Source organism: Luteibacter yeojuensis, from assembly GCF_011742875.1.
Taxonomy (GTDB): Bacteria; Pseudomonadota; Gammaproteobacteria; order Xanthomonadales; family Rhodanobacteraceae; genus Luteibacter; species Luteibacter yeojuensis.
The window spans coordinates 1,481,819-1,536,158 of sequence record NZ_JAAQTL010000001.1; the positions used below are offsets into that span (position 1 = coordinate 1,481,819).

Sequence of the window (54,340 nt, forward strand, 5' to 3'; positions counted from 1 at the left end):
GGTCTATGCCCCGGCGGTCGAGGAAATCACGCGGCACGTGGACGCGATAGGGCGACGGAACTTATCCTGACCGCTGCGCTCCGGGGTGTTGAAGGCCTGCCATGTCATTCGAAGAACTCGTACCCGAATCGTCCTACATCGTCCGCTTCAGCGACTGCGATCCGTTCGGGCACCTGAACAACGCGCGGTATATCGATTACTTCATCAACGCACGCGAGGATCACCTTCGCGACACGTATGACATGGACCTGGCTGACTATGCCAAGGAGGGACTCGGCTGGGTCGTGAGCGGTCACGACATCGTGTATGTGCGCCCCGCGAACTACAACGAGCGCATCGTGATCCGTTCCTCGCTGATCGCCATGGATGCGAATCGGCTGTGGGTGGAAATGACCATGCTGAATGCCGAAGGCACGCAGCTGAAGGCGATGCTGTGGAGCCGCTTCACTCCCATCGATGTGAGGACAGGCCGGCGTTGCGAACATCCGGACAGCTTCATCGATTCGTTCAAGCGGCTGGTGCTGCCGCAGGCCGCGCCGGGTGAAAGCCTGCAGGAGCGTGCCAGTCGGCTGGCGAAGGCGCTGAAGGCGGCGGAACCCGCCGCCTGAGCTTGGCCGCTTTCGCCGTGATCGTCATCGACGCGTCGACTGTGTCCGACCGATCCGCACGGCCTGGTTCACCGCATCGATGACGACCTGCGGCTTGTCGTACTGAATGTAGTGCCCGGCATCGGGGACGATCTCGTTGATGCCCCGCGTCGACATGGCCGCCACCCTCAGGTGCAACCCCTCCCAGGACAGCGTCTTGAGGTTACGTTCCTCCTGCGACTCGTCACTACGCTTGGGGAACGGCGAATGCGTGAGCACGATGATCGGCATGTCGCCGAAGTCGGTGCGCGTCTTCCGGGTTTCCTCGGCACTGGCGTAGAAGACGTTCTCGCGCTCGGATGCCACGGCGGCCTGCCAGCGCTCGGTAACCGCATAGGTCTCCTGGGCCTTGTTGATGGCCGGACTGAAGCGCGGGTCGTCGGTATCTCCCACGCACGTCTCGAACATCTTCGTACCCTTCACCAGCCCCTGCCGCGCGGCGGCGATACAGGCATGCAGATCCTTCAGGCCTTGCTCGTACTTTGCCTTGTCGCCCGGTTTGGCGAGAGCCCACCCCTCCGATGACTGGTCTTCGTGGGACCCATCGACGATCACCATGCCCACGACTTCGCTTCGATATTTATCGGCGAAGACACGCACGTTAAGCCCAGCCAGCGAGTGGCCCACCAGGACGTAAGGCGGCTTGATCTTCGCGGCATGAAGCAAGGCATGCAGATCTTCCGACTGGTTGACCGGTGTACCGGGACGGCGGGCCGCATCGCTGAAGCCGAGGCCGGCACGGTCGAATGAGCAGACCCGGGTGCCTTGGGCCAAGACCGGCTGGACCAGGGCCCAGGAAATCATGGAATCGCCCATGCCCGCGTCCATCACGACCGTCGGGGACCCGGACCCGAGGCAATACAGGTTGAGGCGTTGGCCGGCACCGATATCGACCAGGCGAGCCGGATGGGCGTACACCGGGTTGTCGATCACCGGCGGCTTTGTACTGGCCGCCTGGGCCAAGCCCCATGTCGTCATCGCACACACGAAAAATCCGGCAATGGCTCGCCGCATGTCTTTCCCCCTGTTGATTCCCAAGACCCTTCCATGAACAAGAGTCATGGAAGGGTGCGATTTTCGCAAACTCTCAGCGCACGCTTAAAGCAGCTTGATACCCCACGGCCGCACAGCCCACGCAAACAAGGCAAAACACAACACCGTGATCAGGGCGCTCAAACCGAGGGCGGGCCAAAAGCCAAAACGAGCCAGCAAACGTGGGAACGCGAGGAACATCGGCAACGTGGGCACCACGTACCAGAACGTGTACCACGCGTGGTTGGCGATCTTCTCCGCCGGTTGCTTCTCGACATAGAGCCAGGTGAGCGCCAACAGCGTCACCATCGGCAACGAGGCCAGCAGCGCACCGAGGCGGTCGCTGCGCTTGGCGATCTCCGACACCGCCACGACGATCGCGGCGGTGATCGCGTATTTGGTGAGGATCCAAGGCACGAGGCGGCTCCGGTCAACTATAGTCCCTAGCTAGTATATGGCGGTCGTACGATTCTGGAGAGGGGAGGATGCATGGGACCGGGGGACAAAATCAGAATCCCTAATACACGCTGAAAGTGTTCCTGATCGAGTCTGGGGTCAAGGCACTTCTCTCCGGTTCGCCACCGTGTGTGGTCCGGGTCGTCACGTCGAATGCTGCACGCAATGGCCCTTCTAAAAAACAGGCCAACAACACGAAATCTCCGCGTGAATATCTCTTACTGTCGTGTCGAGTCTGTTCGCGCTTCCGCGAAGTAAGCCTTGGTCCTCGCGCCGAAGGTCATCGACCACACATACGCCACCACGCCGAGACACAGCAACGCGCGAGCCATGTAGGCCCCTTCTTCCTCTGCCCCCGGTGCGATCTTGAAGACCGGATCAGGGTTCGGAGAAAGCAGCGTGGCGATACAAAGGATGCCGAACGCCACAGCGAACACCATGGAGACGATCCGTCCCCAGACTGGTCGCCTGATGCAAGCGACGAGCACGGCGGCGGTAAAAACCATCGCGATAAGCTGCCCGGTAAGGAAACCCGTCAGATGGAACATCAGGCTTCTGTCCGACAACGTCCGTATGGAGAAGAGGAGACGGATGAAACCGAACCCGTCAGTCATCAGTATGAGCGCAGCGAAGAGCATGGTGACGATGATCGCTACCGGCTTTTTTTCCTTCTTTGACGGCAGGATCGACGTGTCCTCATGCTGACTCGACTCCTGTGCGAATTCTTCTGACGTTTTCATCCCGCCCCCTTTCTATCGACTTCATCTTTGCGCATACCAAGACCTGCCCCGATGCTCAGCGCATACAGGTCCCGAGTGCCGTCGAACGGTATATCAGACTTGCCGGAGCGGCATCATTCAAGGTACCGATCTTGGTCATGCCAACTTTCTCCAGCACACGGATGGACGCTGTATGTGTCGGCCGAACAAGGCCATAGACCTCATCGAGAGCCAGTGGTCCGAACGCCCAAGCGACTGCCGCCCTCGCCAATTCGGTAGCCAGACCCCGACCCCAGGCTTCCACGGCGAACCGATAGCCCATGTTGGGCAAGGTCCTCTCGCCGTAAGCCAGGCGCGACAAGCCGCCAAAACCGAGGATGTGATCGGGTGCCCCGTGTTCGCTGACCGCCCATTGCCCGAATCCCAGTTCGGCCCAATCGGTGAGCCAACGCGCCAGCAGCTGATCGGCGGCCGCTTGATCCGGTAGCGGCCCGGCCGGATTGAACCGCTGCGTCGCCAAATCCCCATAGATGGCGAAGAGACGCGTGGCGTCGGCGGCTCTGACCGGCCGCAGTTGAAGTCGCGCCGTCTCCATGACGCTTCCAGCGGCGGTCATGCCACAGGCTCTCGTCGGCAGGGAAGACCCATGAACTTGTTTGCACTCCCGCCCCATCCCTTTGAGCTCCAAAGTCTGGATCAGTCCAAATCATGACATAGAGGCACACCCACACGCAGTGAGGCCTCGGCCTATCTACCAGCACGACGAGATGACGTCGCGCAGGTGACATCTTGTTCTATCATGGCAAAACAAATAGTCGCGCCACCCTTGGCGTTTGGCAGGTGACTAGGTGCCGCATGAAGAAAGCCAACAAACACGTTACCCCTAGCTCGTCAGGTGGATGGCTAGTAAGAAAGTCAGGCTCGTCGCGGGCTTCACGGACGTTCGACACCCAAGCGGAAGCCGTGAGTTACGGCCGGGCGTTGGCAAAGAAGGACGGCACCGCTCTTTATGTCCACGGCCGCGATGGCTCGATCAAGAACAAGATGAGCTACCAGGATTCCACTGCCGGCCAAGCGTCAAAGAAGAGGTGATTTCGATGGCGTTCGAGGACAACGTCTTTATCAATTGCCCCTTTGATGATGAATACTTCTCCTTGCTACGCCCACTCATATTTACGGTCGTTTATCTGGGCATGAAGCCAAGAATTGCTCTCGAGGCATTGGACGCCGGCGAAGCACGACTCGATAAAATCGTCGGTTTGATCCGCGAATCGAAGTACTCCATTCATGACCTATCGCGAATCGAAGCAAGAACGATCGGCGAACTCTTTCGGCTGAACATGCCCTTCGAACTAGGCATCGATTTCGGATGCAGAAAATTCGGGCGCGGCGATCTGAAGAACAAGCGATCGCTGGTTCTGGAAGCAGAGAGACATAGATATAAGGCGGCGCTCTCGGATCTTTCGGGGATGGACATAGAACACCACGACAACAGTCCCTACAAGGTCATCGAAATTGTCCGCAACTGGCTCAAGACCACGTGCAAGTTGCAGGCCGCCGGGCCAGCAAGAATATCCGGGGCATTCACCGACTTCACCGCAGCCAATTTTGACGATCTGAGGGGAAAAGGGTTCTCGAGGGAAGACGTCGACAATCTGCCCATCCCTGAGCTGATTGAATGCATGGAGAGCTGGGTATCGGAAAATCGATAACGGCCAAGGGCAAGGTTCGTATCTCTGCAAATCCTCGCCACACCCCAGGCGGCGCGTATGGCCGCATACGGCTCATCCTGCCTCCCGCTCCTGTGCTTAAGTGCGACTTAAGTGCGAATCGAGGGGTACAAGAGGCAACCCGTCGACGCTTCAATTCAGGTCGATTTTTAGGGTGAGCCGAAAAACGAAGGCCCCGCATCGCTGCGAGGCCTCGTAACTTACTGTTTCTGGCGGAGAGGGTGGGATTCGAACCCACGGTACGCTTACACGTACGCCTGATTTCGAGTCAGGTACATTCGACCACTCTGCCACCTCTCCGTGAACGGTCGACGGCAAGGTTTGAGCCTTGCCGGGCCCGCAATCATAGTGGGTCTTCCCTGCCGTGACAACAGGGTTTCGATGGGGCATCCTGCCGGGGCATCCGGGCGCGTATGGCGCCCTCCCCCAGCTCTCCCAAGGCCCACATGATCGAGTTCGGACACGGCACGCACACAGGGCTCCGCCGCACGCGCAACGAGGATACCTACTACGCCGACGCCGGCCTCGGGCTGTTCCTGGTGGTGGACGGCATGGGCGGGCATCGGCACGGCGAGGTGGCTTCGGCCACGGCGCGGGACGGCGTGGTGGCGCAGGTGGCCGCCGGGCAGTCGCTGGTGGACGCCATCCAGCGGGTGAACGAGGCGCTGATCGCCCGGTCCAGCGGGCTTGCCGAATCCCGTCCGATGGGGACGACCATCGCCGCCGTGCGGATCACCGGGCAGCACTATGAGGCCGCCTGGGTCGGCGACAGCCGGATCTATCGCTGGGACGGTTCGTTGCAGCGGCTTTCGCACGACCATTCCATCGTGGAGGCGCTGGTTGAAACCGGCGAACTGACCGAGGCCCAGGCGCGCATCCACCCGCAGCGCAGCGTGCTGACCCAGGCGCTCGGGATCACCTCGCCGGACCAGTTGCACATCGGCCTGGCTCGCGGCGAACTTACGGCCGGTATGCGTCTTCTGTTGTGTACGGATGGCCTCACCGACGAGGTCGACGACCGGCGCATTGCGGAGATTGTTTCGCGTACGGATATCGCTGCACAGGAGTGCATCGATCATCTCCTGCTCGAAGCGTTGAGCGGGAATGGGCGGGATAACGTTACGGCCATTTTGCTGCGGGCTGCTGGGTGAAGTAGCGCGGAGTCGCCGGGTGCCTGCCTGCGCAGGCACGACGTGGGGCGGCTTGCACGGTCAAACCAGCTTCAGTTCTTTTCTTGCCTTGGCTTCTGCCCACTGCATTCGCGCATGAGCCGCGCTTACGCATTGCAAGCCTGTGCCGGTCATCTTGCCGACCGCCTCCAGGCCCATCGCCATCTGCTGCGGGTTCACGGTGTCCGACTCGTGCACGAGTTCGGCCAGCAGTTCGGTCATGCCTTTCGAGTACTGCAGCCATTCGGTCGCCAGATTCAGCAGATCGTGCGGCGTCGCACCGGGATCCAGTTCGAGTTCGTTGTTGTCGGTCATCGCTTGCTCCTTGCTTACGCCGCCGCCTCGGTCAAACGCGGCGCGCCAGACATCGACGCGCCGCGGACCATAGGGACCACGAGGCTTCACCGGCACCTTGGGGGAACCGGACGGCGTGATTGACGAATGAGCGGTGTCTGTCGCCGCCACCGACGCGCAAAGGAACGCGCCGGCTTATGAGGCGACCAAGAAATATCTCATGCGGACGACAAACACCGCGGTTCTGCAACCGCCTCCGCCTGTTCGGCAGAAAGCCTTACAGGTTGAGGGTGCTGCCCGGAAGGTCCGGTGGGCGCGGGCGTGCCGTATGATCGGGGGTAGCCAAGATCAATGCTCCTTAAAGTCGAGGTTGGTTTTGGTCAGCGAGCCGGAGGTGTTAACGGCACCTTCGGTTCGCGCTTCTCACCGCATTGAGCGATGGTTGCCTGCGTAGCGTTTTCGTGTGTCGACAGCGCAGGCAACGGCCCGAAGGTAGCAAACGAATTCCCTGTTGTCTGTAGGCGCTACTGAAGCTTGGCAACAGCATAAATGCACGCTCGACCTGTGAGCGCGCCCTGCTGTCATCGGCTTTACGATCATTCGTAGTCGAGAGTTGATCGCGCCCTTCGCGCACAAGCGCGTTACTACCCAAGGTAGCCAGTCCTTCGTGTCGTCACCGGATCACGCTCTTGCACGCGAGAGCGTTTTGCTCATCGCGCGATTGATATCGCAAGTCGACGTGCTTCGCGGTGAGCTATGGCCTTCGGCGCAAAAATTCAGAATTTCCCTATATGAGAAAGAGCCCTCAACCCCTACCGTTGCCCGCTGGTAATGAGGAGCGAAACTCAATGAATGCAACCCGTTATTCCGCCGAACGTGGGTGGCCGGCCTCCCTCGCGGGTGTGCGAAGCCATCTTCGGCTCGAGTTCAATGGTGGATGGCTCAAGATGCCGGGATTTGGGCTTTGCTACCCAGCCGTCTCGGGACGCTTGACGTCAGATGGTTTCAGGTATGCCGTCGATCGCCAGCGCCTGAGCAACGAAGGGCCTATTCCTGAAGGCGTGTATTGGGTAGCGCCTGCGGAATTATGGTCCAACGCTTGGTACCGGCCGGTATCCCGATCCGCTTGGGGAAATCATAGGCTCACCATCCATCCCTTTCCAGAGACAGAAACCCACGGACGTGGCGGATTCTTCATCCATGGCGGCACCACACCGGGAAGCGCGGGGTGCATAGATTTGTGGGGTCACATGGACCGATTTGCGAAAGACCTGAAAGAGAAGGTCGATGGAAGAGAAAATATTTATTGCATCCTGACGGTGAACTACAACTTGCAGCATCGAACATGAGGAAGCTGTCTCTATATTTGCTGGGTCTTGGCGTCGTCTTGATCGTCGCGATCCTGAATGTCGAGGTTTACAACGAGTATTTCGGGGACGGCCCACCGTACTTCGATAGAACGACGAACATGGACAAGTGGAGCAACCCTGTCCCCGTTCTCGCAATGTTTGACGGAGCCGTCCTGTTGGTTGGCTGGCTTGCATGGCGTTGGATCAATAAACCTCGCTGTTGAACACGATGGCTGGATGCCCAGTCCGCATGCGAAGTCCGCTTCTGCCTTGGCTCTTTCCACACGACACCGTATCGGTGGAAGGAGACGTCGGGTGTCCTTTTTTGAGCGATTCCGCAGGGAGGCGTAGGCCGGACGAGGACTTAGCGAGAAAAAGGGCGCGCGGCGGCTCCTTGCCGCCACGTTCATGCGTGGGTGCGATGGCGGAAGCCGAGCCTGTAGCTTTATGCGGCGGAAGCCGCTTAAAAACATGGGCCCGCGTTAGCGGGCCAACCGATTGCGTGGCGCGTGGCGCGCCTTCGGGCCTTAAGTCGCTGGGTCCCTGCCTTCGCAGGGACGACGATCAATGGACCGTGTCGGATTCGAGTTTGCGCCAGATGCTTTGGCCGCCGGCGGCTTTGTCGATCGCGTCGAGGCGGTTCGAATGCAATGCCAGTTCTTCATCCGTGGCGCGCAGCACGACCGGGCGGCGGGTGATGACGATGTCGCCGAGGATGTTCGAGCCGCGGTTGTCGGCGCCCGCGTCGAACGCGAAGTCCAGGGCCACCTGGCCCGAGGTCATCGCGATGTAGACGTCCGCCAGCAGCTGCGCGTCGAGCAGGCCGCCGTGCAGGTCGCGGTGCGCGTTGTCCACGCCCAGGCGCTTGCATAGCGCGTCGAGGCTGTTGCGCTGGCCGGGATACATGGCACGCGCCATCAGCAGCGTGTCGAGCACCGTCGCATGGTCGGTGACCTGGCCGTAATGCGCGCCGGCGAGTTTCAATTCGGCGTTGATGAAGCCCACGTCGAACGCCGCGTTGTGGATGATGAGTTCCGCGCCGCGGATGAAATCGAGAAACTCGTCCACCTTGTCGCGGAAAAACGGCTTGTCGAGCAGAAACTCGTCCTGGATGCCGGTGACTTCGCGTGCGCCTTCGTCGATGGCCCGCTCGGGGTTGAGGTACGTGTGGAAAGTGCGCCCGGTCGGGCGGCGGCCAACCATTTCGACCGCGCCGATTTCGATGAGACGATGACCGAGGTGTGCTTCGAGGCCCGTGGTTTCCGTATCCAGCACGATCTGCCTCATGCCACCTTCCCCTTCGCCTTGTAGATGATGGCCTGGTCGCGCGCGGCGACATCCACGCGCTCGTTTTCCACATGGCCGTTATGACCCTTCACCCATTCCCAGGTGACGGTGTGCGCGGCCGCCGCCGCGTCGAGGCGGATCCACAGGTCCTGGTTCTTCACCGGCTTCTTGTCGGCCGTCTTCCAACCGTTGAGGCGCCACTTCGGTACCCAGTCCTGCACGCCCTGCATCACGTACTTCGAGTCCGTCATGAGGTGCACGTTGCAGCGCCGGGTGAGCGCTTCGAGCGCACTGATGGCCGCCATCATTTCCATGCGGTTGTTGGTGGTCTCCGCCTCGCCGCCGGAGAGCATCTTCTCGATGCCCTTCGCGCGCAGAAGGGCGGCCCAGCCGCCGGGGCCGGGGTTGCCCAGGCAGGCGCCATCGGTAAACGCTTCAACGGTATCGGTCATGGACTCAATCAGGTTATCGATTCACGGGCATTGCGGCGCGCGCCGGAGGCCAGCGTACCGGGGATCGGTGTGGGCACGGCGACGGCGCGGGGGCGCAAGGGTACCGCTGCCGGACGTTTTTTGCGCGCCACGAGGAGGTAACCGCCGCCCACCAGCGACTCGCCGACGGCGGCCCCACCGGCGCGCGGCCACGCGCTGCCCACGCGGCGCGGCATCGAGAGTTCGAACTCGTCGCGGACGAGACGCTGGCTCCACCACCACGGCCAGGTCAGACGCGGACGGATGCCGCGGCTCTGTCTCGCCACCCATGGCGACCACAGGCCCACGGGATGGATGCCGGTGATCGCCAGCATGCCGCCGGGCGCGAGGACACGGATCGCCTCGTCCAGCAGGTTGTCCTGGCGGGCCGTGGTTTCCAGCGCGTGGCGTAACAGGACCACACCGAAGGATTCATCGGAGAACGGCAGGGCTTCGAGGCCGCTGGCGCGTATATCCCCGCCCAGGACCGCTCCGGCAACGCGCAGCGTGGCCCAATGGCCCAGGAGCGGGATGGCCGGCGGCTCGCCCTGGGCGGCCGCTGTGAGGTGCAGGCCGTGGTCTCCCGTGCAGCGGGCCAGCAGGGGCGTGAGCACGCGCGTCTCATCGGCGAGGAGCTTGCCGATCTGCGGAGTGGCGTAGATGTCGGGAGTGAACTGGACCATGCGGATCGAGTCTAAACGGTTTAGGGGTCGCCACAGCGGTTAATGACTTCCTAACGAGCGAGATATACCCGGCTGATATAGTCCGGCCGCCCCGCCCGGTTCGCACCCTTCCCGGCGGCCATTCCTTGGGTGTTCGCGCCCTATCGACGTCACGGAGCCAGCCCGATGCATTGGGTCCCCGTCGCGGCCTTGAGCGACAACTACATCTGGCTGGTCGCCGACGACGCAGGCAACGCCTTCGTCGTGGATCCCGGTGAAGCCGCCCCCGTCGAAGCCGCGCTGGCCGAGCGCCACTGGCGGCTGACGGCCATCCTGCTGACCCACCACCACAACGACCACATCGGCGGTGTGTTCGACCTTGTGCGCAAGCACGACGTCGAGGTCTACGCGCCGCTGGATACCCGCATTCATTACAAGACCCAGATCGTCGAGGACGGCGACACGGTCACACTGGATGCGCCGAAGGCCTCGTTCAAGGTCATGGCCGTGCCGGGCCACACGGCCACGCATATCGCGTATGCCGGCGAAGGCTTCCTGTTCTGCGGCGACACGCTTTTCAGCATCGGTTGCGGGCGCCTGTTCGAGGGCACCCCGGAACAGATGCTGGCCTCCCTGGACCGCTTCGCCGGCCTGCCGCCGGAAACGCTCGTATGCTGCGCGCACGAGTACACGGCGGCCAATATCCGTTTCGCGCTCAGCGTCGATCCCGACAACGGCGACCTCCGCCGTCGTTCGGACGAGGTGGCGCGCCTCCGTGCGGAGGGCCGGCCCAGCGTGCCGAGCCGCCTCGCCGAGGAATGCGCCAGCAATCCGTTCCTGCGCGTGGACAGCGAGGCTATCGCCCGCTGGGTCCAGGCCCAGGGCCAGGACCATGCCACGCGGACGGAGCGCTTCGCCGCGCTGCGCCGGGCCAAGGACACCTTCACCGCATGAACGTATTCAACCGCCGGCTCCTGCCCACCCTCATTCCGCTTTTCCTCACGGCGTGCGCCGGCGGGGCGCCGAAGCCGGTGCCGCAACAGCCGGTTGCGACGGTGACTCCCGTCGCACCGGTGGACGATGTGGCCGTGGCGCCGAAACTCCTGCGCCCCGCGCAGCCAGCGGACTTCTGGGCGGGTATGCGCGAGAGCTTCGCCATGCCGGGCTGCGAGGCCGATCCGAAGGTGCTGGCCTGGGCGCGCACCTATACGAGGTCGCCCAACCGCTTCGAGCAGCACGTGAACGAGGTGCTGCCGCTTATCGTCTACGCGCACAAGTCGGCCATGAAGCACAGCGTGGCCGGCGAGTTCGCGCTGCTGCCCTGGGTGGAAAGCCAGTACCGCCACGTGCCGGGCCACAAGAACCGCCCGGCGGGCATGTGGCAGATCATGCCGCAGACGGCGCGCACGCTTGGCCTGCGCGTGGAGAAGAACTACGACGAGCGGCTGGACATCGCCAAGTCCACCGAATCCGTGATGACCATGATGCGTCGCTACTACGACGACCTGGGCGACTGGCGCCTGGTCGACGTGGCCTATAACGCGGGCGAGTTCGGGCTGAAGAAGAAGCTCGACCGGCACGGCGGCCCGACGAACGACGACGGCCTTCCCGACGTGCCGATGAAGGCCGTCACGAGGGATCACCTCGTGAAGCTGATGGCGATCGCATGCATCGTGCGCGATCCTGCCCGCTTCAATGTCTCGCTGCCCAAGCGCGATGCCGAGAATGCGCTGCAGGTTGTCCAGGTGTCCAATCCGCAGTCGCTCGCCCAGGCGGCGAAGCAGTCGGGCCTGTCGATGGACGATCTGCGCGATTTCAATCCCGCGTACCGCACGAACAAGGGCACGGTGAGTTCCAGCCTGCTGTTACCGAAGTCCGCGGCGGACCAGTACAAGCTCGGCCCTGTCGCGTCGTCGACGGATGCCGCCGACGCGGTAGCGGCTTCCGTACCAGCGGCCACTCAGGCATCGGGAAAGGCGAAGAAGAGCACCGCGAAGGACGAACGGCGGATCGTGTTCTACAAGGTCAACAGCGGCGAGTCGCTGTGGTCGATCGCCCGGCGTCACCAGGTCAGCGTGGAGCAGTTGATGACCTGGAACGATCTGCAGACGAAGACGGTGCAGCCTGGACAGGTGTTGAAGCTGTCGGCTTCGCGGTGACTTCATTGGAGGCTTATCGCCCGATCGAGCGACAAGCCTCCACCGCAATAAAGCTCAAAGCTGCACGACATCCCACTGCACGTCCGGGCTCACATCGGCATCGTAATCCACGCCCTTCGCCTCGAAACCGAACAGCTTGATGAAGTCGTGCTTGTAGCCGGCATAGTCGGTCACGTCCCACAGGTTTCCCGTGGTGACCGTCGGCCACAGCGCCTTGCATTCCCCCTGCACGTCGTCGCGCAGTTCCCAGTCGTCCAGGCGCACGCGGCCTTCGGTGTCCGTTTCGGCGGGCTTGCCGTCCGCGCGGTACAGGCGATCGTGGAACAGACGGTTGATCTGCTCGATGGTGCCTTCATGGATGCCCTTCGCCTTCATGATCTTGAAGACCATGGAGACGTAAAGCGGAATGACCGGGATGGCCGAGCTGGCCTGGGTCACCACCGACTTCATCACGCCCACGTAGGAGCGCAGGCCCTTGGACGCGTAGCGCTCGCCCAGTTCCTTCGCCGTGCGATCGAGATGCTGCTTGGCCTGGCCGAGCGTGCCATGCCAGTAGATCGGCCAGGTGATGGAGGTGCCGACGTAGCTGTAGGCGATGGTCGTGGCGTTATCGGCGAGCACGTCGGCCGCGGCCAGCGCCTCGATCCACATCGTCCAGTCCTCGCCACCCATCACGGTGACGGTGTCTTTCACTTCCTGCTCGTTGGCCGGCTCGACCGTGGCCTGCACCACTTCGTTCCTGTTGGTGTCGACCGAGGAGGCGGTAAACGTTTCGCCCATGGTCTTCAGCGCGGAGCGCACCACCGAGCCCGGCTCGCCCATCTTGCTGCCTTCCGGCAGCTTGCGCACCGGCGAGGCCAGCGAGTAGACGACGAGATCGACCTTGCCGCCCATCTCGTTCCTGATGATCTCGATGGCCTTGGCGCGCGTCTCGTTGGCGAACGCATCGGCGTTGATCGACTTCGCGAACAGGCCGGCCTCGCGGGCGAGCTTGTCGAAGGCGTGTGCGTTGTACCAGCCCGCGGTGCCGGTCTTCGCTTCGCTCGACGGCTTCTCGAAGAACACGCCCAGCGTGGCCGCGCCGTGGCCGAAGGCCGCCGTGATGCGCGAGGCCAGGCCATAGCCGGTGGAGGCGCCGATCACCAGCACACGCTTCGGACCGTCGGCGAACGCGCCACTGGCCTTGGTGATGGCGATCTGTTCTTCGACGTTCTTCGCGCAGCCGACCGGATGAGCGGTGGTGCAGATGAAGCCTCGGACCTTGGGTTGGATGATCACGGATGGTTCCTTCGACGCGTCAAGACCGCCATTGTAATCGCGTCGCCCGTCCATGCGCTCCCGCATGGTTTGCTGACTGCGCTAGCCAGCCCAGGCTTGCGTCGAATGCACCCGTGTTCGTCTTACATGCGGTCCTGGGCAATCTTGATCTCGGCGTGGGACTTCAGCGCCTCGATGTATTCCAAGGTGGCGGCCTGGGCCATCGCATCCATCATCTGTCCGCGCAGCGCGTCGCGCTGGGCCTTCTCGACCTTCGACGGATCGCCGTCGACGACCTTGTCCACGGCCACCAGCGCGTAGGCGCCGTTGTCCGTCTTCACCGCGGTCCAGCTGGGCTTGCCGTTCGCCGGGTGCGGCAGCGTGAAGACCTGCTGCAGGATCGCCGGCGGCACGTCGGTGAAGGTACCGAGCTTGCTGCGATCCACGCCGGCGAGGGTCCGCACGGGTGCCTTCGCCAGCGCCGCGACATCGCCGCCCTTGGCAAGTTCGGCCGCGACCTCGTCGGCGTGCTTCCTGGCCATCGTGTCGACGCGCTCGTCGAGGATGCGCTGGCGGATGGCGTCGGTAACCTCGGCGAGGGCCTTCGGCGCCGCCGCGTTGTGCTTGGCGAGGTGCATGACGACCGCGTCGCCCTTGTCCACCTGCACCAGCGAGGAATTGTTGCCCTGGTTCAGGACGTCGTCCGCGAACGCGGCCTGGACGAACTTCGGATCGGCCGGGATGCCCGGGCCGCCTTCGTGGCCGAACAGCGGCGAGGTCTTGATCTCGAGGCCCAGCTCCTTGGCGGCCGGCTCGAGCGAACCCGGGTTGCGCTCGGCGAGGTCGGCCAGCTGGCCGGCGCGCTCGTTGTAGAGGCGCTCGCCCTCGTTCTTGGCCCAGTCGGAGGCGAGCTGCGCGCGCACCTCGGCGAAGGGCTTCGCATCGCCGTCGCGGGCGTCGCGCAGCCAGATGATGTGGTAGCCCTCTTCCGGCGACAGCACCGGCTCCTTCGTGATCTCGCCCTTCTTCAGGCCGAACAGGGCGGTGTCGAAGGCGGCGTTGGCCACGCCTTTCTCGAGCCAGCCGAGGTCGCCGCCCGCGCGCTTCGAACCAAGGTCGTCCGAGTTCTCGGCGGCCAGCTTGGCAAAGTTCTCCGGCGTGGCCTCGGCGGCGATCTTCTTCGCCTTTTCGAGGGCGGCCTTCTGCTGATCGGGCGTGGCGTTTTTCGGCACGTTCACGAGGATGTGCGACGCCTCGCGCTGCTCCGGCTGGGCGTAGCGCTGCTTGAACTTGTCGTAGTACGCGTGCAGCTGCTCGTCGGTGGGTTCGCCCACCTTGAGGTCGGCCTGCTTCACTTCGAGGTACTGCACGGACACCTGTTCCGGCGTCGTGTAGTCGGCGATGTGCGACTTGTAGAAGGCCTCGATCTCGCTGTCCGGCACGTTGGCGTCGGTAAGCGAGGGACGCGGCAGTTCGACGAAGCGCAGGTCGCGCTGCTGCAGGCGCAGGCGGAAGAATGCATCCACGTCGGCGTCGCTGACCAGCGTGGTGGTCGAGATCGCCTGCGGAAGAATCTGGGTGGCGAGCGAACTGCGCACGCGCTGCTCGTACATGCCCGGGCTCATGCCCTGCATGGCGAGCACGGCGCGGTAGGTTTCCGGACTGAACTGACCGTTGACCTGGAAGCCAGGGTCGGTGCCGATGGCGGAACGCACGCTGGCATCGGAAACGGTGAGGCCGAGGTCGGTGTTCGCCTGCTGCAACAGGGCCTGGCTGATCATGCCATCGAGCACGCGCTGCTTCAGCTCGGGCTTCTCGAGGTCGGCCGCCGTGAACGGCGAGCGCGGGTCCTGCGCGGCCTGCTGGCGAAGTTCGTTGAGCCGCTGCTGCCAATCCTGCTGGGAGATCTCGTGATCGCCCACCTTGGCCACATAGGTGTCGACATGCGAGACGAAGTACGACTCGATGCCGAAGAACGCGACGGCGAAAACGGAAACGCCGAGGACGATAGCGGCGGGCCAGCCGTGGATCTTGTTACGCAGGGCTTGCAGCATGATGCGACTCGCGAAGGTAGATAAAGCAAAGGCGCCACGCGGGCGCCTTTGCGGACCAATGGCGGAGTGGACGGGACTCGAACCCGCGACCTCCGGCGTGACAGGCCAGCATTCTAACCGACTGAACTACCACTCCACTTTCCGTCTGGTGGGTGCTGAGGGGATCGAACCCCCGACCAGCGCCGTGTAAAGGCGACGCTCTACCGCTGAGCTAAGCACCCTCGACGGTAAGACCGCTTAGTTTACGTGATCCTTGAGCGCCTTGCCAGCCGTGAAGGCCGGGACCTTGGACGCCGGGATCTTGATCTCTTCGTTCGTGCGCGGGTTGCGGCCCGTGCGGGCGGCGCGGCTGCGCACCTTGAAGGTGCCGAAGCCCACGACGGCGACATCGTCACCCTTCTTCAGGGCGTCCTTGACGGCTTCGATGAGGCCCTGGAGCGCGCGGCCGGCGTCGGCCTTCGACAGTTCGGCCTTCTCGGCGATGGCGTCGATAAGCTCGGATTTATTCATTACGTAACTCCCTTCAAAGGTAATTCGAATCGCCGGACGGCGATCCTTCACGAGAAGACGTCAGGTTGCGAACGCAACCCCGCGATCCATGGCGCCCTTGCGGCGCGAGCGATGGCGGAGTGGCCTTTATACCAGTGCCCCCCAGCCATCGCAAGACAAGGAATACCAAGGCTTTCAGCACATGTGCATCGTTCACGGAGGCTTGCGCGGAAGGCAAAAAACGATTATCGCGAAGTGTCCGTGACAGGACGACGAAAACGAAAAGGGCGCACCTGGGTGCGCCCTTGTTCGTGACACGGAACGATGAAGGTCAGTGCGTCAGCGACGGCGAAGGCTTCCCCTTTCCGCGCTTGCCCTGTGCCCGGGGTACCTCGACGGCGGCACCCTCCCCCTCCTTCTTGAGCCCCAGCGGACGCTCGAGGGCGAGGTCGAGCACCTCGTCGATCCACCTCACCGGATGGATGTCGAGCGAGCCGGTGATGTTCTCCGGGATGTCGACCAGGTCCTTCTTATTCTCGTCGGGGATGATCACCGTGGTGATGCCGCCGCGATGGGCCGCGAGCAACTTTTCCTTCAGGCCACCGATGGGCAGTACCCGGCCGCGCAGGGTGATCTCGCCGGTCATCGCGACTTCGGATCGCACCGGCACCTTCGTCAGGGCCGAGACCAGCGCCGTACACATCGCGATGCCCGCGCTCGGACCGTCCTTCGGCGTCGCGCCCTCGGGTACGTGGATGTGGATGTCGAGCTTCTCGTGGAAGTCCGGCTCGATACCCAGGCCCGCCGCCCTGGCACGCACGACGCTGAGGGCCGCCTGGATCGATTCCTTCATCACGTCGCCGAGCTGGCCGGTGTGGACGAGGCGCCCCTTGCCCGGGACCACGGAGGCCTCGATGCTGAGGAGGTCGCCACCCACCTGGGTCCAGGCCAGGCCCGTGACCAGGCCCACTTCGTTCTGCTGCTCCGCCCGGCCGAAGTCGAAGCGACGCACGCCGAGGTAGTGGTCGAGGTTCTCGCCGTCGACGCGCACGTGGCCCGGCGCGGCGGGCTTCGCCTTGGCGGCCTTCGCCACCTTGGCCGGCTTCGCCCTCGCCTTCTCGGGCACGGTGCCCAGCGCCAGCTCCTTCACCACCTTGCGGCAGATCTTGGAGATCTCGCGTTCCAGGTTGCGCACGCCGGATTCGCGCGTGTAGTAGCGCACGATGTCCCGCAAGGCGTCCTCGCCCACTTCAAGCTCCTCGGCCTTCAGGCCGTTGGCCTTCAGCTGCTTCGGCAGCAGGTACTTCTGCGCGATGTTGAGCTTCTCGTCCTCGGTGTAACCCGGGATGCGGATCACCTCCATGCGGTCGAGCAACGGACCCGGGATGTTGAGCGAGTTCGCGGTCGCGATCCACATCACCTCGGACAGGTCGAGGTCGACCTCGAGGTAGTGGTCGTTGAACGCGTTGTTCTGCTCCGGGTCGAGCACTTCGAGCAAAGCCGACGACGGGTCGCCGCGGAAGTCCATCGACATCTTGTCGATCTCGTCGAGGACGAACAGCGGATTCTTCGTGCCGACCTTGTTGAGGTTCTGCACGATGCGGCCCGGCATGGAACCGATGTACGTGCGGCGATGGCCGCGGATCTCGGCCTCGTCGCGAACGCCGCCGAGGCTCATGCGGACGAACTTGCGGTTCGTCGCCTTCGCGATCGACTGACCGAGCGAGGTCTTGCCCACGCCGGGCGGACCGACGAGGCAGAGGATCGGGCCCTTCATCGTGTTCACGCGCTGCTGCACGGCGAGGTATTCGAGGATACGTTCCTTCACCTTCTCGAGGCCGAAGTGATCGGCATCGAGCGTTTCCTGCGCCAGCGCGAGGTCCTTGCGGACCTTGCTGCGCTTCTTCCACGGCACGCCCACCACCCAGTCGAGGTAGTTGCGCACCACGGTGGCTTCCGCGGACATCGGCGACATCTGCTTCAGCTTGTTGAATTCCTGGCGCGCCTTCGCGAGCACGGCGGGCGGCATGCCGGCGGCGTCGATCTTCTTCTGCAGCTCCTCGATCTCGTTGACGCCCTCTTCGCCCTCCCCCAGCTCCTTCTGGATGGCCTTCATCTGCTCGTTGAGGTAGTACTCGCGCTGGCTCTTCTCCATCTGCGACTTCACGCGGCCGCGGATGCGCTTCTCCACCTGCTGCAAATCCATCTCGCCGTCGACGAGCCCGATGAGCAGTTCGAGGCGCTGGCCCACGTCGGCCGTTTCCAGCACGCGCTGCTTGTCGGCCATGCGCACGGAGAGGTGCGCGGCAATGGAGTCCGCCAGGCGCGAAGGATCGTCGATACCCGAGAGCGTCGCCAGGATTTCCGGCGGCAGCTTGCGGCTCTGCTTCACCAGTTGCTCGAAGAGCGACACCAGCGAACGCGACACCACGTCGAGCTCGCGTTCGTTGTTGCTGTAGATGGGCTCGATGACACGGGCACGGCCGCTCATCATGCCGGCGTCGTCTTCGAACGCGTCGATCTGCACGCGCGACTGTCCCTCGACGAGCACCTTGACGGTGCCGTCGGGCAGCTTCAGCAGTTGCAGGACGCCGGCGAGCGTACCGACCGAGTGCAGGTCGCCGATGGACGGATCGTCGATGTCGGGACTCTTCTGTGCCACGAGGAGGATCTGCCGCTCGCCCTCCATCGCCCGCTCGAGTGCGCGCATGGACTTGTCGCGCCCGACGAACAACGGAATGACCATGTGCGGGTAGACGACGACGTCGCGCAGCGGCAAGACCGGCAACTGGTCCAGTTCGGCACCGCTCGTGGTTTGTCTGCGAATCTTCGCCATGTGCTTGGGGTTTCCCTCGGGTGATTGGGGCGCGACCCGACACTGCGCCGGACCCGCCATACACGTCAAGTGGTGGTTCGCGCAGGATCCATCAAGAGCGCGCCATACAAAGAAAAACGGCCCCGGCGTCGTGGGACGCCGGGGCCGTCGGTCATGCCCTTGACGGTGCGATCAGGCCGCGTCGCCACCCTCGCCCGCGATTCGCTGCTGCTGCAGGTTCCCACGGTAGATGAGATACGGTTCAGCCTGGCCGTCGATCACGGCGTCGTCGACCACCACCTTGCTGACATGCTCCAGCGAGGGCAGTTCGAACATCGTGTCGAGCAGCACCTGTTCGAGGATGGTGCGCAATCCGCGCGCGCCGGTCTTGCGCTTCAGCGCGCGACGGGCGATGGCGGACAGGGCCTCCGGACGGAATTCCAGTTCGGCGCCTTCCATGTCGAACAGCTTGCGGAACTGCTTGGTGACGGCGTTCTTCGGCTCGGTGAGGATCTGCACCAGGGCAGCCTCGTCGAGCTCGTCGAGCGTCGCGACGACCGGCAGGCGGCCCACGAACTCCGGGATCAGGCCGAAGCGGACCAGATCGGCCGGCTCGACTTCCGACAACATCTTGCCGACGTTCTCGGTGCGCTCCTTGGAGCGGACCTCGGCGCCGAAGCCGATGCCGGTGGTCTCGGAACGCTGCTGGATCACCTTCTCCAGCCCGGCGAACGCGCCGCCGCAGATGAAGAGGATGTTGCGCGTGTCGACCTGGAGGAACTCCTGCTGCGGATGCTTGCGGCCGCCCTGCGGCGGCACCGAGGCGAGCGTGCCCTCGATGAGCTTCAGGAGGGCCTGCTGCACGCCTTCGCCGGACACGTCGCGGGTGATCGACGGGTTCTCGCTCTTGCGCGAGATCTTGTCGATTTCATCGATGTACACGATGCCGCTCTGCGCCTTCTCGACGTCGTAGTCGCACTTCTGCAGGAGCTTCTGGATGATGTTCTCGACGTCCTCGCCCACGTAACCCGCCTCGGTGAGCGTGGTGGCGTCGGCGATCGTGAACGGCACATTGAGAAGACGGGCCAGCGTCTCGGCCAGCAGCGTCTTGCCCGAACCGGTCGGACCGATCAGGAGGATGTTGGACTTGCCGAGTTCGACTTCGTCGTTTTTCTGGCGCGATTCCATGCGCTTGTAGTGGTTGTACACCGCGACCGACAGCGCCTTCTTGGCGCGCGTCTGGCCGACCACGTACTGGTCGAGCGCTTCCATGATCTCGCGCGGCTTCGGAAGTTGGGTACGGCCGGAGGCCGCCTTCTCTTCCAGTTCCTCGCGGATGATGTCGTTGCACAGCTCGACGCACTCGTCGCAGATGAACACGCTGGGGCCAGCGATCAGCTTGCGAACTTCGTGCTGGCTCTTGCCGCAGAAAGAGCAGTAAAGAATCTTGCCGCCATCGTTGGAACGGCTCTGCCGCTCGTCGCTCATGCTATGGGCCCTACTGAGAATCCAGGTGCGCTTTGAGAATAGCACAGCGCTTCGCCCCTTGAAGTAGGGGCGAAGTGCCGGATTTCAAAGCGAAAAGGTTGAATCAAGCTGAACGGACGGTATCGACCGTGCGCTTGTCCAACACCGAGTCGATCAAGCCATAGGCCTGGGCTTCCGCCCCGCTCATGAAGCGGTCGCGCTCGGTATCGCGGGCGATCTCCTCCACCGTCTTGCCGCTGTGGTGGGCGAGGATCGCGTTGAGGCGCTCGCGCATCGTCAGGATCTCACGGGCGTGGATCTCGATGTCGGTCGCCTGGCCGGAAATACCGCCGGCCCACGGCTGGTGGATCATGATGCGCGAATGCGGCAGCGAGTAGCGCTTGCCGGCGGCACCCGCGGCCAGCAGCAGGGCGCCCATGGAGGCGGCCTGGCCGATGCACATCGTGCTGACGTCCGGCTTCACGAACTGCATCGTGTCGTAGATCGCCATGCCCGCGGTGACGGAGCCACCGGGGCTGTTGATGTACAGGCTGATGTCCTTGTCCGGGTTCTCGGACTCGAGGAACAGCAGCTGGGCCACGATGACATTGGCCATGTAGTCGTCGACCGGACCGACCGCGAAGATCACGCGCTCCTTGAGGAGGCGCGAGTAGATGTCGTACGAACGCTCGCCGCGCGAGGTCTGCTCGACGACGATGGGCACCAGGTTGAGGTTCTGGATCGGAGCCATGGACATGGGGTCTCTCCTTCGTGTGGGGCCCGGGGTTACTGGCGATCGGCGGTTCAGGCGCCGATCGGCCGCATCACCTCATCGAAGCTCAGCTCCTGGTCGGTGGTCTTGGCGTTGTCCGCCACCCACTCGGCCACCTGATCTTCCATGACGCGGTTCTGCAGTCCCGACATCAGTTGGGGGTCGCCGTTATACAGTTCAATGACCTTCTCCGGCTCCTCGTAGGTGGAGGCGATGGCGGCCAGCATCTCGCTCAGACGCTTGCGGTCGAGGCGCAGTTCGTTCTTGCGCGCGATCTCACCCATCAGGAGAGCGGCGATGACGCGCTTGCGGGCGAACGGCAGGGCCTCGGCGACCATCGCGGCGCTCGGCTCCTGGCCGCGCGGCAGGTTGCCGGCGGCGAGGCTGCGGGCCTCGGCATCGGCCATCAGCTCCGGCACGTCCAGCTCCGGGTGGGCAGCGGCCAGCTTCTCGGCCACTTCGGACTTCAGGCGGGCCATCAGGGTGGCCTTGAGCTCGCGCTCGAGGTTGGCGCGGACTTCCTTGCGGAAGGTCTCGAGGTCGCCGTCGGCCACGCCGAACATCTTCACGAATTCGGCGTCCACGGTGGGCAGGTTCGGCTCCTGCACCTTCACGATCTTGAACGTGACGCTGGCGGTCTTGCCGGCCAGGTCCGGGTTACGGAAGTCTTCCGGGAAGGCGACGTCCTGGGTCAGTTCCTCGCCGGCGCTGCGGCCGGTCAGGGCCTCGTCCAGGGCCTTGAACAGGGTGCCGGAACCCAGCACGCTGCCGGCGCGCTCCAGGCCCTCGGCCGGGAAGCGGTAGTCGCCCGAGGCGGCGGCGTATTCGAACATGACGAAGTCGCCCTCCTTCGAGGCGCGGGTCACTTCGTCGAAGCTGCGGCGCTGGGTGCGCAGGGTCTCGATCATCTTGTCGATGTCGGTGTCCTTCACCTCGGCCTTGGGACGGGCGATCTCGATCGCCGCCACGTCGATGGCCGGGAATTCCGGCATCACCTCGAAGGTGGCCGTGTAGGCGATTTCGCCGTTCTCGGCGTTGCCCGTGGTGTCGACCGACGGGTTGGCGATGGGCTGCAGCTTCTCCTGCTGGAACGCCTCGCGCAGCGTGCTGCCGATGAGGTCGGAGAGGGCTTCGCCACGGACCTGCGCGCCGAAGCGCTGCTTGATCACGTTGGTCGGCACCTTGCCGGGACGGAAGCCCTTCAGGCGCACCGTACGGCCCATTTCCGCGATGCGCTCGCTGACCTGCGTCTCCAGACGCTCAGCCGGGAACTTCACCGTGAGCTTGCGCCCGAGCTTGCCCACATTCTCAACCGAAACCTGCATGACCTCTCCTGAAACCACCACGGACGTGGCGCGATGGCGGACATCCGTCCGCCGTAACCGAAACAATGGGATTCACCGCGACTACCGGGTCGGCCGCCGCGACCTGCTCCCCAGCGGCGAAAACCCCCGCAAATGACTGCCCATTCTACGTTTTGCCCTCCCGCCGCCGCAACCTGCCTCAAGGGGTCGCCCAGCGCCTGGGGCCGTGTCCTTCGGCGGCCAGTTCGTCCCCCGGATTGGCGAGGCCGCAGGCCGTCAGCGAAAGGCATCCGCAGCCGATACAACCGGTCAGCCGATCCTTCAGGTTGACCAGCTGGGCGATCCGCTCTTCCAGCTCGTCATGCCAGGCGGCGGACAGCCGGGCCCATTCCTCGCGGGTGGGCGTCCGCTCGTCCGGCAGGGCCTCGAAGGCCCGACGGACGGCCTCCAGCGGGATGCCGACCCGCTGCGCGACCCGGATCACCGCGAGCCGGCGCAGTACGTCGACGCCGTAACGGCGCTGGTTGCCGGACGTGCGCAGGCTGCGTATCAGCCCTTTCCGCTCGTAGAAATGCAGGGTCGAGACCGCCACCCCCGCCCGCCTGGCTGCCTCGCCCACGCTCAGTTCGCGCATCGCGCTTGACCTCAACAATGGTTGAGGTCACATGCTGCACCCTCTGATTCTCCCGCGCAAGCGTGCGAGACTCGCCGCCTCCCAAGGAAACCGAATGAACGTGGGCACGTCCGATCCAAAGACCCTGGCGCCCGCCGCGCCTCCGGCCGAGGGCATCCTCGCCCCGCCCTACCGAGCGGCCACCGTGGGCATGGTGTCGCTCATTTCCCTTATCGCCTTCGAGGCGCTGGCCGTCACCACGGCCATGCCGACGGTGGCGCGGGAGCTGGATGGCCTGAAGGCTTACGCCCTGGCCTTCGGCGGCGTGCTGGCGACCAGCGTGATCGGCATGACGCTCTCGGGACGCTGGAGCGATCGCAAGGGGCCGGCACCGGCCATGTGGACGGGGCTGGCCGGGTTCGTCCTCGGCCTGCTGATCGCGGGCTTCGCCCGCGACATGCCGACCTTGCTGGTGGGTCGCCTGGTCCAGGGCCTCGGCGCGGGCTGCCTTTCGCCTGCGCTGTACGTCATCGTCGGGCGCCTGTATCCGGATTCGCTGAGGCCGAAGGTGTTCGCCTCCTTCTCGGCGGGCTGGGTGGTGCCGGCCTTGATCGGCCCGGCGGTGAGCGGCGCCATCGTGGAGCATGCCGGCTGGCGCTGGGTGTTCCTCGGCGTGCCGCTGCTGGCGATCCCCGCCGCGGCGGGACTGCGCGGTGCGCTTCGCTCGCTCGGCCGCCCGACCGGAAAGGCCGGTACGGATACGACACGACGGATGGCGAACGCCATCGGCGCTTCCCTGGGTGTGTGCCTGCTCTTCGTCGCGGGCCAGGAGCGAGGCTGGCTCGCCGCCGCCTTGTTCGTTCCCGCGATCGCCCTCCTCTTCGCCTGCGGCAAGCGACTGCTTCCACCGGGCACGCTGCTAGCGGCACGTGGCCTGCCCGCGGTGATCGCGCTGCGCGGCGTGGCGGCCTCCGCGTTCTTCGGCACCGAGGCCTTCCTGCCGCTGGCGTTCTCGCGCGAGCACGGCCTGTCGCCGATGTGGTCGGGCATCGCCATCAGCGTCGGTGCCCTCGGCTGGTTCTCCGGCTCGTGGTACCAGGGCCACTACGCGAAGGTGTCGCGACAGACGCTTCTCCGTCGCGGCACGGCGATGATGGTGATCGGCGCGGTGCTGGCGTCGTTGAGCACGTTCGCATGGATGCCTGTCGCCGCTTCCGTCGCGGGATGGCTGTTGACCGGTCTCGGCATGGGCATGCTCTACGGTACGGTCGCCGTACTCGCGCTGTCGATGTCGGGCGAGCACGAACAAGGCACGAACAGCTCCGCGCTGCAATTGTGCGAGTCGTTGATGGTGGCGACGACGCTGGCGATCGGTGGCTCGCTGTTCGCGGCGCTGCTCGATCTTTCGCCCACAGCGGCATTTGCGGCCAACTTCGCGATCACCGTGACGCTTGCGGCCTTGGGTACTGTAGTCGCTCGTCGGACGGAAATCCGGGCCACACCATGAAGCACCGCAAAGGACTGGAATCGTGAACCGACATCACCGACCCGGACGCCGCGCACGAGGAGTTAATCGTTACGCGACAGCAATACCCGCATCAGATGCAACGCTTACGACGTCGCAACGCCTAAGTGCCTGATCCAAGGGGACACGCGATGGTGCGAAAGAAGGGACTCGAACCCTTACGCCTTGCGGCGCCAGAACCTAAATCTGGTGCGTCTACCAATTCCGCCACTCTCGCTCGCGAAGGCATTCTAGAGGGCTGGTGACCGTGGGTCCATAAAGACCCTCTCTGCGCAGGGATGGCCCTTCGCGGGCCCGATAAGGAAAAAGGCGCCCAGGTTTCCCTGAGCGCCTTCGCATTGGTGGGCCGTGTAAGATTCGAACTTACGACCAATTGATTAAGAGTCAACTGCTCTACCAACTGAGCTAACGGCCCGTTTGAAACTCGCGTTGTAAGTGGGGTGGACGATGGGACTCGAACCCACGACATCCGGAATCACAATCCGGTACTCTAACCAGCTGAGCTACGCCCACCATAAAACTTCAATTGGCGCGCCCGACAGGAATCGAACCTGCAACCGTCGGCTTAGAAGGCCGATGCTCTATCCGATTGAGCTACAGGCGCAGGCACTGTACGTAGAACGCCAACTGGTCGGGGCAGAGGGATTCGAACCCCCGACATCCAGCTCCCAAAGCTGGCGCTCTACCAGACTGAGCTATACCCCGAAACGTCAAGCACCATCCCGATACTACTGGGGTGAAGCCTTCAAATGTTACGGGTCAAAGCCAAGCCCGTCAATCCGTATGAACACACCACACTTTCAACTACCGCAACCGCCGCGCAAGCGCGATGGCTTTGCTTAAAGATGGTGCGCCCGGAGAGATTCGAACTCCCGACCACCAAGTTCGTAGCCTGGTACTCTATCCAACTGAGCTACGGGCGCACACTTTAAACCGTTGACCCGGAGACTATCGCCATGAGGCGTTAGCGCCGTGTCGAGAAGCGGAATTATTCAGATATCCGGCGCGTGCGTCAACACTTTTTACATCTTTTTTTTCGCGAATCGGTAACAACGCTGTAAACGGCGAGATCGGGGCTAGCGCCATCGCGGCTGAAGCCGCTCCCACAGAGAAGAAAAAGGGCGGCTCGTGGCCGCCCTTTCGTCTTACAGCTGCGTCGCCGGCTTGCCGACCTTGTCGGGCGCGGAGCCCGCGTCGCCACGCGGAGGCGGCGGCGGCGTCGAGCCAGGCTTCTGCCAGTCGGCCGGCGGACCCGGCTCGCGACCGTTCATGATGTCGTCGATCTGGCGCGCGTCGATCGTCTCGTACTGCAGCAGGGCCTCGGCCATCACGTGCAGCTTGTCGATGTTCGTGGTGAGCAGTTCCTTGCTGCGCGCGTACGCGCGGTCGAGGATGGTGCGCACCACTTCGTCGATCTTGCGCGCGGTTTCGTTGGACACGCTCTTGTGCTGCGTGACCGAGCGGCCGATGAAGACCTCGTCTTCCTCCTCGCCGTAGGTGACCGGGCCGAGTTCGTCGGACAGGCCCCACTTCGTGGCCATGTTGCGGGCCATCTTCGTGGCGCGCTCGATGTCGTTCGAGGCGCCCGTGGTGACCTTGTCGTGGCCGAAGATGATCTCTTCCGCCACGCGGCCGCCGTACAGCGAGCACAGCTGCGATTCGATCGCGACCTTGTTCATGCTGTAACGGTCGCCTTCCGGCAGGTACATCGTCACGCCCAGCGCGCGACCGCGCGGGATGATGGTGACCTTGTAGACGGGATCGTGCTCGGGCACGAGACGGCCGATGATCGCGTGGCCGGCCTCGTGGTAGGCGGTGAGACGCTTCTCTTCGTCGTTCATCGCCATCGAACGGCGCTCCGCGCCCATCAGGATCTTGTCGCGCGCGCGATCCATGTGGCTCATGCGCACTTCGCGGGCGTTCTCGCGGGCGGCGAACAGCGCGGCCTCGTTCACGAGGTTGGCGAGGTCGGCGCCCGAGAAGCCCGGCGTGCCGCGCGCGATGGTCATCGCGTCGACGTCGGCCGCGGTGGGCACCTTGCGCATGTGCACCTTGAGGATCTGCTCACGGCCCTTCACGTCCGGCAGGCCGACCACCACCTGGCGGTCGAAGCGGCCCGGACGCAGCAACGCCGGATCGAGCACGTCGGGACGGTTGGTGGCGGCGATGACGATGATGCCCTCGGTGCCCTCGAAGCCGTCCATTTCGACCAGCAGCTGGTTGAGGGTCTGCTCGCGCTCGTCGTGACCGCCGCCCATGCCGGCGCCGCGATGGCGGCCGACGGCGTCGATCTCGTCGATGAAGATGATGCAGGGCGCGTGCTTCTTCGCCTGCTCGAACATGTCGCGCACGCGGCTGGCGCCGACGCCGACGAACATCTCGACGAAGTCGGAACCGGAGATCGAGAAGAACGGCACCTTGGCCTCGCCGGCGATGGCCTTGGCGAGGAGCGTCTTGCCGGTACCGGGCGGGCCGACCATGAGCACGCCGCGCGGGATCTTGCCGCCCAGCTTCTGGAACTTGCCCGGGTCGCGGAGGAATTCGACCAGCTCGCCGACCTCTTCCTTCGCCTCGTCGCAGCCGGCCACATCGCTGAAATTGACCTTGACCTGGTCCTCGCCCTGCAGCTTGGCGCGCGAGCGGCCGAAGCTCATGGCGCCGCGGCCACCCGAGCCCGCCTGCATCTGGCGCATGAACCAGATCAGCACGGCCACGAAGATGATGATGGGCAGCCAGTTGAACAGCAGGCCGATCAGCGAGAAGCCGTTGTCGGCGGGTTCCTGGCGCAGCTCGACGCCCTTGTCGCGCATCGTCTTCACAAGGTCGCTGGTGGACAGGCCCACCACCGGCACCACGGTGCGGTAGGAGCCGCCGTCCTTCAGCTTGCCGGTGATGGTCGGCGGAGCGGTGGAGGTGATGGTGCCGCTGGCGACGTTGCCGTTATCCACCTGCTGGGCGAAGGTCGTGTAGGACATGTCCTGCGACGCCCCGCTGTGCGGGTTGAAGGTCTGGAATACGGTCAGCAGGACCACCGCGATGATCAGCCAGAGCAACAGGTTTTTTGCCATCTCGTTCATGCGCGGTTCTCGCCAGGTTGCCGGGACGCGGACTTCAGTCCGGTCGCCAGCGCATAGACTTCCCGCGAACGCGCGCGGGAGGCCTTCGGTTTACGCATCGTCACGCGACTGAAGTCCGCGCGCAAGTTCTTAAGGTAATCGTCGAAACCCGCCCCCTGGAACAGCTTCACGAGAAATGAACCCCCAGGCTTCAGCCAGTCGAGGCTGAATTGGCGGGCCAGGTCGCAAAGGTCCATGGCGCGGATCTGGTCGGCGAGTGCCACACCGGACATATTGGGGGCCATGTCGGAGAGGACAAGATCGACCTTCTGTCCTTCCAGCTTGCTTTCCAGCTCGTGCAGGACCGATTCCTCGCGGAAATCGCCTTGCATGAAGTCCACGCCGGCCAGCCCCGCCATGGGCAGGATGTCCAGCGCGATCACCTTGCCGGTGTCGCCGAGGCGCTGCCGGGCCAGCTGCGACCAGCCGCCCGGGGCGGCGCCGAGGTCGACGATGGTCATGCCGGGCTTGATCAGGCGATCGCGGTCGATGAGTTCCTCGAGTTTGAATACGGCGCGCGAACGCAGGCCCTCGGCCTGGGCGCGCCTGACGTAAACGTCGTCGAAATGCTCCCGAAGCCAGCGGGAACTGCTCTTGCTGCGTGACATCGGGTGGACCCGCGGAGGAAGTGGGCAAGCCTCGCATGATACCCTTTGCCGCCTATCCGCCGCGAACCGAAACTGAACGCATGCTCTCCCCTACACAGCGCCGCTACCTGCGCAGCCTCGCCCACGACCTCCGCCCCGTCATCCTCCTGGGGAACAAGGGAGCCACCGAGGCCGTCGCCAAGGAGCTGGCCCAGGCCCTCGACATCCACGAGCTGGTGAAAGTGAAGCTCTCCGGGGGCGACAAGGACGAGCGCCAGGAGCAGATCGCCTTCCTCGCCGGCCAGACCGGCGCGGAGACGGTCCAGGAGATCGGCCACGTGGTGGTCCTGTTCCGTCGCAACGAACAGGATCCGAAGCTCGCCCTGCCCCGGTAACCCCCATGGACCTGTCGTTCGAACATCCCGGTGACTACCTGTTCGTGCGCCGCGTCGGCGCCGATACCGTCACCGTGGTCGACCGCGACTTCCGCAAGAGCATCCTGCTCACGCCGCAGGAGGTCGTCGAGGACTGGGAGGTCACGGACGCCTCGCGCCTGACCCTCGCGGACGTCGAGAAGATCGCTGCCCTGAAGCCGGAGCTGGTCCTGCTGGGCACCGGCGAACGCCAGGTGTTTCCGCCGGCCGAGGTGATGGCCGGCTTCCTCCGCCGGGGCATAGGCATCGAAGCCATGACCAACGGATCGGCCGCCCGCACCTACAGCCTGCTGGCGGGCGAGGGACGGCGGGTCCTGGCGGCGTTCATCCTCCCCTGAAGGCATAACCCCATGCGCATTCTTGTCCTTGGCGCCGGCGGCACCGGCGGATACTTCGGCGGACGGCTCGCCCAGGCGGGACTGGACGTGACCTTCCTGGTCCGTCCGGACAGGGCGCGGGTGCTGGAAGCTAAGGGGCTCGTGATCGTCAGTCCGTTCGGCAATGCCACCCTGCGCGTGAAGCACGTCCTCGCCGAGACGGTGGCGGCGGCCGGGCCGTTCGATCTCGTCCTGCTTTCCAGCAAGGCCTACGACCTGCATTCCGCGATCGAGGCCATCGATCCCGCCGTCGGCGAAAACACGGCCGTGCTGCCGGTCCTCAACGGTCTTGCCCACTACCCCGTGCTCGACAGCCGTTTCGGCCCGGAGCGGGTGCTTGGCGGCCTCTGCGTGATCAGCGCGGCCAAGGGGTCGGACGGCGAGATCATCCATTTCGGCAACGGCGCGTCGGTGACCTTCGGCGAGCGCGACGGACAGGAACGCGACGGACGCTGCACCGCCATCGCGGAGGCGTTCGCCGTGGCGAAGGTGGACCACAAGCACTCCGACGACATCCAGCGCGACCTGTGGGCGAAGTTCGCCTTCCTCGCCACGCTGGCGGGAAGCACCTGCCTGTTCCGTGCGAGCGTCGGCGACATCGTCGCCACCGGCGACGGGCGGCAGCTCATCGAGCGCATGTACGAAGAATGCCTGGCCGTGGCTCGCGCCTCCGCCCACCCGGTGCCCGACAACGCGCGTTCCTTTGCCTGGAAAACGCTGACCCAGGAAGGTTCGCCGCTCACAGCCTCGATGCTGCGCGACCTGGAAGCGGGACAGCGGATCGAATCCGACCACATCGTGGGCGACATGCTGCGCCGCGCGCGCGATGCGGGCGTGGCGGCACCGTTGCTGGAAGTGGCGTTCGCGCACCTCCAGGCCTTCGAGATCCGCAAGAAACGCGAAGTGCCTTCCATGTAGGAGCCGCTATAGCGGCGAGAGCGATCCTGCGACCTCGTCGCGAGGTTTCCTCGCCGCTATAGCGGCTCCTACAGTTTGAGCGCGATCAACGGGGCGGCAGGTATTGCAACGGGTCCACCGGGTTGCCGTCGCGGCGGATCTGGAATTGCAGTTCGTCGCGCGTCGCGCCCGTGGAGCCCATCTCGGCCACGCTCTGCCCGGCCTTCACCTTCTCGCCTTCCTTCACGAGGCGCTTGCGGTTGTGACCGTAGGCGGAGAGGAAGCTGTCGCTGTGCTTGATGATGACGAGCTCGCCATAACCCACGAGGCCGTTACCGCTGTAGACCACGACGCCGTCGGCGGCGGCGCGGACGGGATCGCCGGCCTTGCCGCCCACTTCGATGCCGGGAATGGCATCGCCCGATGAGAATTTCTTCAGCAGCACGCCGTCGGCGGGCCAGCGCCAGGCGATGCCACCCACGCTGCGCGTCGCGCCCTTCGCGACGATGGGCGTGGATGCCGGCGGGTTTTCCACGGGCGCGGGGGTGGAAGCGCTGGGTGCCGGCGGCGTCGGAACGAGTGACTCGGCCGGCTGGCCCGCCACCACCACCGGCGTGTTCGTCGTCGTTGCCGGCGCGGGCAGCACGGAAGACGCCGCGGCCGACCCGGTGACGGGGGCGACGCCGGGCTGGCTCGCCGGGCTGGCTGGCGTCGGATGCGGCACGGCGGCGACCGCCGGTGCAGGATGCGACACCGGCGCGCCGGCCCGGACTTCGCGGCCCGGCGGCGAAAGGCGCAGATCCTGGCCGGGCCAGATCGTGTAAGGCGAAGCGATGCCGTTCCAGTTGGCGAGGTCGCGGAAATCCACCTTGTTGCGGAAGGCGATGCTGTAGAGCGTGTCGCCCTTCACCACGCGATAGCTGCCGCCGGGCGGCGGCGTCGGCGTCGCGGGACGGGCCGTTTCGTAACTGCCGGCGCTACGCGTGACGACGACCGAACTGCGTGTGAGGTCGCAACCGGCGAGCACGAGGCTCGCGGCCAGAACGATCGAAACGACGAGCGGACGGTTCACGAGCATCGCGGATCTTCCTTCACGGGCGTTCATCGCACCAGGAACCACCAGGCGGCAAGCAGGACGATGGCTACGATAACAGCCCACCCTATCCACTCGATGTGTTTGCGCAGCATCTGTTCCGCACGTTCGCCGAAGATGCGCACCAGGAGGGCCAGGAGCCAGACACGCTTGCCGCGGCCGATCAGCATGCAGACAAGGAACGGCAACACCGGCACGCCGACGATGCCCGAGGCCCAGGTCACGAACTTCATCGGCACCACGGGCTGCAACGCCGCCATCGCCAGCACGATATAGAGACCCAGCGAATGCGCCTGCATGTCCCGCTGCAGGTTCTCCACGCCTTTCTGGATCGGTGCCAGCAGATGCATCGATTCCAGCAGCGGCTTCAGCGCCTCGTAGGCGAAATGGCCCAGGCCATAGCCGACGAGGGAGCCGAGCAACGAGAAGAGCAGGCTCCAGTTGGCGAAACGGAAGGCCTTGCGCGGTTGGGCCAGCATCATCGGCGCCAGCATCACCTCCGGCATCACCGGGAAGATGAAGGCTTCGACGAAGGAGAGTCCCGCGAGGTAGCGGACCGCATGGCGATGGCGTGCCCAGACGATGGCGCGCTCGTACAGCGATGAGAACATCCGCATTCAGCGGTTTTCCTTATGGTGACGGGTATCCCCAGGCATCAACCGATGCCGCCCAACAGCGGAACGAAGCTCACGGCACCGAGGTCTTCGCGATGGATTTCCCCGTCCTCGCCCTTGCGCATGCGCACCAGCACCTGCTGGCTCGGGCTGCCCACGGGGGCGACCAGCACACCGCCGGGCTTCAGCTGATCGAACAACGCCGCGGGCACGCGATCGCCCGCGGCAGTGAGGATGATGGCGTCGAAAGGCGCATCGGATTCCCAGCCGAGCTTGCCGTCGTCGTGGCGTGAACGCAGGTTCGCGATGCCCAGCTGGCGAAAGCGGCGGCGCGCCTGGCGCAGCAGTTCCTCGATCCGTTCCACGGTGTATACCGTCGGCACGATGCCGGCGAGCACCGCGGCCTGGTAGCCGGACCCGGTGCCGATCTCCAGCACCCGCTCGGGGATGCCGTGCTCGATCAGCGCCTCGGTCATGCGCGCCACGATCCACGGCTGGGAGATGGTCTGGCCATGCCCGATGGGCAGCGCCGTGTTCTCGTAGGCGCGCGAATGCAGCGCCTGGTCGATGAAATGGTGGCGCGGCAGCTGGCGGATCACCTCCAGCACGCGCTCGTCGCGGATGCCTTCTTCCGCGAGCCTGGCGACCAGGCGATCGCGCGCGCGCTGGGAGGTCATTCCCTCGCCGCGCAGGGCCGATGGCGGTAGCGCATGCATGTTCGCCATGTCAGGCCGCCTCCTCGTCGTCCATCGACGCGGACAGCGAAAGCATCCAGCTGCTGACCTTCTCCAGCGCCTGCACGCGCGTGAGGTCGGTATGGATCGGCGTGACCGAGACGCAGCCGCGGCGCACCGCGTCGAAATCCGTGCCGGGGCCGTCGTCCTCGATCTCGCCGGGCGGACCGATCCACCACATGGTGCGGCCTCGTGGATCGGCGCTGCGGATGGCCGGCGCCGAGCGGTGCCGCTTGCCCAGGCGGGTAACCTCGAAACCGCGCAGTTCGTCCCAGGGGAGGTCGGGCACGTTCACGTTGAGGATGGTGTCGGCCGGGAGCGGATCGACGATGAGGCGGCGCATCAGCATCAGGACCGCGCCGGCCGCCGTATCGAAGTGGCGACCGGACGTCTCGTGAGTGACCAGCGACACGGCGATCGCGGGAAGGCCGAGGAAGCGTCCTTCCATCGCGGCGGACACGGTGCCCGAATAGATCACGTCGTCGCCGAGGTTGGCGACGTTGTTGATGCCGGATACGACGATGTCGGTCTCGTGGTCGAGCAGGCCGGAAAGCGCCAGGTGCACGCAGTCGGTGGGCGTACCGGCGACGCGGTACGCACCGTTGTCCAGCCGGTGCACGCGGATAGGCGCATCGAGGGTGAGCGAATTGCTCGCGCCGGAGCGATCGCGATCGGGAGCGACGACCGTCACCGTGCCGAACTCGGCCAGACGCTCGGCCAGCACCTGGATGCCAGGGGCCTCCACGCCGTCGTCGTTGCTAACCAGAACTTGCATGCTGATCCAGATCGAAAAACGGGCGGGGCGACCCCATTTCGAGGGAGCCGCCCGACCGGCCAAGTCTACCGGACCGGGCCGCGGGATTCACGGAATGGCCATGCAGATGCCGCATCGCGGCGGACGCGAAGGCCGCATCGGCCCGGCATCGCTTAGGATGAACACATGACGCGACGTCCCCCGCAGGTACACGACGACGACAGCCGGCTGTTCCGCGAGGCCATCGGCGAGGTGCGCCCTCTTCCGGAGGCCGAGGCGCTGCCCGAGAAACCGCGTCCGGCCCCGCATCCGCACATGCGCGAGGCCGACGAGGCCGCCGTGCCCGCGGATGCCATGCTGTTCGATTACGACCCGGCCGACCTCGAGGTGGGCGAGGAATTGTCGTACCTGCGCGATGGCTACCCGCCCCGACTGTTGAAGCAGCTGAAGCGGGGGCAGTTCAGCATCCAGGCGGAAGTGGACCTGCACCAGATGAACGCGGCGGCGGCGCAGCTCACCATTTCCGAGTTCCTTGCCGAATGCCGGCACGACGGGATCCGTTGCGTGCGGATCATCCATGGCAAGGGCCTGCGCTCGAAGGCCGGCGGCCCCGTGCTGAAAGGGCTGACCGACCGGCTGCTGCGACGGCGTGACGATGTGGTCGCTTTTGCGTCGGCGAGGCCGATGCAGGGTGGGACCGGCGCGGTGATCGTGCTGCTGAAAGGTTGAGGGCACCCTCTGTAGGAGCCGCTATAGCGGCGAGGAAACCTGGCGAAACCGCGGCAAGAGTCCTCGCCGCTATAGCGGCTCCTACACCAGTACCGCGAGCTCGCGGACTACCGTCGTGGCGTAGGCACCCGCCGGCAGGCCGAACGAGACTTCCAGCGCGCCGTCTTCCAGCCAACGCCACGCGAAGTCGCGCGGCTGCAGGCGCAGCGCCCGGCGCTCCTGATCCATGCGCGCATCGGCAAGGCCTTTCGCAAGGTCTTCGTCGCGCAACGCCACTTCGAGCTCCAGCGCTCCAACGGCACCTTCGGCTGGCGTCTCGCCACGGCCCCACAGCGGGCCGGACGGATGGATGTCGAAACGGGCCAGCCTCTCCGCCAGCGCGTCGTCGAACGGCTCCGGCCCGAACCAGGAGCGCGAGCCCTCCAGGGCCCAGATCTCGCCGTCCATCGGCGCATCCCAGGTTCCTCCGGCGACACGTTCCGCGAGCACGCCGTTGAAAATGTGCGAGCGCGCGGCGGAGAGCAGGATCGAGCGCTTGTCGCGATCCACGCGTCGCCCGCCGAACATCGCCCGTGCCTGCGCCACGTTGCCGCCGCCGAGGCCGAAGCGCTGCTCGCCGAAATAGTTGGGCACGCCGCGCGCCGCGATGCCGGCGAGGCGAGCTTCCGCCTCCGCGCGGTCGCCCTCGACCTCGCGCAGCACGAGCACGAAGCGGTTCCCACGCAGCGCGCCGCGCTTGAGCTTGCGCGAATGCCGGCCCAGCGAATGGATGGAGACGTCGGCGTGCGGAAACGTCGACCAGTCCGGATCGGCCTTGCCCGGCAACTGCACCGTGAAGGCCTGCCGCGTCACGGCGTGCCTGTCCTTCATGCCCGCGTACCCGACGTTCATCGGTGCCGTGCCGGCGAACTTCGCCAGCTCGCGCGCCACCCAGTCGGTGTTCGTGCCGCGTTTTTCGACGACGAGGAACGCGTGTTCACCGGCACCGTCCGGTTCGTACCCGAGAACCTCCTCGACGAAGAAATCCTCGGGCGCCGCGCGCAGGCGTGCGCGCAGCGGCGGTGTACCGAAGGCAAAAGGAAGTTCTGAGTCGTTCATGGAACTCCGGATCAAGACGTTCCTACAAGAGGAACACGGTGGCGAGACCGAGGAAGATGAAGAAACCTCCGCTGTCGGTCATCGCCGTGATGAGCACGCTGGAACCCAGCGCGGGATCGCGCCCGAGTTTCGTCATCAGCATGGGAATGCCCACGCCCATGAAGGCGGCGAGCAAAAGGTTGAGCGTCATCGCGGCGGTCATCACCAGGCCCAGCGACACACTCCCGTAGAGCAGCCACGCGACGATGCCGATTGCACCGCCCCAGACGATGCCGTTGACCAGGGCGACGCCCAGCTCCTTGCGCCAGAGGCGCCGTGCCTGCGACACGCCGACCTGTTCCAGCGCCATGGCGCGGACGATCATCGTGATCGTCTGGTTGCCCGAATTGCCGCCGATGCCGGCCACGATGGGCATGAGCGCCGCCAGGGCCACCAGTTTCTCGATGGAATGCTCGAACAGCCCGATGACTCGCGAGGCGATGAAGGCCGTCACGAGATTGATCGCCAGCCACGCCCAGCGGTTGTGCACGGACTTCCAGACGGAGGCGAAGATGTCTTCTTCCTCGCGCAGACCGCCGCGCGACAGCGCCTCGGTTTCGCTCTCCTCGCGGATGAAGTCCAGCATCGCGTCGACGGCGATGCGGCCGATGAGCCGCTGCTGCGCGTCGACGACGGGCGCGGTCACCAGGTCGTAGCGCTCGAAGGCCTGGGCCACGTCGTAGGCGTCGTCCTCCGGGCGGAAGGTGTTCACGTCCGGCGCCATGATCTCGCGGACCATCTTCTCCGGCGGGTTCACCAGCAGCCAGTGCAGCGGCAGCACGCCGGTGAGCACGTTCTCGGCGTTCACGACGAACAGCTTGTCGGTCTGCGCGGGGAGTTCGTCGAAACGGCGCAGGTAGCGCAGCACCACCTCGAGGCTGATGTCCTCGCGGATGGTGACCATGTCGAAGTCCATCAGCGCGCCGACCTGGTCGTCCTCGTAGGACATCGCGGCCTGCACGCGCTCGCGCTCCTGCGCGTCGAGGCTGGCCATCAACTCCGGCAGCACCTCGGTGGGCAGGTCGTCGACGAGGTCGGCCAGCTCGTCCGCGTCCAGCGGTTCGACGGCCGCGAGGATCTCGCGATCGTCCATGTCCGCGATCAGCGACTCGCGGACGGAATCGGAGACTTCCAGCAGGATGTCGCCGTCGCGGTCCGAGCGCACGCGCTGCCAGACGGCGAGGCGATCCTCCAGCGGAAGGGATTCCAGCACGTCGGCCAGGTCGGCCGGATGCAGTTCGTCGAGTCGCGCCTGCAATTCCGCGTCGGCGGCTTCGAGCGCGGCTTCGTCGCCACCCGGCACGGCACCGGCGAAGGCCAGCAGGTCTTCCCTGCGACGCAGGAGGTCGGTGATGGCTTCCAGCCTGTCGTGCAGGCGGGGGGTGGACGCGCGCGGCTCGGCTTCGCTCATGCGCGCAGCACCAGGACCGTGGCCAGCGCCGCGATGCCTTCGCGGCGGCCGGCAAAACCTAGCGTTTCGGTCGTGGTCGCCTTGATGCTGATGCGATCCACGTCCACGCCGAGGTCGGCGGCGACGATCTCGCGCATGGCGGCGGCATGCGGGCCGACCTTCGGCGCCTCGCAGATCACCGTCATGTCGGCGTTGCCAAGCACGTAACCGCGTTCGCGGAGCATGCCGGCCACCGCGCGCACGAAGCTGCGGCTGTCCGCATCGCGCCACTTTTCGTCGGAGGGCGGAAAATGCTTGCCGATGTCGCCCAGGGCGAGGGCGCCCAGCAAGGCGTCGCACAGCGCGTGCAGCACCACGTCGCCATCCGAATGGGCGAGCACGCCATGCGTGTGCGGCACGCGCACGCCGCCCAGCATCACATGGTCGCCCTCGCCGAAGGCGTGGACGTCGAATCCCTGTCCGATACGCATTACCTGGTCTTCTCCAGCAGGAATTCCGCCAGCGCGAAGTCCGCGGGCGTGGTCACCTTGATGTTGTCTTCCGAACCTTCCACCAGCAAGGGGGTCACGCCCTGCCGTTCCATCGCCATCGCCTCGTCGCTGACCACGATACCCGCCTCCGCGGCAAGGCGAAGTGCACGGATCAGCGCCCCGCGCCGGAACATCTGCGGCGTAAATGCCCGCCAGCGACCCTCGCGCGGTTCGGTGTCGATGCTGTGACAGCCGGCGTCCGCGCGCTTCAGGGTGTCGCGCAGGGGCGCGCCCAGGAGGCCGCCTTCGCCTTGGCCCGCCCGCTCGATAAGGCGGGCGATGTCGACGGCCCGCACGCAGGGGCGAGCGGCGTCGTGGACGAGCACGAAATCCTCGTCGCGGACGGACGGCGGCAAGGCCAGGAGCCCGGCCAGCACGGAATCGCTCCGCTCCCCGCCGCCGACGGTCACCAGCAGCGGCTTGCCGCCGATGCGGTCCACCGCGGCGAAATGACGGTCGTCGGCGGCGATCGCCACCACCAGCCCGGCGATCGACGGGTGCGCGGCGAGGCGCTCGAGCGTGTGGTCGAGCATCGGACGCCCCGCGATGGGCTGGTATTGCTTCGGCCGGTCGCCCCCTGCGCGGACGCCCTTACCGGCGGCCGGCAGGACACACCACAGCGCGTCCATCACTGGCCGCCGGGAGTGATGGGCGGCGGCGGCGGCGCGCTGGTGGCAACCCCCGGCTCGACCACCTGGTAGAAGGTTTCGCCGGGCTTGATCAGGCCCAGTTCCTGCCGGGCGCGCGCCTCGGTGGCCTGTTCGCCGTGTTTCAGGTCTTCCACGTCCGCGGCCAGCGCCTGGTTGCGCTTCTGCAGTCCCGCGTTCTCCTCGGTCTGCTTCCTGACCGACTCGCGCAGCGAATCGACCTCGGCCATGCCCCCACCGCCGACCCACAGCTTCAGCTGCAGCGCGATGAGGACGATGACGAGGATCAGACCGACCCAGCGCAGGATGGCCGCGTTGCTCAAGGCGAGACTCAGCCAGGCAGCTTGGACAGGTTCGGGAAGGCGGCGCGGCCGGCGTACTTCGCCTTCGCGCCGAGGGCTTCCTCGATGCGCAGCAACTGGTTGTACTTGGCCACGCGATCGGTGCGGCAGAGTGAACCGGTCTTGATCTGCGTCGCCGTGGTGGCGACGGCGATGTCGGAGATCGTGGTGTCCTCGGTTTCGCCCGAACGATGCGAGACGATGGCGGCGTACTTCGCGCGATCGGCCATGGCGATGGCTTCCAGCGTTTCGGTCAGCGTGCCGATCTGGTTGACCTTGATGAGGATCGCGTTGGCGATCTTCTTCTCGATGCCCTCGGCGAAGATCTTCGGGTTGGTCACGAAGAGGTCGTCGCCGACCAGCTGGATGCTTTCGCCGATGGCCTTGGTGAGGTGGGCCCAGCCGGCCCAGTCGCCTTCGGCCATGCCGTCCTCGATCGTCACGATCGGATACTGCTTCGCCCACGAAGCCAGCGTGTCCACCCACTGTTCCGGCGTGAAGACCTTGCCCTCGCCTTCGAGGTCGTACTTGCCGTCCTTGAAGAACTCCGAGCTGGCCACGTCGAGGCCGAGCAGGATGTCGCTGCCGACCTTGTAACCGGCCTTGTTCACGGCTTCGAGGATGGTGTCCAGCGCCTCGACGTTGGACTTGAGGTTCGGCGCGAAGCCGCCCTCGTCGCCCACCGCCGTGTTGAGGCCGCGGCCCTTCAGCACGGACTTCAGCGCGTGGAAGATCTCGGCGCCGTAGCGCAGCGCCTCGGCGAAGGTCGGCGCGCCCACCGGCAGCACCATGAACTCCTGCACGTCGACATTGTTGTCGGCATGCGCGCCGCCGTTGATGATGTTCATCATCGGCACGGGCAGCGAGCCGCCGCCATCGACCATCAGGTACTGCCAGAGCGCCTGCTTGCGCGAGGCGGCCACGGCGTGGGCGGCGGCCATCGAGACGCCCAGCAGCGCGTTCGCGCCCAGCTTGCCCTTGTTGTCGGTGCCGTCGAGCGCGATCAGCGTCGTGTCCAGGCCCTTCTGGTCGGCGGCGTCGAAACCGGACAGCGCTTTCGCGATCGTGGTGTTCACGTTCGCCACCGCAGTCTTCACGCCCTTGCCGCCGTAGCGGCCCTTGTCGCCGTCGCGGAGTTCCACGGCCTCGCGGGTGCCGGTGGACGCGCCGCTCGGCACGGCCGCGCGGCCGAACGAGCCGTCGGCCAGGGTCACCTCGGCTTCGAGGGTCGGGTTGCCGCGCGAATCGAGGATCTCGCGGGCGTGGATGGTGGTGATGGACGTGGTCATGCGCTTCCCGTTACGAGTTGGAATGACTGAAGAAGGTGCCGACGAGCACGAGGCCCACGGTACCGACGAGGATGAGTGCGTTCAGGCCGAACCCGATCGCGCCGAACGTGCGGCGGCGATCCTGGCGGCGCAGGGCGATGAGGCCGAGTACGAGCCCTACCAGCGAGAGCGCCAGGAAGGCGCACATCACGAGGCCGACGAGGCCGAACACGGCCACATGCGCCTCGGGATCGCCGGAGGCGACGATGAGCGCGGAGAAGACGATGGAAGCCAGGACGACGAGGCCGGAGACGAGCGCGATGACGAACGAGGCGATGCCGTGACCCGACTGCGGCATCCGCGCCGCATGCGGGCGCGGCTCGCCGGCATCGTGGATCCCGTTGTCGTCAGTCATCCAGTCGGCCTCCCCGCGCGCATTCCGTCAATCATACCGTTCCGGAGGAACGATCAGGCGTGATTTGCGAACCCGCGGCGCTTCACGGCCTGGTCGAGTTCCATCAGCGTCTCGAGCAGTTCTTCCATCTGGTCGAGCGGCCAGGCGTTCGGACCGTCGCTCAGCGCCTTCGCCGGCTCGGGATGGGTCTCGGCGAAGAGACCCGCCACGCCCACGGCCACCGCCGCGCGGGCCAGCACCGGCACGAACTCGCGCTGGCCGCCGGAGCTGGTGCCCTGGCCGCCCGGCAGCTGCACCGAATGCGTGGCATCGAACACCACGGGGCAGCCCGTCTCACGCATGACCGCGAGCGAGCGCATGTCGGACACGAGGTTGTTGTAACCGAAGCTCGCGCCGCGTTCGCAGACCAGGATGTCGTGGTTGCCCACGTCGAAGGCCTTCTGCACCACGTTTTTCATGTCCCACGGGGCGAGGAACTGGCCTTTCTTGATGTTCACCGGCTTGCCGGCGCGAGCCACGTTCTGGATGAAATCGGTCTGGCGGGCGAGGAACGCCGGGGTCTGCAGCACGTCGACGACGGCGGCGACTTCGTTCATGGGCGTGTATTCGTGCACGTCGGTCAGCACCGGCACGTCGATCTGCTTCTTCACGGCATCCAGCACCTTCAGGCCCTCTTCCATGCCCGGCCCGCGGAAGCTGGAGCCGGAGGAACGGTTGGCCTTGTCGAAGCTGGACTTGAAGATGAAGTTGATGCCCAGGCGACCGGTGATCTCCTTGAGCTTGCCGGCGACGTCGAGCTGCAACTGCATCGACTCGATCACGCAGGGGCCGGCGATCAGGAACAGCGGCTGGTCGAGACCAGCCTCGAAACCACAAAGCTTCATGCAGCGGACTCCTCGGAGCGGACGGCGAGCCTCTCGCCATCGCGGACGGCCTTGTACTCGCGCGCGGCGCGGACGAAGCCGATGAACAACGGATGGCCCTCGCGCGGCGTGGAGGTGAATTCCGGATGCGCCTGGCAACCGAGGTACCACGGATGGACCTCGCGCGGCAGTTCGACGATCTCCACCAGCAGGTCGTCCATCGACTTGCCGGAGATGACGAGGCCGAGGTCCTCGAAGGACTGGCGGTAACGGTTGTTGAACTCGTAGCGGTGGCGATGACGCTCGCGCACCACCTCTTCGCCGTAAAGCTCGCGCGCCAGCGTGCCGGCTTTCAGGCGGCATTCCTGGGCGCCGAGACGCATGGTGCCGCCGAGGTCGGAACGCTCGGTGCGCACTTCGGTTTCGCCGGTGGCGGTGGTCCACTCGGTGATCAGCGCGATCACCGGATCGGGGGTGTTGCGGTCGTTCTCGCTGGAATCGGCCTGCGGCAGGCCGGCGATGTTGCGCGCGAACTCCACCACCGCGGCGTGCATGCCGTAGCAGATGCCGAAGTAAGGCACGCCGGTCTCGCGGGCGAACTGGGCGGCGAGGATCTTGCCCTCGAAGCCGCGCTTGCCGAAGCCGCCGGGGACGAGGATGGCGTCGGCGTCGCCGAGCACCGCGCGCGGGCCGCGCGCTTCGACGTCTTCCGAATCCACCCAGCGCAGGTTCACGCGCGTGGACTGCTTGATGCCGCCGTGCCGCAGCGCCTCGCCCAGCGACTTGTAGGCGTCCTTGTGCTCCACGTACTTGCCGACGATCGCCACGGTGACCTCGTCGCGCGGATGCTCCACGGCCTCGACCGTGCGCTCCCAGCTGGACAGGTCGGCCGGACCGGCGTCGAGGCCGAGGCGGCGGATCACCAGGTCGTCGAGGCCCTGCTCGTGCAGCCACATCGGCAGCTTGTAGATGACGTCGACGTCGATCGTGCTGATGACGGCGTTCTTCGGCACGTTGGTGAACAACGCGATCTTGTGGCGCTCGCCGTCCGGCAGCGGCTCTTCGCAGCGGCACAGCAGCACGTCCGGCTGGATACCGATGGAGCGAAGTTCCTTCACCGAGTGCTGGGTGGGCTTGGTCTTGATCTCGCCCGCCGCCTTGATGAACGGCACCAGGGTGAGGTGCACGAACATGCACTTCTCCGGGCCATGCTCGATGCGCAGCTGGCGGATGGCCTCGAGGAAGGGCAACGACTCGATGTCGCCCACCGTGCCGCCGATTTCCACCAGGGCCACGTCGAAGCCGCGGGTGGCCTCGTGGATGGAATGCTTGATCTCGTCGGTGATGTGCGGGATCACCTGCACCGTGGCGCCGAGGTAATCGCCGCGGCGCTCCTTGCGGATCACGGATTCGTAGATCTTGCCGGCGGTGATCGAATTCTTGCCGGTCAGGCGCGTGCGCACGAAGCGCTCGTAATGGCCCAAATCCAGGTCGGTTTCGGCACCGTCGTCCGTGACGTACACCTCGCCATGCTGGAAGGGGCTCATGGTGCCCGGATCCACGTTAATGTACGGATCGAGCTTCATCATGGTCACGGAGAGACCACGCGCCTCGAGGATGGAGGCAAGCGACGCCGCTGCGATGCCTTTCCCGAGGGAAGACACCACACCGCCGGTGACGAAAATCAGGGGAGTCATGCGAGCAGCCAGTGCTGGAAATTTGTATTTTACCTAAGCGAAGCCCGGCTCGCGAGTGGGACCTGAACGGCTCCTACAGGGGGGCGTTTCGGTACCATGCCCGAATGAGCACCCCCGACCTCCCCGCCCGTCTCCAGGCCCTCCGCGCCGCCATGGCCCGCGAAGGCGTCGCCGCCGTCGTCGTCCCCTCGGCCGATCCGCACCTGTCCGAGTACCTGCCCCCGCGCTGGCAGGCCCGCGAATGGTTTTCCGGCTTCACCGGCTCCGCCGGCACCCTGGTGGTCACCGCCACGGGCGGCGGCCTGTGGACCGACTCCCGCTATTTCTCGCAGGCCGAGGCCGAGCTTGCCGGCAGCGGGCTGCCGCTGATGAAACTCAACGTGGCGCACACTCCCGAGCATGTGGCCTGGCTGGCCGGCCAGTTGGGCGACGGCGACGTGGTGGCCGTCGCGGGCGACAGCCTTTCGGTGTCCGGCGCCGAAGGCCTCGCCCGGCGGCTGCAGGACAGCGGCGCCCGCCTGCGCACGGACCTCGACCTGCCGGGCCTGGCCTGGACCGGCCGTCCCGCCCGTCCGGCCGCCCCCGTGTTCGCCCACGCCGCCCCCTTCGCCACGGTCGAGCGCGCCGACAAGCTGCGCCACGTGCGCACATCGATGCGCCGGGCCGGCGCCACGCATCACCTGTTGTCGAGCCTCGACGACATCGCCTGGCTGACGAACCTGCGCGGCGCGGACGTCGACTACAACCCGGTTTTCCTCGCCCATCTGCTCGTCGGCGAGACCGCGGCCACGCTCTTCGTCGACGGTGCCAAGGTACCTGCCGGCGTGAAGGCCGCGCTGGCCGCCGACGGTATTTCGCTGGCGGACTACGCCACCACGGCCTCCGCCATCGCCGCCCTGCCCGACGACGCCGTGCTGATGTACGACGCCGGCCGGGTGGTGGTGGCGCTGCTCGAAGGCCTGCCCGCCGCGGTGAAGCAGGTCCGTGCGCCGAACCCCTCCACCGCCCAGAAGGCGCGCAAGACGCCGGAGGAGCTGGACCACATCCGCGACGTGATGCGCCGCGACGGCGCGGCGCTGGCCAAGGCCTTCCGCCGCATCGAGACCGGACTCGCCGCCGGCGAGCCGCTGACCGAGCTGGACGTGGACACCCTCGTCCGCGAGGCCCGCGCCGCCCAGGCCGGGTTCGTCGGGGAGAGCTTCTCCACCATCGCCGGCTACCAGGCCAACGGCGCCCTGCCGCATTACCGGGCCACGCCATCCGGCTTCAGTCCGCTGGCGGCGAAGGGACTGCTCCTGGTGGATTCCGGTGGCCAATACATGGGCGGTACCACCGACATCACCCGCGTGCTGGCGCTCGGGCCGGTCACGGACGAGCAGCGCCGCGATTCGACGCTGGTGCTGAAAGGGATGATCGCGCTGTCCCGGGCACGCTTCCCGAAGGGTGCCAGCGGCCCGCAGCTCGACGCCCTGGCCCGTGCGCCCCTCTGGGCCGCCGGCATCGACTTCGGCCACGGCACCGGCCATGGCGTGGGCTACTTCCTCAATGTGCACGAGGGCCCCCACGGCATCCGCCCGCCGGTAGCCGGCGGCGCACTGGTGCCGCTCGAGACCGGCATGATCACATCGATCGAGCCGGGCCTGTACAAGCCAGGCCGCTACGGCATCCGTCACGAGAACCTGGCCGTGGTCACCCAGGCGGACAGCACCGAATTCGGCGAATTCTTCGCCTTCGAGACGCTCACCCTCTGCCCGTTCGACCGGCGCGGCCTGGAGCCGCGCCTGCTCGAGCCCTCGGAACGGGCCTGGCTGGACGATTACCACGCCACGGTGCGCGCGGCGCTGTCGCCGCTGCTGGACGGCGCGGACCGCGAATGGCTCGAATGGCACTGCGCGCCGCTGTGATCTTTGACGCCACTGCAACCCTGTAGGAGCCGCTATAGCGGCGAGGGCAATCTGCCTCGCCGCTTTATTGCTTCGTTGGCTTCTCGCCGCTATAGCGGCTCCTACAAGGTTCCTACGGGTCTCGGTTCCTGATACGGCCGTCCTCCAGGCTTGACCGCCCCGGCACCCTCGCCCCATCCTGCCCGGCTATGAACGAGCACCGCGCCCAATGAACACTCGCTACAACGCCTCAGACATCGAAGTCCTCAGCGGCCTTGACCCGGTCAAGCGCCGTCCCGGCATGTACACGGATACCTCGCGCCCGAACCACCTGGCGCAGGAAGTCATCGACAACTCCGTCGACGAGGCCCTGGCGGGACATGCGAAGACCATCGACGTCGTCGTCTTCAACGACGGCTCGGTCGAAGTCACGGACGACGGTCGCGGCATGCCGGTGGATATCCATCCGGAAGAGAAGGTGCCTGGTGTCGAACTGATCCTGACGCGCCTGCATGCGGGCGGCAAGTTCTCGAACAAGAACTACGCGTTCTCCGGCGGCCTGCACGGCGTGGGCGTGTCGGTGGTGAACGCGCTGTCCACGCGCGTGGACGTGACCATCCGCCGCGACGGCCAGGAATACCGGATGGGCTTCGCCAACGGCGACCGCGCCAGCGAGCTGGAGGTGATCGGCAGCGTGCCGAAGAAGAAGACCGGTACCACGCTGCGCTTCTGGCCCGATCCGAAGTACTTCGACACGCCGAAGATCCTGGTGTCCAGGCTCAAGCACCTCCTGCGTGCGAAAGCCGTGCTCTGCGCGGGCCTCACCGTGCGCCTGGTGGAGGAAGGCGGCGAAACCAGCGAGTGGTACTACGAGGACGGCCTGCCCGACTACCTGCGCGGCGAACTGCAAGGCGCCGAGGCGCTGCCGGCCGAACTGTTCGTGAAGCACTTCGCGCGCGATACCGACGCGCTCGACGTCGCCCTCGCCTGGCTGCCGGAAGGCGAACTGGTGCAGGAGAGTTACGTCAACCTGATTCCCACCGCGCAGGGCGGCACGCACGTGAACGGCCTGCGCTCGGGCCTCACCAACGCCATCCGCGAATTCTGCGACCTGCGCAACCTCCTGCCGCGCGGCGTGAAGCTGGCACCCGAAGATGTATGGGAGCGCCTCGCGTTCGTGCTCAGCATCAAGCTGCAGGACGCCCAGTTCGCGGGCCAGACCAAGGAACGCCTGTCGTCGCGCAATGCCGCCGGCGTCGTCGAAGGCGTGGTGCACGACGCCTTCAGCCTCTGGCTCAACCAGCATGTGGACCTCGGCGAGCGGATCGCCCAGCTCGCGATCGAGCGCGCCAGCGCGCGCCTCAAGGCCGCGAAGCAGGTGGTCCGGAAGAAGATCACCCAGGGTCCCGCACTGCCCGGCAAGCTCGCCGACTGCGCGGCCACCGACCTGACCCGCACCGAACTCTTCCTCGTCGAGGGCGATTCGGCGGGCGGTTCGGCCAAGCAGGCGCGCGACAAGGACTTCCAGGCCATCCTTCCGCTGCGCGGCAAGATCCTCAACACGTGGGAGGTCGAATCCGGTGCCGTGCTCGGCTCCCAGGAAGTGCACGACCTGGCCGTGGCGATCGGCTGCGATCCGGGCAAGGACGATCTCTCCGGCCTGCGCTACGGCAAGGTCGTGATCCTCGCCGACGCCGATTCGGACGGCCTGCACATCGCCACCCTGCTCTCCGCGCTGTTCCTTCGCCACTTCCCGGCGCTGGTCCGCGAGGGCCACGTCTTCGTGGCCATGCCGCCGCTGTTCCGCGTGGACGTGGGCAAGCAGGTGTTCTACTGCCTCGACGAGGAAGAAAAGCGCCTGATGCTGGAAAAGGTGGAGCGCGAGAAGATGAAGGGCGCCGTGAGCGTCACGCGCTTCAAGGGCCTCGGCGAGATGAACCCGGCGCAGCTGCGCGAATCCACCATCCACCCGGACACACGCCGCCTGGTCCAGCTCACGGTCGAAACCGACGACGGCACGCAGAAGCTGATGGACATGCTCCTGGCGAAGAAGCGCGCGGGCGACCGCAAGCAGTGGCTCGAGGACAAGGGCGACCTCGCGACGCTGGAAGTTTGATTGTCGCTCGCTGTAGGAGCCGCTATAGCGGCGAGGGAAATCTTGCGATCGTGTCGCGAGGTTTCCTCGCCGCTATAGCGGCTCCTACATTTCCTTAGCGACGGTCGCGAATAGCGCTTATCAAGCTGCGCGTGGCGCCATCGAACTGCGCCAGGTCGCCGGCGTCCTTGTCGTTCGCCAGCGACGGATAGATCTGCTTCGCGATCACCTTGCCCAGTTCCACGCCCCACTGGTCGAACGCGTTGATGCCCCACAGGTGGCCGAGCATGAACACCTTGTGCTCGTACAGGGCGATCAGCGCACCCAGCGAACGCGGGGTGAGCGAGTCGAGCATGAAGACGGTGCTCGGGCGATCGCCCTTGAACGTACGCTGCGCGGCGAGCGCGCGACGCTCCGCGTCGGTGCCGGTCTTCGCCTCGGCCAGCGCCTCGTCGAAGGTCTTGCCCAGCGAGAGCGCCGCGGCCTGCGCCAGCAGGTTGGACAGCAGCACGTCGTGGTTCTCGCGCAGCGGGTGCGCCGGCTTCACCAGGCCGATGAATTCCAGCGGCACGGTGTCGGTGCCCTGGTGCAGCGCCTGGAAGTACGCATGTTGCGCATTGGTACCGATGCTGCCCCAGACGACGGGCACCGTGGGCTGGCGCACTTCGCTGCCATCGTCCGGATGCACGTGCTTGCCCAGGCTCTCCATTTCCAGCTGCTGGAGATAGGAGGGAAGATCGGCCAGCGAATCGACGTAGGGCACCACCGCACGGCTGCTGCGGCCAAGGATGTTGCGGTTCCAGACCTCGGCGATGGTGAGCAGCACCGGAAGGTTGTCCTGCCATTCGGCCGTGCGGAAGTGATCGTCGGCTTCGGCGGCACCGGCGAGCAGTTCGCGGAAACCGTTCATGCCGATGGCGAACGCGATCGAGGCACCCACCGCCGACCACAGCGAGAAGCGGCCACCGACGTAATCCCACATCGGGAGCACCTGCGAGGCACCCCACTTCCGCACCGCCTCGACATTGGAACTCACGGCGATGAAGTGCTTCGCCGTCTTCGCCTCGTCGCCGTTGTTGGCCTTCAGGATCCAGTTGCGGAAGACGCCGCCGTTGAGGAGGGTCTCCTGCGTGTTGAAGCTCTTGGACACCAGGATGACCAGCGTATGCGCCGGGTCGAGCGTCTTCATCAGGTCCGTCGCGGCCTGGCCGTCGACGTTCGTCAGGAAGTGGCTGGCGATGCCCTTGACGTGGAACTGTTCCAGCGCATGCACGGCCAGGCGCGGGCCGAGGTCGGAGCCGCCGATGCCGATGTTCACCACGTCGGTGACGCCGCCGATCAGGCCGACCGACTCGCCCTCGCCCTTGTGCACGGCATTGACGATGGTTTCCATCCTGTCCAGCGCATCGGCCACTTCCTTGCGGACGTCCGCCGGCGCCGCGGGATGGCGCGACGCACCACCGCGCAGGGCCGTGTGCAGCACCGCGCGATCTTCGGAAGTGTTGATGTGCTTGCCCTCGAACATCGCGTCGCGGGCGGCCTTCCAGCCCGTGCCTTCGATGTAGGCGCCGACGGCGTCAAGGGCGGCGATGTCGAGCTTCTGCCGCGACACGTCGAGAAGGATGGGACCCATGCGCTTGCGCAGGCGCTCGCCGCGGGCGTCGTCTTGTACGAGGGTGCGCAGATGGGTCCCGGCGAGGCGGGAGGCGTGCTCCTCGAACGAGGGCAACGGTGCGTGCTTTGATTCCATGGCTTCCACTTGGCTGCAACGGACGGGAAGCGACGATCTTACCGCAGTGCAGCGTAAGTGGATTGTATGGATGCCGCGCGAGCGGCAGGCGGATCAGGCCGCCTGCTTCGGGATCGAATGGTTCGTGTGCGTGATGCGGTTGTCCGCGTCCACGTAGACGAGGTCCGGCTGGTACTTGGCCAGCTCCGCTTCGGACAGACCCACGAACGCCGCGATGATCAGCAGGTCGCCGGGAGACACGCGGCGCGCCGCGCTGCCGTTCACCGAAATGATGCCCGACCCCTCTTCCGCGCGCAGCGCGTACGTGACGAAGCGTTCGCCGTTGTTGATGTTCCAGGCGTGGATCTGCTCGTACTCGCGCATGCCGGCGGCATCCAGCAGGTTGCCGTCGATGGCGATCGAACCTTCGTAGTTCAGCTCGGCGTGAGTCACCGTGGCGCGGTGGATCTTGCACTTGAGCATGTTGAGGTGCATGGCGGTCTCTGGGGGCTCGTTATTGCAAAAACGCCCATTCTAACGGAGGGTCGCCCGTCCGTCGCGTGGGCTTCCTCTGTTGGTGCGCTTTATGGGGGACCGCGCGATGAAACGCAAGTCCCCGTTCGTGAAGCGTTTCAGTCGAACGGCAGGTTGTCGATGAGGCGGGTACCGCCGAGGCGGGCCGCCACAAGGGCGATCAGGCCATCCCGCTCGTCGGGACCCGGCTCGCCCAGGTCCTCGGCGCGGCGAATGGCCACGTAGTCCGGTACGAAGCCAGCCCGTTCCAGGCGCGCCCGGGCCGCCGTCTCCAGGGCCTGCCAGGCATGGCCCTGGCGAAACAGGTCGCGCATCTGCTGGAGGGTGGCGTGGATCGTCGGGGCCCTCGCCCGCTCCTGGGCCGACAGGTACTGGTTCCGCGAGCTCATGGCCAGGCCGTCCTCGTCGCGCAGGGTGGGCGCGGACATGACCTTCACCGGCAGGGACAGATCGCGGACCATCCGCTCGATGACCTTGAGCTGCTGGAAGTCCTTCTGGCCGAACACGGCGAGGTCGGGCTGGACCAGGCTGAACAGCTTGGCGACCACGGTGGCCACGCCGTCGAAATGACCCGGCCGGTGGGCACCTTCCAGCGTATCGGTGATCACCGGCACGTGGATGCTCACGCTGGCGGCGGCACCGAAGGGATACATCGTGGCGACATCGGGGGCGAACAGGATGTCGCAGCCAGCCTCGGCGAGGCCGGCCTGGTCCTGCGCCAGGGTGCGCGGATAGCGCTCGAAGTCCTCGCCCGGGCCGAACTGGGTCGGATTGACGAAGACGCTCGCGACCACGCGGTCGGCACGCGCCCGGGCCAGCTTCAGCAGCGAGTGGTGGCCCGCGTGCAGGTTGCCCATGGTCGGCACGAAGCCGACGGTCTGGCCGGCGGTGCGCCAGCCCCGGATCGCGGCTCGAAGCGCGGCGGCATCGGTGACGGTCTGCATGGCGATGCCCTCAGGTGAAGCTGTGTTCGATGCCCGGGAAGCGCTTCTCGCGCACGTCCTCGGCATAGGCGCCGATGGCGGCCTGGATGGAATCGCGGCCCGAGAGGAAGTCCTTCGAGAACCGGGGTCGCTTGCCGGGGGTCAGGCCGAGCATGTCGTAGACCACCAGCACCTGGCCGTCGCAGTCAACGCCCGCGCCGATGCCGATCGTGGGAATGGAAAGCGCCGCCGTGATCCGCGCCGCCAGCGCGGCGGGCACGCATTCGAGCACCAGCAGGTCGGCGCCGGCGGCCTCGACGGCTTTCGCCTCGGCGAACAGCCGCTCGGCCGCTTCCTCGGTCTTGCCTTGCACCTTGTAGCCGCCGAAGCGATTCACCGACTGCGGGGTGAGGCCGAGGTGGGCGCAGACGGGGATGTCCCGCTCCGCCAGGGCGGCGATCACCTCGCAGATCCGCCCGGCGCCCTCGATCTTAACCATCGCCGCACCGCCCTGGGCGACCAGCCGCGCCGCGGCCTCCATCGCCGACGGCACGTCGCGGTCGCTCATGAACGGAAGGTCGGCCACCAGCAGGGTCGACGAAAGCCCCCGGGCCACCGCCGCCGTGTGATAGACCATCTCGTCGACCGTGACCGGCAGCGTACTCGTCCGGCCCTGCACCACCATGCCCAGGGAGTCGCCGACCAGGGCCACATCGACCCCCGCGGACTCCAGTTGCGCGGCAAAACTCGCGTCGTAGGCGGTGAGCATCACGATCTTCCGGCCTTCGGCTTTCATCGCCTTCAGACCCGGCACGGTCACCGGCTTGCGCGCCGGCGCACTCGTTTTTTCGACGTACACGCTCTGTCGCCTCATGGGTGGAAACGGGAATTGTCCCCCTACGGGCGAGGTATCTCAAGGAATCCAGGGCGCCGGCTTCAGCCTGGCTTCCCATACGCTCCTTTCCAGACCGGCGTCGGCATCCGAAGGCGCGATACGGGCGAACGCCTCCGCCGTGGCCGCACGCAGCGCGAAGCTGAGGCCGGCGTAGCGTTCGTAATCCCCGAGGCTGCGCCGCGTGCCGAGCCACACGACGGGTTCGGGGGGGGGCCGTGCATGCCGAAGGCGGCTTCCGCCGCGAACATCGCGCGCATCCCCAACTGCGCACCGTCGAGTGCGGTCTCGCCCCGGGCCAGCGCCTTCGACTGGTCCTCCCAGACCTTCGGCATGCCCTGCCGCCCGTACTGGTGCCAGAGGACGTGCCGGTGCGGGTGGAACAGGTCGTAGCCATGCGTGTAAGCACGCACGGCCAGTGTGATTTCCTCGGTATTGAAGTAGTGGTCCGGATCGGCGGGCACGTCGCGGACGAAGCGTCCGTCGGCGAAAGCGAATCCGCCGCTGAAGAACCGCGCGCGAAGGGGGGCGGCAAGGCCCGCGGGCGAGTCGATGGGCGTGGCACGCGTGCGCACGACGCCAGGACCGCCGAAACCGACGAAGTCGATCTGGTAACCCTCGTCGCAGCGCTCCGGCACCGGCCGCCCCGGTTCATAGGCGGGAGGATGCGCCACGAGCACGGGACGCGGGTACCGTTCAGAACGGAGGCCTTCCAGCATCGCGACGAGTTGAACGTCCCAGCCGCGTGCGAAACGATGGTGCGAGTCGAGTTGCAGCGTGTACCGTTCGTCCGCGAATCCCTGCTGCGCCATCGCCCTCGCCCAGCCGCATCCGCGCGACTCGCCCATCGCATAGTCGAAGACCCGCACGGATGCCCCTCGCCGTGAAAGCAAGTGCTGGCGGCGGCCGGCGACGACGCTGCTCGTCATGCCGAAGCCCGCATCGGCGAACGCGGACGGATGCTCGCTTTCGTCGTGCTGCCAGCACACGCTCACACGCAACCGGCCAGGAAGCGTCGCCCTGTCGACGAGATCCACGAGGGTAGGCAGCAGCTCGGGATCCCGATAAGCGGGAATCTGCACGAAGATCGTTTCGCCGGGGTCGTCCATGGCGGTTTCCGATGCGCCTTCCTGGCACGCGATCGATGCTACGCCCCTGCCGGCCGGCTACGAAAGAGGTTCGCAGCCCCGGGTATCAAGCGTTTCCAGCAAATCCCCGACCGCCCCCTGGCCCGGGATCGCATAAGCGGGATCGATGTCGGACAACGGCAGCAGGACGAAGGCGCGCTGCGCCATGCGCGGATGCGGAAGCTCGAGCCGCTCGTCGTGAACGATCGCGTCGCCATACGTAAGCAGGTCCAGGTCCAGCGTGCGCGGCCCCCAGCGCTCGCCGTCGCGCACGCGCCCGAAGGCGCGTTCGGTGTCCAGCAACAGGTCGAGCAGGGCATGCGGCCCGAGGAGCGTATCGACCGCGATGGCGGCGTTCACGAAGTCCGGCTGGTCGACGACGCCCCAGGGCGCGCTGCGATAGAAGCGTGAACGCCCCGCCAGTGCGATATCCGGATGGGTGGCAAGGCGATCGATGGCGGCCTCGAGGGTCTGCCGGGCATCGCCGAGATTCCCACCCAGGCCGATGAAGGCGCGGGCCTTCACGCGCCGCCCGAGTCGCCCTTGCCACGTCCCACGGGCTTGCGCCGGCGACGGCGCTTGCGCGCGGGCGCGCCGCTGGCCGCCGAGGGTTCGTGCGGAGGAACCCCGCCGCCGCCGAGCGCCGCCGCCAGCATTTCCGGCGGGAGCTGCTGCGCGTGCGCCCACCATTCGCCGAGTTCGCGCATGCGCGGGGATTCGTGCGCGCGCAGCAGCAGGAAGTCGAACGCGGCGCGGAAGCGCGGATGCGACATCAGGCGGAAGACGCGCTTGCGATGGATCTGCTCGAAGCGCGGCTGCAACGCCCAGATCTCTTCCATGGTGAAGGTGAAGCGGCGCGGGATGGCCACGCGCTGGCACTGCTCCCCCACCACGTGCACGGCGGCGCGCTGCCAGGCCTCGTTGGCATCGCAGCCCTGGGCGATCCAGCCCTGGGCCTGGTCGCGCACCTCGCCCCAGAGCAGCACGGCGTAAAGGAAGGCCGGCGTCACCGACTTGCCCTCGGCGATGCGGGCGTCCGTATTTGCCAGGCCCTGCTCGACCAGTGCGCGCAACGCGTGGTCGCCGCGCTCGAGCGCGCGGGCGGTGGCCGGGAAAAGGAATTTCAGCAGGCCGCAGTCCTCGAGCATCTTGAAGCTCTTGAGGCCATGGCCTGCCAGGAACAGCTTCAACGACTCGTCGAACAGCCGGGCCGGCGCGGCCTCGCCCAGGAGGTGGCCGAGTGAGGCGAACGGCGCGGCGGCCGCCGGATCGATGGTAAAGCCCAGCTTCGCGGCGAGACGCGCGGCCCGCAGCATGCGCACGGGGTCTTCGCGGTAGCGCTGCTCCGGGTCGCCGATGAGCCGCATGCTGCGGTCTTCGAGATCGCGCATGCCGCCAACGTAATCGCGGACGCTGAAATCGGCGATGTCGTAGTAGAGCGCGTTGACGCAGAAATCGCGGCGGACTGCGTCTTCCTCGATCGTGCCCCAGATGTTGTCGCGCACGATCCGGCCGTCGACGATGTGGCGGTCGCCCTCCCCGCCCTCCTCGCCGGTGCCGCGGAAGGTCGCCACTTCGATGATTTCCGGGCCGAACACGACGTGCGCCAGACGGAAGCGGCGGCCGATCAGGCGGCAGTTGCGGAACAGCCCCTTGACCTCGTCGGGAGTGGCGTTGGTCGCCACGTCGAAATCCTTCGGGTGCCCGCCCAGCAGCAGGTCGCGCACGGCCCCGCCGACGAGGTACGCGGCAAAGCCTGCGTCGTGCAGGCGATACAGCACACGCAAAGCGGCCTTGCTGATGTTCTTGCGGGAGATGGCGTGCTGTTCGCGCGGAATGATGCGCGGTACCGGCGGAACGTCACTCCTGGTTTCGGGATTCAAGCGGTCGAAGTCCTGGCAGGCGCCCCGGCGCCCATACACGTGGCTGCCCCACCGTCTGGTGGGATGAATGGGCCAAATGTAACGAATTCGGCCCCATTCGACGAGCGGCCGTGAAACCCATTGCCGACTCGCCGAATTAGGCTATACTAGCTCGCTTCGTACTTCCGGTACGACCCGCTCCCTTCGTCTAGTGGTCCAGGACACCGCCCTCTCAAGGCGGGAACACGAGTTCGAACCTCGTAGGGAGCGCCACTTTCCTTCCGGCGCCGAACCGTTCGCATGACCTTTGTCGTCACCGACAACTGCATCAAGTGCAAATACACGGACTGCGTCGAGGTCTGTCCCGTCGACGCCTTCCACGAAGGTCCGAATTTCCTCGTGATCAATCCGGACGAGTGCATCGACTGCACGCTCTGCGAGCCGGAATGCCCGATCAACGCCATCTACCCCGAGGACGACGTCCCCGCCGGGCAGGAGACGTTCGTCGCGCTGAACGCGGAACTCGCGAAAGACTGGCCGGTGATCACCGAGCGCAAGGACGGCCTGCCCGACGCCAAGGAATGGGAAAACAAGCCCGGCAAGCTGGATCTCCTCCAGCGTTGAAGAGCGTACCCGCCGGCAAGCCGTGGTGCGGCGAGCAGGACGGTTTCGTTATTTCAGGACGGCCTGATCGCCGGGGTTGTAGACGAAGAGCGCTCCCCCTCCCCCCACAGTGGGAAGGGTCATCCGGATGACCGGCACCCAGCGGCCCGTCTGCGACCTGAATTCCTGCTGGTTTGCCCGCGCTTCGGCCAGGCCGACGGTTTTACCGGCGACGTAGAAAAACGCCTCCAGGGGAATCCGCCTGTCGCCCTGCCCCCAGGTTCCCACCATGACCTCGTTATGCAGCGCGAACCAGGCAGGCAACCTCTGCCGGATCACCGACTGCGCATAGAACGCGCGCCAGGCATTGGGCGTTCCGGGCGTTATCCGGAAACCACACTGGTTTCCGTACATGCCACGGTTGGCAAACCTTTGCAGCCAGGCGGTTTCGTCCTGGACACCGATATCCTGGCATGGCCTGGAGTCAGCGATACCCGGATACGCGCCGCAGCCGTCCCGCCTGTCGCCCGTCCTGTTATTGGTCGCGCCATCGAAGGGATAGACGCACAGCGCCGTCAACTGCGTGTATCCGTCCGAAGGGGCATCGGCGTAGAAATGAGGCAGGATGACGAAGCCGTTGGTCAGGTCATACACCAGACCGTTGTACGCGGAATCTACCCGCAACCAGGAGAACGACACCCCATAGGGCGTGGGCGAGGATGGATTGGGATTCCAGACGTAATATCCGCCTCCGCGCCGGGTCGCGCGCATGAGGATC

At 65.8% G+C, this 54,340-nt stretch carries 55 protein-coding genes and 10 tRNA genes (2 of these 65 cut by a window edge); 17 read left to right on the forward strand and 48 right to left on the reverse strand.

What is annotated here, in order from left to right:
• Window positions 1-70 carry the 3' portion of a hypothetical protein gene (locus HBF32_RS06625; RefSeq protein WP_166698912.1) on the forward strand. Its footprint begins 215 nt before the window's first position, so only the last 70 of its 285 coding nucleotides appear in the window; the start codon falls outside the window, past its left edge; the stop codon is at window positions 68-70.
• A 31-nt stretch (window positions 71-101) separates the two neighbouring features.
• Window positions 102-608 (forward strand): acyl-CoA thioesterase, encoded by a 507-nt coding sequence (locus HBF32_RS06630; protein WP_166698913.1) that lies wholly within the window; start codon window positions 102-104, stop codon window positions 606-608.
• 24 nt (window positions 609-632) lie between these two features.
• Here the strand turns inward: HBF32_RS06630 and HBF32_RS06635 are convergent, their stop codons facing one another.
• The 4 genes from HBF32_RS06635 to HBF32_RS06650 all read right to left on the reverse strand — a co-directional run bounded on the left by HBF32_RS06635 (window position 633) and on the right by HBF32_RS06650 (window position 3,470).
• Window positions 633-1,625, reverse strand: coding sequence for an alpha/beta hydrolase (locus HBF32_RS06635; RefSeq protein WP_166698914.1), 993 nt, complete (start codon window positions 1,623-1,625; stop codon window positions 633-635).
• A 120-nt stretch (window positions 1,626-1,745) separates the two neighbouring features.
• On the reverse strand, window positions 1,746-2,096 hold the full coding sequence (locus tag HBF32_RS06640; RefSeq protein WP_166698915.1) for a DUF3147 family protein: 351 nt from the start codon (window positions 2,094-2,096) through the stop codon (window positions 1,746-1,748).
• A 257-nt stretch (window positions 2,097-2,353) separates the two neighbouring features.
• Window positions 2,354-2,875: a hypothetical protein gene (locus tag HBF32_RS06645; protein ID WP_166698916.1), complete on the reverse strand. Its 522-nt coding sequence runs from the start codon at window positions 2,873-2,875 to the stop codon at window positions 2,354-2,356.
• A 55-nt stretch (window positions 2,876-2,930) separates the two neighbouring features.
• The gene (locus HBF32_RS06650) at window positions 2,931-3,470 is read right to left on the reverse strand and encodes a GNAT family N-acetyltransferase (RefSeq protein WP_205287715.1); all 540 of its coding nucleotides are present in this window, start codon (window positions 3,468-3,470) and stop codon (window positions 2,931-2,933) included.
• Between the two features lie 239 nt (window positions 3,471-3,709).
• On the opposite strand from HBF32_RS06650, the gene HBF32_RS06655 reads away from it, so the two are divergent.
• Together HBF32_RS06655 and HBF32_RS06660 are read left to right on the forward strand one after the other, a co-directional pair.
• Complete coding sequence (locus HBF32_RS06655) at window positions 3,710-3,946, forward strand: DUF2188 domain-containing protein (protein WP_166698917.1); 237 nt, start codon at window positions 3,710-3,712, stop codon at window positions 3,944-3,946.
• A gap of 5 nt (window positions 3,947-3,951) precedes the next feature.
• A complete protein-coding gene (locus HBF32_RS06660) occupies window positions 3,952-4,566 on the forward strand; it encodes a hypothetical protein (RefSeq protein WP_166698918.1) in 615 nt (204 codons plus the stop codon).
• A gap of 228 nt (window positions 4,567-4,794) precedes the next feature.
• Here the strand turns inward: HBF32_RS06660 and HBF32_RS06665 are convergent.
• A tRNA-Ser gene (locus HBF32_RS06665) sits at window positions 4,795-4,884 on the reverse strand.
• A 146-nt stretch (window positions 4,885-5,030) separates the two neighbouring features.
• Between HBF32_RS06665 and HBF32_RS06670 the strand changes: the two genes are divergently transcribed.
• On the forward strand, window positions 5,031-5,735 hold the full coding sequence (locus tag HBF32_RS06670; protein WP_166698919.1) for a PP2C family protein-serine/threonine phosphatase: 705 nt from the start codon (window positions 5,031-5,033) through the stop codon (window positions 5,733-5,735).
• A gap of 60 nt (window positions 5,736-5,795) precedes the next feature.
• Here the strand turns inward: HBF32_RS06670 and HBF32_RS06675 are convergent, their stop codons facing one another.
• On the reverse strand, window positions 5,796-6,068 hold the full coding sequence (locus HBF32_RS06675; RefSeq protein ID WP_166698920.1) for a hypothetical protein: 273 nt from the start codon (window positions 6,066-6,068) through the stop codon (window positions 5,796-5,798).
• Window positions 6,069-6,895: 827 nt separating this feature from the next.
• On the opposite strand from HBF32_RS06675, the gene HBF32_RS06680 reads away from it, so the two are divergent.
• A complete protein-coding gene (locus HBF32_RS06680) occupies window positions 6,896-7,396 on the forward strand; it encodes a tlde1 domain-containing protein (RefSeq protein WP_205287716.1) in 501 nt (166 codons plus the stop codon).
• Between the two features lie 564 nt (window positions 7,397-7,960).
• Here HBF32_RS06680 and dnaQ read toward each other — a convergent pair.
• From dnaQ to HBF32_RS06695, 3 genes are read right to left on the reverse strand one after another with little or no spacing between them, the layout of a single operon-like run.
• Window positions 7,961-8,683 (reverse strand): DNA polymerase III subunit epsilon, encoded by a 723-nt coding sequence (gene dnaQ / locus HBF32_RS06685; protein ID WP_166698921.1) that lies wholly within the window; start codon window positions 8,681-8,683, stop codon window positions 7,961-7,963.
• Window positions 8,680-9,135, reverse strand: coding sequence for a ribonuclease HI (gene rnhA, locus HBF32_RS06690; RefSeq protein ID WP_166698922.1), 456 nt, complete (start codon window positions 9,133-9,135; stop codon window positions 8,680-8,682). Before rnhA ends, dnaQ begins: the two co-directional genes overlap by 4 nt.
• Window positions 9,136-9,143: 8 nt before the next feature.
• Entirely contained in the window at window positions 9,144-9,836 is a 693-nt protein-coding gene (locus HBF32_RS06695; RefSeq protein ID WP_166698923.1) for a methyltransferase domain-containing protein, read from the reverse strand.
• Window positions 9,837-10,001: 165 nt separating this feature from the next.
• Here HBF32_RS06695 and gloB point away from each other — a divergent pair, with 165 nt between their 5' ends.
• Complete coding sequence (gloB, locus tag HBF32_RS06700; RefSeq protein WP_166698924.1) at window positions 10,002-10,769, forward strand: hydroxyacylglutathione hydrolase; 768 nt, start codon at window positions 10,002-10,004, stop codon at window positions 10,767-10,769.
• The gene (locus tag HBF32_RS06705) at window positions 10,766-11,974 is read left to right on the forward strand and encodes a transglycosylase SLT domain-containing protein (protein ID WP_166698925.1); all 1,209 of its coding nucleotides are present in this window, start codon (window positions 10,766-10,768) and stop codon (window positions 11,972-11,974) included. The genes gloB and HBF32_RS06705 overlap by 4 nt, the downstream gene beginning before the upstream one ends.
• Window positions 11,975-12,028: 54 nt before the next feature.
• Here HBF32_RS06705 and fabV read toward each other — a convergent pair whose 3' ends face one another.
• The 10 genes from fabV to soxR form a co-directional block, all read right to left on the reverse strand.
• A complete protein-coding gene (gene fabV, locus HBF32_RS06710; protein WP_166698926.1) occupies window positions 12,029-13,252 on the reverse strand; it encodes an enoyl-ACP reductase FabV in 1,224 nt (407 codons plus the stop codon).
• Window positions 13,253-13,374: 122 nt separating this feature from the next.
• Window positions 13,375-15,285 carry a SurA N-terminal domain-containing protein gene (locus HBF32_RS06715; RefSeq protein WP_166698927.1) on the reverse strand — a complete coding sequence of 637 codons (1,911 nt, stop codon included), beginning with the start codon at window positions 15,283-15,285 and terminating at the stop codon, window positions 13,375-13,377.
• A gap of 59 nt (window positions 15,286-15,344) precedes the next feature.
• A tRNA-Asp gene (locus HBF32_RS06720) sits at window positions 15,345-15,421 on the reverse strand.
• 10 nt (window positions 15,422-15,431) lie between these two features.
• Window positions 15,432-15,506 (reverse strand) — tRNA-Val (locus HBF32_RS06725).
• Window positions 15,507-15,522: 16 nt separating this feature from the next.
• Window positions 15,523-15,795 carry an HU family DNA-binding protein gene (locus HBF32_RS06730; RefSeq protein ID WP_072321387.1) on the reverse strand — a complete coding sequence of 91 codons (273 nt, stop codon included), beginning with the start codon at window positions 15,793-15,795 and terminating at the stop codon, window positions 15,523-15,525.
• 310 nt (window positions 15,796-16,105) lie between these two features.
• Window positions 16,106-18,610: an endopeptidase La gene (gene lon, locus HBF32_RS06735; RefSeq protein WP_166698928.1), complete on the reverse strand. Its 2,505-nt coding sequence runs from the start codon at window positions 18,608-18,610 to the stop codon at window positions 16,106-16,108.
• 171 nt (window positions 18,611-18,781) lie between these two features.
• Complete coding sequence (gene clpX, locus HBF32_RS06740) at window positions 18,782-20,077, reverse strand: ATP-dependent Clp protease ATP-binding subunit ClpX (RefSeq protein WP_072321389.1); 1,296 nt, start codon at window positions 20,075-20,077, stop codon at window positions 18,782-18,784.
• A 103-nt stretch (window positions 20,078-20,180) separates the two neighbouring features.
• The gene (gene clpP, locus HBF32_RS06745) at window positions 20,181-20,807 is read right to left on the reverse strand and encodes an ATP-dependent Clp endopeptidase proteolytic subunit ClpP (protein ID WP_413626742.1); all 627 of its coding nucleotides are present in this window, start codon (window positions 20,805-20,807) and stop codon (window positions 20,181-20,183) included.
• Window positions 20,808-20,860: 53 nt separating this feature from the next.
• Window positions 20,861-22,153: a trigger factor gene (gene tig, locus HBF32_RS06750; protein ID WP_166698930.1), complete on the reverse strand. Its 1,293-nt coding sequence runs from the start codon at window positions 22,151-22,153 to the stop codon at window positions 20,861-20,863.
• 178 nt (window positions 22,154-22,331) lie between these two features.
• On the reverse strand, window positions 22,332-22,766 hold the full coding sequence (gene soxR / locus HBF32_RS06755) for a redox-sensitive transcriptional activator SoxR (RefSeq protein ID WP_166698931.1): 435 nt from the start codon (window positions 22,764-22,766) through the stop codon (window positions 22,332-22,334).
• A 94-nt stretch (window positions 22,767-22,860) separates the two neighbouring features.
• Between soxR and HBF32_RS06760 the strand changes: the two genes are divergently transcribed.
• The gene (locus tag HBF32_RS06760) at window positions 22,861-24,252 is read left to right on the forward strand and encodes an MFS transporter (RefSeq protein ID WP_166698932.1); all 1,392 of its coding nucleotides are present in this window, start codon (window positions 22,861-22,863) and stop codon (window positions 24,250-24,252) included.
• Window positions 24,253-24,402: 150 nt separating this feature from the next.
• Here HBF32_RS06760 and HBF32_RS06765 read toward each other — a convergent pair.
• The 8 genes from HBF32_RS06765 to rlmE all read right to left on the reverse strand — a co-directional run bounded on the left by HBF32_RS06765 (window position 24,403) and on the right by rlmE (window position 27,994).
• Window positions 24,403-24,487: transfer RNA gene (locus tag HBF32_RS06765), tRNA-Leu, on the reverse strand.
• Window positions 24,488-24,609: 122 nt separating this feature from the next.
• Window positions 24,610-24,685: transfer RNA gene (locus tag HBF32_RS06770), tRNA-Lys, on the reverse strand.
• Between the two features lie 21 nt (window positions 24,686-24,706).
• Window positions 24,707-24,783: transfer RNA gene (locus tag HBF32_RS06775), tRNA-His, on the reverse strand.
• A 14-nt stretch (window positions 24,784-24,797) separates the two neighbouring features.
• Window positions 24,798-24,874, reverse strand: a tRNA-Arg gene (locus HBF32_RS06780).
• A 24-nt stretch (window positions 24,875-24,898) separates the two neighbouring features.
• Window positions 24,899-24,975 (reverse strand) — tRNA-Pro (locus HBF32_RS06785).
• Between the two features lie 141 nt (window positions 24,976-25,116).
• A tRNA-Arg gene (locus tag HBF32_RS06790) sits at window positions 25,117-25,193 on the reverse strand.
• 222 nt (window positions 25,194-25,415) lie between these two features.
• The gene (gene ftsH / locus HBF32_RS06795; RefSeq protein ID WP_193570332.1) at window positions 25,416-27,347 is read right to left on the reverse strand and encodes an ATP-dependent zinc metalloprotease FtsH; all 1,932 of its coding nucleotides are present in this window, start codon (window positions 27,345-27,347) and stop codon (window positions 25,416-25,418) included.
• On the reverse strand, window positions 27,344-27,994 hold the full coding sequence (gene rlmE, locus HBF32_RS06800; RefSeq protein WP_166698933.1) for a 23S rRNA (uridine(2552)-2'-O)-methyltransferase RlmE: 651 nt from the start codon (window positions 27,992-27,994) through the stop codon (window positions 27,344-27,346). Before rlmE ends, ftsH begins: the two co-directional genes overlap by 4 nt.
• Window positions 27,995-28,074: 80 nt before the next feature.
• Here rlmE and yhbY point away from each other — a divergent pair, with 80 nt between their 5' ends.
• Genes yhbY through panE form a run of 3 tightly spaced genes read left to right on the forward strand, consistent with a single transcriptional unit; the run spans window position 28,075 to window position 29,702 of the window.
• On the forward strand, window positions 28,075-28,368 hold the full coding sequence (yhbY, locus tag HBF32_RS06805) for a ribosome assembly RNA-binding protein YhbY (RefSeq protein ID WP_166698934.1): 294 nt from the start codon (window positions 28,075-28,077) through the stop codon (window positions 28,366-28,368).
• A 5-nt stretch (window positions 28,369-28,373) separates the two neighbouring features.
• Window positions 28,374-28,745, forward strand: a complete 372-nt coding sequence (locus HBF32_RS06810) for an Mth938-like domain-containing protein (RefSeq protein ID WP_166698935.1) — start codon at window positions 28,374-28,376, stop codon at window positions 28,743-28,745.
• A gap of 12 nt (window positions 28,746-28,757) precedes the next feature.
• The gene (panE, locus tag HBF32_RS06815; RefSeq protein WP_166698936.1) at window positions 28,758-29,702 is read left to right on the forward strand and encodes a 2-dehydropantoate 2-reductase; all 945 of its coding nucleotides are present in this window, start codon (window positions 28,758-28,760) and stop codon (window positions 29,700-29,702) included.
• Between the two features lie 85 nt (window positions 29,703-29,787).
• Here the strand turns inward: panE and HBF32_RS06820 are convergent, their stop codons facing one another.
• Genes HBF32_RS06820 through surE form a run of 4 tightly spaced genes read right to left on the reverse strand, consistent with a single transcriptional unit; the run spans window position 29,788 to window position 32,897 of the window.
• A complete protein-coding gene (locus tag HBF32_RS06820) occupies window positions 29,788-30,759 on the reverse strand; it encodes a peptidoglycan DD-metalloendopeptidase family protein (protein WP_166698937.1) in 972 nt (323 codons plus the stop codon).
• A gap of 23 nt (window positions 30,760-30,782) precedes the next feature.
• Window positions 30,783-31,391, reverse strand: a complete 609-nt coding sequence (locus tag HBF32_RS06825; protein WP_166698938.1) for a YqaA family protein — start codon at window positions 31,389-31,391, stop codon at window positions 30,783-30,785.
• A 38-nt stretch (window positions 31,392-31,429) separates the two neighbouring features.
• Window positions 31,430-32,113 (reverse strand): protein-L-isoaspartate(D-aspartate) O-methyltransferase, encoded by a 684-nt coding sequence (locus HBF32_RS06830; protein WP_425482185.1) that lies wholly within the window; start codon window positions 32,111-32,113, stop codon window positions 31,430-31,432.
• Between the two features lies 1 nt (window position 32,114).
• Window positions 32,115-32,897: a 5'/3'-nucleotidase SurE gene (surE, locus tag HBF32_RS06835; RefSeq protein WP_166698939.1), complete on the reverse strand. Its 783-nt coding sequence runs from the start codon at window positions 32,895-32,897 to the stop codon at window positions 32,115-32,117.
• Between the two features lie 165 nt (window positions 32,898-33,062).
• On the opposite strand from surE, the gene HBF32_RS06840 reads away from it, so the two are divergent.
• Window positions 33,063-33,605 (forward strand): Smr/MutS family protein, encoded by a 543-nt coding sequence (locus HBF32_RS06840; RefSeq protein WP_166698940.1) that lies wholly within the window; start codon window positions 33,063-33,065, stop codon window positions 33,603-33,605.
• An 81-nt stretch (window positions 33,606-33,686) separates the two neighbouring features.
• Here HBF32_RS06840 and truD read toward each other — a convergent pair whose 3' ends face one another.
• The 9 genes from truD to pyrG are packed head-to-tail and all read right to left on the reverse strand — an operon-like array spanning window position 33,687 to window position 41,914.
• On the reverse strand, window positions 33,687-34,703 hold the full coding sequence (truD, locus tag HBF32_RS06845; protein WP_166698941.1) for a tRNA pseudouridine(13) synthase TruD: 1,017 nt from the start codon (window positions 34,701-34,703) through the stop codon (window positions 33,687-33,689).
• Window positions 34,704-34,725: 22 nt separating this feature from the next.
• Window positions 34,726-36,153 carry a magnesium transporter gene (gene mgtE / locus HBF32_RS06850; RefSeq protein ID WP_166698942.1) on the reverse strand — a complete coding sequence of 476 codons (1,428 nt, stop codon included), beginning with the start codon at window positions 36,151-36,153 and terminating at the stop codon, window positions 34,726-34,728.
• Window positions 36,150-36,623 carry a 2-C-methyl-D-erythritol 2,4-cyclodiphosphate synthase gene (gene ispF / locus HBF32_RS06855; RefSeq protein WP_166698943.1) on the reverse strand — a complete coding sequence of 158 codons (474 nt, stop codon included), beginning with the start codon at window positions 36,621-36,623 and terminating at the stop codon, window positions 36,150-36,152. The genes mgtE and ispF overlap by 4 nt, the downstream gene beginning before the upstream one ends.
• Window positions 36,623-37,312 carry a 2-C-methyl-D-erythritol 4-phosphate cytidylyltransferase gene (ispD, locus tag HBF32_RS06860; RefSeq protein WP_166698944.1) on the reverse strand — a complete coding sequence of 230 codons (690 nt, stop codon included), beginning with the start codon at window positions 37,310-37,312 and terminating at the stop codon, window positions 36,623-36,625. Before ispD ends, ispF begins: the two co-directional genes overlap by 1 nt.
• Window positions 37,312-37,638, reverse strand: a complete 327-nt coding sequence (gene ftsB, locus HBF32_RS06865) for a cell division protein FtsB (protein WP_166700457.1) — start codon at window positions 37,636-37,638, stop codon at window positions 37,312-37,314. The genes ispD and ftsB overlap by 1 nt, the downstream gene beginning before the upstream one ends.
• A 23-nt stretch (window positions 37,639-37,661) precedes the next feature.
• Window positions 37,662-38,960, reverse strand: coding sequence for a phosphopyruvate hydratase (eno, locus tag HBF32_RS06870; protein ID WP_166698945.1), 1,299 nt, complete (start codon window positions 38,958-38,960; stop codon window positions 37,662-37,664).
• A 10-nt stretch (window positions 38,961-38,970) separates the two neighbouring features.
• A complete protein-coding gene (locus HBF32_RS06875; RefSeq protein WP_166698946.1) occupies window positions 38,971-39,354 on the reverse strand; it encodes a hypothetical protein in 384 nt (127 codons plus the stop codon).
• 53 nt (window positions 39,355-39,407) lie between these two features.
• Window positions 39,408-40,238: a 3-deoxy-8-phosphooctulonate synthase gene (kdsA, locus tag HBF32_RS06880; protein WP_166698947.1), complete on the reverse strand. Its 831-nt coding sequence runs from the start codon at window positions 40,236-40,238 to the stop codon at window positions 39,408-39,410.
• Entirely contained in the window at window positions 40,235-41,914 is a 1,680-nt protein-coding gene (gene pyrG, locus HBF32_RS06885; protein ID WP_166698948.1) for a CTP synthase, read from the reverse strand. The genes kdsA and pyrG overlap by 4 nt, the downstream gene beginning before the upstream one ends.
• 104 nt (window positions 41,915-42,018) lie before the next feature.
• Here pyrG and HBF32_RS06890 point away from each other — a divergent pair, with 104 nt between their 5' ends.
• Together HBF32_RS06890 and parE are read left to right on the forward strand one after the other, a co-directional pair.
• Window positions 42,019-43,818, forward strand: coding sequence for an aminopeptidase P family protein (locus HBF32_RS06890; RefSeq protein WP_166698949.1), 1,800 nt, complete (start codon window positions 42,019-42,021; stop codon window positions 43,816-43,818).
• 208 nt (window positions 43,819-44,026) lie between these two features.
• The gene (parE, locus tag HBF32_RS06895; protein ID WP_166698950.1) at window positions 44,027-45,913 is read left to right on the forward strand and encodes a DNA topoisomerase IV subunit B; all 1,887 of its coding nucleotides are present in this window, start codon (window positions 44,027-44,029) and stop codon (window positions 45,911-45,913) included.
• A gap of 94 nt (window positions 45,914-46,007) precedes the next feature.
• Here parE and pgi read toward each other — a convergent pair whose 3' ends face one another.
• From pgi to pcnB, 7 genes are all read right to left on the reverse strand, one after another.
• Window positions 46,008-47,642 (reverse strand): glucose-6-phosphate isomerase, encoded by a 1,635-nt coding sequence (gene pgi / locus HBF32_RS06900; RefSeq protein WP_166698951.1) that lies wholly within the window; start codon window positions 47,640-47,642, stop codon window positions 46,008-46,010.
• Window positions 47,643-47,735: 93 nt separating this feature from the next.
• Window positions 47,736-48,116 (reverse strand): aspartate 1-decarboxylase, encoded by a 381-nt coding sequence (gene panD, locus HBF32_RS06905; protein ID WP_166698952.1) that lies wholly within the window; start codon window positions 48,114-48,116, stop codon window positions 47,736-47,738.
• Window positions 48,117-48,253: 137 nt separating this feature from the next.
• Window positions 48,254-49,099 carry a pantoate--beta-alanine ligase gene (gene panC / locus HBF32_RS06910; RefSeq protein ID WP_166698953.1) on the reverse strand — a complete coding sequence of 282 codons (846 nt, stop codon included), beginning with the start codon at window positions 49,097-49,099 and terminating at the stop codon, window positions 48,254-48,256.
• Window positions 49,100-49,109: 10 nt separating this feature from the next.
• Window positions 49,110-49,937, reverse strand: a complete 828-nt coding sequence (gene panB, locus HBF32_RS06915) for a 3-methyl-2-oxobutanoate hydroxymethyltransferase (RefSeq protein WP_166698954.1) — start codon at window positions 49,935-49,937, stop codon at window positions 49,110-49,112.
• Window positions 49,938-50,014: 77 nt separating this feature from the next.
• Complete coding sequence (locus tag HBF32_RS06920) at window positions 50,015-51,079, reverse strand: GlcNAc-transferase family protein (RefSeq protein ID WP_166698955.1); 1,065 nt, start codon at window positions 51,077-51,079, stop codon at window positions 50,015-50,017.
• A gap of 57 nt (window positions 51,080-51,136) precedes the next feature.
• Complete coding sequence (gene folK, locus HBF32_RS06925) at window positions 51,137-51,622, reverse strand: 2-amino-4-hydroxy-6-hydroxymethyldihydropteridine diphosphokinase (RefSeq protein WP_166698956.1); 486 nt, start codon at window positions 51,620-51,622, stop codon at window positions 51,137-51,139.
• Entirely contained in the window at window positions 51,619-52,980 is a 1,362-nt protein-coding gene (gene pcnB, locus HBF32_RS06930; protein ID WP_166698957.1) for a polynucleotide adenylyltransferase PcnB, read from the reverse strand. The genes folK and pcnB overlap by 4 nt, the downstream gene beginning before the upstream one ends.
• Before the next feature lie 176 nt (window positions 52,981-53,156).
• Between pcnB and HBF32_RS06935 the strand changes: the two genes are divergently transcribed.
• Together HBF32_RS06935 and fdxA are read left to right on the forward strand one after the other, a co-directional pair.
• A tRNA-Glu gene (locus HBF32_RS06935) sits at window positions 53,157-53,232 on the forward strand.
• Between the two features lie 27 nt (window positions 53,233-53,259).
• A complete protein-coding gene (gene fdxA / locus HBF32_RS06940) occupies window positions 53,260-53,583 on the forward strand; it encodes a ferredoxin FdxA (RefSeq protein WP_166698958.1) in 324 nt (107 codons plus the stop codon).
• Between the two features lie 48 nt (window positions 53,584-53,631).
• Here the strand turns inward: fdxA and HBF32_RS06945 are convergent, their stop codons facing one another.
• Window positions 53,632-54,340 carry the 3' portion of a hypothetical protein gene (locus HBF32_RS06945; RefSeq protein WP_166698959.1) on the reverse strand. 248 nt of this gene lie beyond the right edge of the window, so the window shows 709 of its 957 coding nt (coding positions 249-957); its start codon lies beyond the right edge, outside the window; its stop codon occupies window positions 53,632-53,634.

Excerpts from the sequence above, each read along its gene's own strand:
- HBF32_RS06630 (WP_166698913.1), top strand. The coding sequence starts at position 102 with ATGTCATTCGAAGAACTCGTACCCGAATCGTCCTACATCGTCCGCTTC.
- HBF32_RS06635 (WP_166698914.1), bottom strand. The coding sequence starts at position 1,625 with ATGACGACATGGGGCTTGGCCCAGGCGGCCAGTACAAAGCCGCCGGTG.
- HBF32_RS06645 (WP_166698916.1), bottom strand. The coding sequence starts at position 2,875 with ATGAAAACGTCAGAAGAATTCGCACAGGAGTCGAGTCAGCATGAGGAC.
- HBF32_RS06650 (WP_205287715.1), bottom strand. The coding sequence starts at position 3,470 with ATGACCGCCGCTGGAAGCGTCATGGAGACGGCGCGACTTCAACTGCGG.
- HBF32_RS06655 (WP_166698917.1), top strand. The coding sequence starts at position 3,710 with ATGAAGAAAGCCAACAAACACGTTACCCCTAGCTCGTCAGGTGGATGG.
- HBF32_RS06660 (WP_166698918.1), top strand. The coding sequence starts at position 3,952 with ATGGCGTTCGAGGACAACGTCTTTATCAATTGCCCCTTTGATGATGAA.
- HBF32_RS06670 (WP_166698919.1), top strand. The coding sequence starts at position 5,031 with ATGATCGAGTTCGGACACGGCACGCACACAGGGCTCCGCCGCACGCGC.
- HBF32_RS06675 (WP_166698920.1), bottom strand. The coding sequence starts at position 6,068 with ATGACCGACAACAACGAACTCGAACTGGATCCCGGTGCGACGCCGCAC.
- HBF32_RS06680 (WP_205287716.1), top strand. The coding sequence starts at position 6,896 with ATGAATGCAACCCGTTATTCCGCCGAACGTGGGTGGCCGGCCTCCCTC.
- dnaQ (WP_166698921.1), bottom strand. The coding sequence starts at position 8,683 with ATGAGGCAGATCGTGCTGGATACGGAAACCACGGGCCTCGAAGCACAC.
- rnhA (WP_166698922.1), bottom strand. The coding sequence starts at position 9,135 with ATGACCGATACCGTTGAAGCGTTTACCGATGGCGCCTGCCTGGGCAAC.
- HBF32_RS06695 (WP_166698923.1), bottom strand. The coding sequence starts at position 9,836 with ATGGTCCAGTTCACTCCCGACATCTACGCCACTCCGCAGATCGGCAAG.
- gloB (WP_166698924.1), top strand. The coding sequence starts at position 10,002 with ATGCATTGGGTCCCCGTCGCGGCCTTGAGCGACAACTACATCTGGCTG.
- HBF32_RS06705 (WP_166698925.1), top strand. The coding sequence starts at position 10,766 with ATGAACGTATTCAACCGCCGGCTCCTGCCCACCCTCATTCCGCTTTTC.
- HBF32_RS06715 (WP_166698927.1), bottom strand. The coding sequence starts at position 15,285 with ATGCTGCAAGCCCTGCGTAACAAGATCCACGGCTGGCCCGCCGCTATC.
- HBF32_RS06730 (WP_072321387.1), bottom strand. The coding sequence starts at position 15,795 with ATGAATAAATCCGAGCTTATCGACGCCATCGCCGAGAAGGCCGAACTG.
- lon (WP_166698928.1), bottom strand. The coding sequence starts at position 18,610 with ATGGCGAAGATTCGCAGACAAACCACGAGCGGTGCCGAACTGGACCAG.
- clpX (WP_072321389.1), bottom strand. The coding sequence starts at position 20,077 with ATGAGCGACGAGCGGCAGAGCCGTTCCAACGATGGCGGCAAGATTCTT.
- clpP (WP_413626742.1), bottom strand. The coding sequence starts at position 20,807 with ATGGCTCCGATCCAGAACCTCAACCTGGTGCCCATCGTCGTCGAGCAG.
- tig (WP_166698930.1), bottom strand. The coding sequence starts at position 22,153 with ATGCAGGTTTCGGTTGAGAATGTGGGCAAGCTCGGGCGCAAGCTCACG.
- soxR (WP_166698931.1), bottom strand. The coding sequence starts at position 22,766 with ATGCGCGAACTGAGCGTGGGCGAGGCAGCCAGGCGGGCGGGGGTGGCG.
- HBF32_RS06760 (WP_166698932.1), top strand. The coding sequence starts at position 22,861 with ATGAACGTGGGCACGTCCGATCCAAAGACCCTGGCGCCCGCCGCGCCT.
- ftsH (WP_193570332.1), bottom strand. The coding sequence starts at position 27,347 with ATGAACGAGATGGCAAAAAACCTGTTGCTCTGGCTGATCATCGCGGTG.
- rlmE (WP_166698933.1), bottom strand. The coding sequence starts at position 27,994 with ATGTCACGCAGCAAGAGCAGTTCCCGCTGGCTTCGGGAGCATTTCGAC.
- yhbY (WP_166698934.1), top strand. The coding sequence starts at position 28,075 with ATGCTCTCCCCTACACAGCGCCGCTACCTGCGCAGCCTCGCCCACGAC.
- HBF32_RS06810 (WP_166698935.1), top strand. The coding sequence starts at position 28,374 with ATGGACCTGTCGTTCGAACATCCCGGTGACTACCTGTTCGTGCGCCGC.
- panE (WP_166698936.1), top strand. The coding sequence starts at position 28,758 with ATGCGCATTCTTGTCCTTGGCGCCGGCGGCACCGGCGGATACTTCGGC.
- HBF32_RS06820 (WP_166698937.1), bottom strand. The coding sequence starts at position 30,759 with ATGCTCGTGAACCGTCCGCTCGTCGTTTCGATCGTTCTGGCCGCGAGC.
- HBF32_RS06825 (WP_166698938.1), bottom strand. The coding sequence starts at position 31,391 with ATGCGGATGTTCTCATCGCTGTACGAGCGCGCCATCGTCTGGGCACGC.
- HBF32_RS06830 (WP_425482185.1), bottom strand. The coding sequence starts at position 32,113 with ATGGCGAACATGCATGCGCTACCGCCATCGGCCCTGCGCGGCGAGGGA.
- surE (WP_166698939.1), bottom strand. The coding sequence starts at position 32,897 with ATGCAAGTTCTGGTTAGCAACGACGACGGCGTGGAGGCCCCTGGCATC.
- HBF32_RS06840 (WP_166698940.1), top strand. The coding sequence starts at position 33,063 with ATGACGCGACGTCCCCCGCAGGTACACGACGACGACAGCCGGCTGTTC.
- truD (WP_166698941.1), bottom strand. The coding sequence starts at position 34,703 with ATGAACGACTCAGAACTTCCTTTTGCCTTCGGTACACCGCCGCTGCGC.
- mgtE (WP_166698942.1), bottom strand. The coding sequence starts at position 36,153 with ATGAGCGAAGCCGAGCCGCGCGCGTCCACCCCCCGCCTGCACGACAGG.
- ispF (WP_166698943.1), bottom strand. The coding sequence starts at position 36,623 with ATGCGTATCGGACAGGGATTCGACGTCCACGCCTTCGGCGAGGGCGAC.
- ispD (WP_166698944.1), bottom strand. The coding sequence starts at position 37,312 with ATGGACGCGCTGTGGTGTGTCCTGCCGGCCGCCGGTAAGGGCGTCCGC.
- eno (WP_166698945.1), bottom strand. The coding sequence starts at position 38,960 with ATGACCACGTCCATCACCACCATCCACGCCCGCGAGATCCTCGATTCG.
- HBF32_RS06875 (WP_166698946.1), bottom strand. The coding sequence starts at position 39,354 with ATGACTGACGACAACGGGATCCACGATGCCGGCGAGCCGCGCCCGCAT.
- kdsA (WP_166698947.1), bottom strand. The coding sequence starts at position 40,238 with ATGAAGCTTTGTGGTTTCGAGGCTGGTCTCGACCAGCCGCTGTTCCTG.
- pyrG (WP_166698948.1), bottom strand. The coding sequence starts at position 41,914 with ATGACTCCCCTGATTTTCGTCACCGGCGGTGTGGTGTCTTCCCTCGGG.
- HBF32_RS06890 (WP_166698949.1), top strand. The coding sequence starts at position 42,019 with ATGAGCACCCCCGACCTCCCCGCCCGTCTCCAGGCCCTCCGCGCCGCC.
- parE (WP_166698950.1), top strand. The coding sequence starts at position 44,027 with ATGAACACTCGCTACAACGCCTCAGACATCGAAGTCCTCAGCGGCCTT.
- pgi (WP_166698951.1), bottom strand. The coding sequence starts at position 47,642 with ATGGAATCAAAGCACGCACCGTTGCCCTCGTTCGAGGAGCACGCCTCC.
- panD (WP_166698952.1), bottom strand. The coding sequence starts at position 48,116 with ATGCACCTCAACATGCTCAAGTGCAAGATCCACCGCGCCACGGTGACT.
- panC (WP_166698953.1), bottom strand. The coding sequence starts at position 49,099 with ATGCAGACCGTCACCGATGCCGCCGCGCTTCGAGCCGCGATCCGGGGC.
- HBF32_RS06920 (WP_166698955.1), bottom strand. The coding sequence starts at position 51,079 with ATGGACGACCCCGGCGAAACGATCTTCGTGCAGATTCCCGCTTATCGG.
- fdxA (WP_166698958.1), top strand. The coding sequence starts at position 53,260 with ATGACCTTTGTCGTCACCGACAACTGCATCAAGTGCAAATACACGGAC.